36 protein-coding genes are annotated in these 50,338 nt (G+C 45.6%); 24 read left to right on the forward strand and 12 right to left on the reverse strand.

Annotation, left to right across the window (positions count from 1 at the left end):
* Nucleotides 1–94: 94 nt before the first annotated feature.
* Nucleotides 95–436 carry an iron-sulfur cluster insertion protein ErpA gene (gene erpA / locus AB4507_RS09070; RefSeq protein ID WP_004734539.1) on the reverse strand — a complete coding sequence of 114 codons (342 nt, stop codon included), beginning with the start codon at nt 434–436 and terminating at the stop codon, nt 95–97.
* 296 nt (nt 437–732) lie between these two features.
* Between erpA and hemL the strand changes: the two genes are divergently transcribed.
* Nucleotides 733–2,028 (forward strand): glutamate-1-semialdehyde 2,1-aminomutase, encoded by a 1,296-nt coding sequence (hemL, locus tag AB4507_RS09075; RefSeq protein ID WP_010436060.1) that lies wholly within the window; start codon nt 733–735, stop codon nt 2,026–2,028.
* Nucleotides 2,029–2,169: 141 nt separating this feature from the next.
* Here hemL and AB4507_RS09080 read toward each other — a convergent pair whose 3' ends face one another.
* The gene (locus tag AB4507_RS09080; RefSeq protein ID WP_004734537.1) at nt 2,170–2,295 is read right to left on the reverse strand and encodes a hypothetical protein; all 126 of its coding nucleotides are present in this window, start codon (nt 2,293–2,295) and stop codon (nt 2,170–2,172) included.
* 76 nt (nt 2,296–2,371) lie between these two features.
* Here AB4507_RS09080 and AB4507_RS09085 point away from each other — a divergent pair, with 76 nt between their 5' ends.
* The 13 genes from AB4507_RS09085 (at nt 2,372) to AB4507_RS09145 (ending at nt 23,533) form a co-directional block, all read left to right on the forward strand.
* Nucleotides 2,372–3,457 carry an AI-2E family transporter gene (locus tag AB4507_RS09085; protein ID WP_017059406.1) on the forward strand — a complete coding sequence of 362 codons (1,086 nt, stop codon included), beginning with the start codon at nt 2,372–2,374 and terminating at the stop codon, nt 3,455–3,457.
* A gap of 110 nt (nt 3,458–3,567) precedes the next feature.
* Nucleotides 3,568–4,590 carry a 16S rRNA (guanine(1207)-N(2))-methyltransferase RsmC gene (gene rsmC, locus AB4507_RS09090; RefSeq protein WP_372157539.1) on the forward strand — a complete coding sequence of 341 codons (1,023 nt, stop codon included), beginning with the start codon at nt 3,568–3,570 and terminating at the stop codon, nt 4,588–4,590.
* A gap of 216 nt (nt 4,591–4,806) precedes the next feature.
* The gene (locus AB4507_RS09095; protein ID WP_136977818.1) at nt 4,807–8,196 is read left to right on the forward strand and encodes a response regulator; all 3,390 of its coding nucleotides are present in this window, start codon (nt 4,807–4,809) and stop codon (nt 8,194–8,196) included.
* A 700-nt stretch (nt 8,197–8,896) separates the two neighbouring features.
* Entirely contained in the window at nt 8,897–10,579 is a 1,683-nt protein-coding gene (locus tag AB4507_RS09100) for an ABC transporter substrate-binding protein (protein WP_017056650.1), read from the forward strand.
* Between the two features lie 169 nt (nt 10,580–10,748).
* The gene (locus tag AB4507_RS09105) at nt 10,749–11,735 is read left to right on the forward strand and encodes an ABC transporter permease (RefSeq protein WP_017059409.1); all 987 of its coding nucleotides are present in this window, start codon (nt 10,749–10,751) and stop codon (nt 11,733–11,735) included.
* 2 nt (nt 11,736–11,737) lie between these two features.
* Nucleotides 11,738–12,763: an ABC transporter permease gene (locus AB4507_RS09110; RefSeq protein ID WP_017056648.1), complete on the forward strand. Its 1,026-nt coding sequence runs from the start codon at nt 11,738–11,740 to the stop codon at nt 12,761–12,763.
* A gap of 2 nt (nt 12,764–12,765) precedes the next feature.
* Nucleotides 12,766–13,749, forward strand: coding sequence for an ABC transporter ATP-binding protein (locus tag AB4507_RS09115; protein ID WP_017063265.1), 984 nt, complete (start codon nt 12,766–12,768; stop codon nt 13,747–13,749).
* Nucleotides 13,750–13,836: 87 nt separating this feature from the next.
* Nucleotides 13,837–14,832: an ABC transporter ATP-binding protein gene (locus tag AB4507_RS09120; RefSeq protein ID WP_017059411.1), complete on the forward strand. Its 996-nt coding sequence runs from the start codon at nt 13,837–13,839 to the stop codon at nt 14,830–14,832.
* A gap of 98 nt (nt 14,833–14,930) precedes the next feature.
* Nucleotides 14,931–16,652 carry a glycoside hydrolase family 9 protein gene (locus AB4507_RS09125; protein ID WP_017063263.1) on the forward strand — a complete coding sequence of 574 codons (1,722 nt, stop codon included), beginning with the start codon at nt 14,931–14,933 and terminating at the stop codon, nt 16,650–16,652.
* Between the two features lie 2 nt (nt 16,653–16,654).
* On the forward strand, nt 16,655–17,539 hold the full coding sequence (locus AB4507_RS09130) for a BadF/BadG/BcrA/BcrD ATPase family protein (protein ID WP_372182566.1): 885 nt from the start codon (nt 16,655–16,657) through the stop codon (nt 17,537–17,539).
* A 12-nt stretch (nt 17,540–17,551) separates the two neighbouring features.
* The gene (locus tag AB4507_RS09135; RefSeq protein ID WP_372182568.1) at nt 17,552–19,513 is read left to right on the forward strand and encodes a beta-N-acetylhexosaminidase; all 1,962 of its coding nucleotides are present in this window, start codon (nt 17,552–17,554) and stop codon (nt 19,511–19,513) included.
* A gap of 127 nt (nt 19,514–19,640) precedes the next feature.
* Complete coding sequence (locus tag AB4507_RS09140; protein WP_017066806.1) at nt 19,641–22,046, forward strand: GH36-type glycosyl hydrolase domain-containing protein; 2,406 nt, start codon at nt 19,641–19,643, stop codon at nt 22,044–22,046.
* 74 nt (nt 22,047–22,120) lie between these two features.
* Nucleotides 22,121–23,533 carry a phosphoglucomutase/phosphomannomutase family protein gene (locus AB4507_RS09145; RefSeq protein ID WP_371724358.1) on the forward strand — a complete coding sequence of 471 codons (1,413 nt, stop codon included), beginning with the start codon at nt 22,121–22,123 and terminating at the stop codon, nt 23,531–23,533.
* Nucleotides 23,534–23,683: 150 nt separating this feature from the next.
* Here AB4507_RS09145 and AB4507_RS09150 read toward each other — a convergent pair whose 3' ends face one another.
* The 6 genes from AB4507_RS09150 to AB4507_RS09175 form a co-directional block, all read right to left on the reverse strand.
* Nucleotides 23,684–24,712 carry an ABC transporter ATP-binding protein gene (locus AB4507_RS09150; protein ID WP_065584918.1) on the reverse strand — a complete coding sequence of 343 codons (1,029 nt, stop codon included), beginning with the start codon at nt 24,710–24,712 and terminating at the stop codon, nt 23,684–23,686.
* Entirely contained in the window at nt 24,712–26,337 is a 1,626-nt protein-coding gene (locus AB4507_RS09155) for an iron ABC transporter permease (protein ID WP_017059418.1), read from the reverse strand. The genes AB4507_RS09150 and AB4507_RS09155 overlap by 1 nt, the downstream gene beginning before the upstream one ends.
* A gap of 244 nt (nt 26,338–26,581) precedes the next feature.
* Complete coding sequence (locus AB4507_RS09160; protein WP_017059419.1) at nt 26,582–27,595, reverse strand: Fe(3+) ABC transporter substrate-binding protein; 1,014 nt, start codon at nt 27,593–27,595, stop codon at nt 26,582–26,584.
* A 295-nt stretch (nt 27,596–27,890) separates the two neighbouring features.
* On the reverse strand, nt 27,891–29,120 hold the full coding sequence (locus tag AB4507_RS09165; protein ID WP_017059420.1) for an ammonium transporter: 1,230 nt from the start codon (nt 29,118–29,120) through the stop codon (nt 27,891–27,893).
* Nucleotides 29,121–29,147: 27 nt separating this feature from the next.
* A complete protein-coding gene (glnK, locus tag AB4507_RS09170; protein WP_004738200.1) occupies nt 29,148–29,486 on the reverse strand; it encodes a P-II family nitrogen regulator in 339 nt (112 codons plus the stop codon).
* 238 nt (nt 29,487–29,724) lie between these two features.
* The gene (locus AB4507_RS09175; protein ID WP_019824378.1) at nt 29,725–30,093 is read right to left on the reverse strand and encodes a YacL family protein; all 369 of its coding nucleotides are present in this window, start codon (nt 30,091–30,093) and stop codon (nt 29,725–29,727) included.
* Between the two features lie 131 nt (nt 30,094–30,224).
* Between AB4507_RS09175 and AB4507_RS09180 the strand changes: the two genes are divergently transcribed.
* The 3 genes from AB4507_RS09180 to AB4507_RS09190 all read left to right on the forward strand — a co-directional run bounded on the left by AB4507_RS09180 (nt 30,225) and on the right by AB4507_RS09190 (nt 33,922).
* Entirely contained in the window at nt 30,225–31,379 is a 1,155-nt protein-coding gene (locus AB4507_RS09180) for a sugar diacid recognition domain-containing protein (protein ID WP_372182569.1), read from the forward strand.
* Between the two features lie 127 nt (nt 31,380–31,506).
* The gene (locus AB4507_RS09185) at nt 31,507–32,772 is read left to right on the forward strand and encodes a GntP family permease (RefSeq protein ID WP_017059423.1); all 1,266 of its coding nucleotides are present in this window, start codon (nt 31,507–31,509) and stop codon (nt 32,770–32,772) included.
* 16 nt (nt 32,773–32,788) lie between these two features.
* Nucleotides 32,789–33,922 (forward strand): glycerate kinase, encoded by a 1,134-nt coding sequence (locus AB4507_RS09190; protein WP_017059424.1) that lies wholly within the window; start codon nt 32,789–32,791, stop codon nt 33,920–33,922.
* Between the two features lie 78 nt (nt 33,923–34,000).
* Here the strand turns inward: AB4507_RS09190 and acnB are convergent, their stop codons facing one another.
* The 4 genes from acnB to hrpB form a co-directional block, all read right to left on the reverse strand.
* Nucleotides 34,001–36,589 carry a bifunctional aconitate hydratase 2/2-methylisocitrate dehydratase gene (acnB, locus tag AB4507_RS09195; protein ID WP_017072021.1) on the reverse strand — a complete coding sequence of 863 codons (2,589 nt, stop codon included), beginning with the start codon at nt 36,587–36,589 and terminating at the stop codon, nt 34,001–34,003.
* A 272-nt stretch (nt 36,590–36,861) separates the two neighbouring features.
* The gene (locus AB4507_RS09200; protein ID WP_372158435.1) at nt 36,862–39,195 is read right to left on the reverse strand and encodes a patatin-like phospholipase family protein; all 2,334 of its coding nucleotides are present in this window, start codon (nt 39,193–39,195) and stop codon (nt 36,862–36,864) included.
* 38 nt (nt 39,196–39,233) lie between these two features.
* Nucleotides 39,234–41,633, reverse strand: coding sequence for a penicillin-binding protein 1B (gene mrcB, locus AB4507_RS09205; protein WP_017063253.1), 2,400 nt, complete (start codon nt 41,631–41,633; stop codon nt 39,234–39,236).
* On the reverse strand, nt 41,630–44,128 hold the full coding sequence (gene hrpB, locus AB4507_RS09210) for an ATP-dependent helicase HrpB (RefSeq protein ID WP_171732439.1): 2,499 nt from the start codon (nt 44,126–44,128) through the stop codon (nt 41,630–41,632). The genes mrcB and hrpB overlap by 4 nt, the downstream gene beginning before the upstream one ends.
* Before the next feature lie 34 nt (nt 44,129–44,162).
* On the opposite strand from hrpB, the gene sfsA reads away from it, so the two are divergent.
* The 7 genes from sfsA to panC all read left to right on the forward strand — a co-directional run bounded on the left by sfsA (nt 44,163) and on the right by panC (nt 50,301).
* Complete coding sequence (gene sfsA / locus AB4507_RS09215; RefSeq protein WP_102394608.1) at nt 44,163–44,888, forward strand: DNA/RNA nuclease SfsA; 726 nt, start codon at nt 44,163–44,165, stop codon at nt 44,886–44,888.
* Between the two features lie 135 nt (nt 44,889–45,023).
* Complete coding sequence (gene dksA, locus AB4507_RS09220) at nt 45,024–45,470, forward strand: RNA polymerase-binding protein DksA (protein WP_004738189.1); 447 nt, start codon at nt 45,024–45,026, stop codon at nt 45,468–45,470.
* Nucleotides 45,471–45,688: 218 nt separating this feature from the next.
* Nucleotides 45,689–46,564, forward strand: a complete 876-nt coding sequence (gene gluQRS, locus AB4507_RS09225) for a tRNA glutamyl-Q(34) synthetase GluQRS (RefSeq protein WP_102394609.1) — start codon at nt 45,689–45,691, stop codon at nt 46,562–46,564.
* A 183-nt stretch (nt 46,565–46,747) separates the two neighbouring features.
* The gene (gene pcnB, locus AB4507_RS09230) at nt 46,748–48,103 is read left to right on the forward strand and encodes a polynucleotide adenylyltransferase PcnB (protein ID WP_019819797.1); all 1,356 of its coding nucleotides are present in this window, start codon (nt 46,748–46,750) and stop codon (nt 48,101–48,103) included.
* A complete protein-coding gene (gene folK, locus AB4507_RS09235) occupies nt 48,100–48,585 on the forward strand; it encodes a 2-amino-4-hydroxy-6-hydroxymethyldihydropteridine diphosphokinase (RefSeq protein WP_004735459.1) in 486 nt (161 codons plus the stop codon). Before pcnB ends, folK begins: the two co-directional genes overlap by 4 nt.
* A 22-nt stretch (nt 48,586–48,607) precedes the next feature.
* Nucleotides 48,608–49,402 (forward strand): 3-methyl-2-oxobutanoate hydroxymethyltransferase, encoded by a 795-nt coding sequence (gene panB / locus AB4507_RS09240; RefSeq protein WP_017059433.1) that lies wholly within the window; start codon nt 48,608–48,610, stop codon nt 49,400–49,402.
* An 8-nt stretch (nt 49,403–49,410) separates the two neighbouring features.
* Entirely contained in the window at nt 49,411–50,301 is an 891-nt protein-coding gene (gene panC, locus AB4507_RS09245) for a pantoate--beta-alanine ligase (RefSeq protein ID WP_017059434.1), read from the forward strand.
* Nucleotides 50,302–50,338: the final 37 nt, after the last annotated feature.

Below are 50,338 nucleotides of genomic sequence, written 5' to 3' on the forward strand. Positions count from 1 at the left end.
GCCATGCTCGGCGCACAAACAAAAACGCCGAACATAAGTTCGGCGTTTACAACCTTCTGGTGTGGCTTTCAGCTAATGCAGCTTTGAGCTCATGCTATACGCTAAATGATGCACCACAACCACATGTTGTTGTCGCGTTCGGGTTGTTCACAAAGAAACGAGCGCCTTCTAGGCCTTCTGTGTAATCAACCATGCCGCCCATTAAGTACTGTAGGCTCATTGGGTCAACAACCAGCGTTACACCGCTGTTTACAATCGTAGTGTCGCCATCATTTACTTTTTCATCAAATGTGAAGCCGTATTGGAAACCGCTACAACCACCACCTGTAATGTATACACGCAGTTTTAGTTCTGGGTTTTCTTCTTCAGCAATTAGCGTTTGTACGCGGGTAGCTGCTGCATCAGAAAAAGACAATGGGATATTTACTTCGCTCACGACAACCTCTCTTACCTGTGTCAAAAACAACATGATACAAATCTAATTCGAGACCATAGTTGTTGAGTATTTTCTTATATTCCGGTGATTATCTAATACCTGACTGAAACGTTCAAGTATTCACCACAGGATCGGTCCTTTTACTGCTGTAAACTCACCAATATCTAACAATTAAAACGTGTAACCACACAAAACAACCAGATTCGGGTGATTATCTGGGCGAAAGCATTCCTAGTTGGATTAGGGATAGGTACAATGCGTGCCAATTGGTCCGACAGTCAAAAGAGGATATATCAATGACCAAATCAGCAGAGCTGTACGAAAAAGCACAGCAAACCATTCCTGGTGGCGTAAACTCTCCAGTTCGTGCATTCAATGGCGTAGGTGGTTCTCCAATCTTCGTTGAACGCGCTGATGGCCCACTTATTTTTGATGCTGATGGTAAAGCGTATATCGATTACGTTGGCTCTTGGGGTCCAATGATCCTTGGTCACAACCACGCGGTTATTCGTGACGCAGTTATTGCAGCAGCTCAACGCGGCCTTAGCTTCGGTGCTCCAACCGAAACTGAAATCAAAATGGCTGAACTGGTATCTGAGATGGTTCCATCAATGGAACAGCTACGTATGGTGAGCTCAGGTACAGAAGCAACAATGAGCGCGATTCGTCTAGCTCGTGGCTTCACTGGTCGTGACAAAATTCTTAAGTTTGAAGGCTGCTACCACGGCCACGCAGACAGCCTACTTGTAAAAGCTGGTTCTGGCGCACTGACTTTAGGTCAACCAAGCTCTCCAGGCGTACCGGCTGATTTTGCGAAACTAACGCTAACAGCAACCTTCAACAATCTAGATTCAGTACGTGAAATCTTCGCAGCAAACAAAGGCGAGATCGCTTGTATCATCGTTGAGCCAGTAGCGGGTAACATGAACTGTATCCCTCCTGTAGAAGGCTTCCACGAAGGTCTACGTGAAATCTGTGATCAAGAAGGTGCATTGCTAATCTTTGATGAAGTAATGACAGGTTTCCGCGTTGCTGAAGGTTGTGCTCAGGCTTACTACAACATCAAGCCAGACCTAACGTGTCTTGGTAAAGTGATTGGCGGCGGCATGCCTGTCGGTGCTTTCGGTGGTCGTAAAGACGTGATGCAATACATCGCACCAACTGGCCCTGTTTACCAAGCGGGTACGCTTTCAGGTAACCCTGTTGCAATGGCTGCTGGCTACGCATGTTTGAACCTTCTACGAGAAGAAGGCAACGAAAAGCGTCTAGCTTCAAAAACTAAGCAGTTGGCAAAAGGCTTCAAGCAACTTGCTGACAAGCACGGCATCCCGATGCTAGTTCATCAAGTTGGCGGTATGTTTGGTTTCTTCTTCACAGATCAAGAAACTGTGACGTGCTACGAAGATGTAACTAAGTGTGATGTAGAACGCTTCAAGCGCTTCTTCCACCTAATGTTAGATCACGGTGTTTACCTTGCACCTTCAGCATTCGAAGCAAGCTTTACTTCTCTTGCTCATGGTTCAAAAGAACTTGATGCAACACTAGAAGCTGCCGACCGCTCTCTTGCGATCATTGCTGCTGAAAGCAAATAATCGAAAGCACTTTATAAGTCGCTAACCGATTGAATTTAGGGCTGCATTAAATGCAGCCCTTTTTATATATCGCGCTCACCAGCCAAAAAATATGACAGCTTATTTAGCCGTCGACTAAGGCTAAAGCTGAACCAAAAGCGATTAACGTTCCCAGAAAAGAAAAACCAACAACATCAAGGTACCAAGGAACATTCTGAACCAAGGGATCTCTTTTTTTGTTTGCTGTTCTTCGTCTTGGCATTTCTTATCTTTATTACAGCATCCCATTATCAAAACTCCTCATTGCTAACTCTCTGTTTTGCAGCCATTATAAACTCAGAACGCAAATATAGAGACCATTACCGTGTCAGAAAAACTCAAAATCAATTCCAGCCACTGGGTGATCATCATTGCCCTACTCGCGGCGGCTTATGCTTGTTACTTGCTTATCGAGCCATACGTTAACTCTATCGTGATGGCCTTTATCATTTCACTATTGATGTTCCCAATCCATGAGTGGCTTGAAAAAAAGCTCCCGAATAAAGAAAACATCGTCTCTCTGCTGTCTTGTATCATACTGACCTTCATTATTGTTATCCCTTTATTGGCAGTATTCGCAGCAATTGTTCAGCAAGGTTCTCTGTTCTCTCAGAACACCTACCAATGGGTAACACACGGCGGCATTCAGACTCTGTTTGCTCATCCGTTAGTGGTCAAAGCGCTGTCATTTGTGAATAACTACCTGCCTTTCGACAATATTGAGCCCCAAGCCATCGCACAAAAAGTCGGTGAGTTTGCGACAAGCTTTGGTTCTAAGCTAGTTGGTATCAGTGCCAAAATCTTAGGTGACGCGACCAATTTCTTGATGGATTTCTTCTTGATGCTGTTCGTTTTGTTCTTCTTATTAAGAGATCACGACAAAATCATCAGTGTGGTTCGTCATATTCTGCCGCTGTCTCGTAGCCAAGAAGACAAACTTCTAACAGAGATAGAACAAGTATCTAAATCAGCAGTAATGGGCTCATTCTTAACCGCAATCGCGCAAGGTTTTGCCGGCGGTTTAGGTATGTGGATTGCCGGTTTCCCAGGTCTATTCTGGGGTACTATGATGGGTTTTGCCTCTTTCATCCCAGTTGTGGGTACCGCATTAATCTGGATTCCAGCAGCAACCTACTTGTTCCTAACTGGTGATACCACGTGGGCGATTTTCCTAACGGTTTACTGTGTAGCGATTGTTGGTTCAATTGATAACCTTCTGCGTCCGCTGCTAATGCAAGGCAGTGCAGGCATGAATACCCTGATGATCTTCTTCTCACTATTGGGTGGTATTCAACTGTTTGGCCTAATTGGTCTTATCTACGGACCATTGATTTTTGCGATTACCATTGTCCTATTCAACATCTACGATGAAGAGTTTAAGGACTTTTTAAACCAGCAAGACAAGAGTTAACGAACTTGACGTCAACTTGATTGGCGAACCCGTATTAAACACTTCAAGCTTTGGGCGGATTATGCGAAAATCCGCCCTCATTTTTTGCTAACGATTCAACAGAGTGTCCTATGTCAGCTTATATTGCACCAAGCCAGATTGCTCAACGCCAACTCGCCTACTTTGAAGGCAAACATGTTTTAGTTGCCGGTGAGGCAGAAGACTTGTTCCCTGTTGAGTTAGCGAAGCATTGTGAATCTGTCTCTGTGTTTACTTCTAATTACAGCTACTACCGTCAATTAGAAGGCTACAACACCATCCAACGTTTTTATGGTGCGGAGTTTACCGAAGAGACCAAAGCCGACTTAGTGATGTTGTACTGGCCAAAAGCCAAAGCGGAAGCGGAATTTTTGTTGGCGATGCTATTTGCCAAGCTAGGCAAAGATACCGAGATCGTCGTGGTTGGTGAAAACCGTTCAGGCGTGAAAAGCATCGAGAAGATGTTTGCTCCTTACGGCAAAGTTGTTAAATACGATTCAGCGCGTCGTTGCTCTTTCTACTGGGGTCAATGCTTCGAGCAACCACAAGCGTTCAACCTGCAAGACTGGTTTAAGACCTACACGGTTAACATTGGTGAGCAATCACTTACGGTAAAAAGCCTTCCTGGCGTCTTCAGTCACGGTCAATTCGATGTCGGTAGCCAACTTCTGTTGGATACTCTGCCAAAACTAAAAGGCAAGGTACTGGATTTTGGCTGTGGTGCAGGCGTATTGGGCGCGGTGATGGCATCTCGTAACCCAGATATCGAGCTAGAAATGTGTGACATCAGTGCATTTGCCGTGGCATCAAGCCAAGCAACGCTAGAAGCGAATGGTTTAACGGGTAAAGTATTCGCTTCAGATGTCTATTCTGATACCGCACAAGACTACCAGTTCATCATCAGTAACCCACCATTCCATTCAGGTTTAGACACTAGTTACAGCGCGACTGAGACCTTGCTTGCTCAGGCTCCTAAGCATTTGAAGCGTTCTGGTGAGATGATTATTGTTGCGAATAGTTTCTTAAAATACATTCCAATTATTGAACAAGCGTTTGGAAAATGCGCGACTCTAAATAAGACCACTAAATTCGCGATCTATCACGCAAACAAATAACCTATCTAGCACAGCGCAGGGTCATTATCTGCGCTGTCTGTTCATATTTTTGTCAAAACTCAATAAAAATGAGCTTTTGCACACGCTTTAAATACCACTTACTTGTCAAAGTAAAAAAACTCGTTAATTTCGTTAAATTGGAACCCGTTAATTCTATTCTCTGTACTTGTTTTCGCCCCTTTTAGCAGTACATCAAAGGAAAGTAGTACCCAATTTATGTTTAGATTCTATCGTAAGCAGAAGTTTAAGCGCCTTCAAAATACCCTAATGCTGGCATTTCTTGTCCTCAGTATTACCCCTGTGACACTTATCGCGATATTTTTCCTCCAATCGCACAGTCAGGATCTCCAGGAACAAAGCACCTCACACCTTGTTTCGGTTCGTGATACTAAGCAGCAGCAAATTGTCGATTACCTACAAGCTCAAGAATCCCAAGTGATGGGCTTTGTTCGCTCAGAATTGGCCAATGCCAGTGGCGGGCGATTTTATGGTTTGATCAATGCATTTCAACGATTGGGGTTAGATATTGACGAGGCACGCAGTAATGCACAGCAGCGCTATATTCAAGGCTCTGGCGATCAAATCAAAACGTCGATCCTCCCTGAGTCCAGCAGCTTTATTGGCAGCGAGCGTTATCGCCTGCTCCACAAGCGCTACCATAATGCTTACCTAGAACTGCTTAAACGCTCTGATTTTGACGATATTCTCTTAGTTGATATCAACGGTAACGTCGCTTATTCCGTCTTTAAAAATGACGATTACGGCACCAATCTGCTGACAGGAAAATACAAGGACTCCAACCTAGGTATTACCTTTCAACGACTAGCCAAAGACGTAACCGACCGACGCAAATCTAACGAAGATTACACGCCGGTTATCGTTTCTGACTTTAAAGACGAGAATGGCAAACAGACCGCATGGCTAGGCGCACCTATCGTTCAACAAGGCTACCTACACAGTTACGCGATGTTTAGGCTACCAATCAACGGCATTACTAAGTTAATTGCGGATCTCAACAAGAGTTCGAATATTCAAACGCTGCTTGTAGGTGATGATCACCTGCCGCGTAGCCTTGCTCATTCACAAGAATCTATCAACTTGAGCCTAGATGTTGTCGATAAAGCATTGGCTGGCGAAACAGCGGTTGGCACCTTCGACAACACCCTAGATCAAGCGATCATCGCGGCATATACGCCAATTGAGCTGAAATACGCAACATGGGCTCTTGTCGTAGAGCTGCCAGAGAAAGAGGCGTTTGCCCGTATTCATCAGTTAGAAAAGATCTTCGTGATCGTGATGCTAACGGCGATCATTCTGGTAGTCGTTGCATCGCACTATCTGTCTAACTTCATCACATCCCCACTGCTTAAACTGACGTGGGCTGCCGAAAAAGTATCGGCGGGTGATCTCGATGAAACCATGATCAATACCGAGCGCAAAGATGAGATAGGCCGACTCGCGGTGAGCTTCGAAAGAATGCAGCGCTCTATTCGTGAAAAAATGCAGCTCATCAAAAGCCAAAACGATGAGCTTGAGGACAACCTTAAGACCATTCAAAAGCAAAACGAAGAGTTACAACTGGCAAATAAACTCAAAGATGAGTTCTTAGCGACTACTTCACATGAATTGAGAACACCACTGCATGGCATGGTGGGTATCGCTGAAGCGTTGATATCTGGAGCTAACGGCCCTATTCCTGCTAATCAGAAATATCAGTTGGATATCATCATCAATAGCGGTCAGAGATTGGCGACCTTGGTTGATGATCTGCTTGATTATCACAAGATGCGCTATGGCAGCTTAGATATTAAGAAATCAGCCGTTGATTTGTCGGCAGCCACCAGCTTGGTCCTAGAGTTGTCTCATCACCTATTGGGCAATAAGCCAATCCGTATTATTAACCAAGTCCCAAGTGATTTAGGTCTGGTTTCATCGGATCCTCAACGACTTGAGCAAGTGATGTATAACTTGGTCGGCAATGCCATCAAGTACACCTCAGAAGGTAAAATTGTTATCTCTGCCAGCGTTATCGATGACAACATTCGTGTGCAAGTTGTCGATACTGGCCAAGGTATACCGGCCGAGTACCTTGAGCACATCTTTGAGCCATTGATTCAAGCAGGCCAAGATGCGAGTAACTACCGCCAAGGTGCAGGGCTTGGATTATCGATCAGTCGTCAGTTGATCGAGCTAATGGGCGGTTCACTGTACGTTAGTAGCCAACCAATGCTCGGCACTACGTTTAGCTTTACCCTGCCCCTAGCTACTCAAGATGAGTTAGACAGTTACAACGAATCAGGTCACTACTCGCACTTCCAAGCGCCTGATTTAATTGATAACAGCCAACAAGAAAATAGTGTTATCAGTGAAAACCCAGATGGCCCGTTATTGGTTATCGCCGATGATGAGCCGGTTAACCTGCGAGTATTAGACAGCTTCTTGAAGTTAGAAGGTTATCGAGTACGTACTGCATGTGATGGCCCTGAAACCATTGAACTGATTGAGAAAGAGAAGCCAGAGCTGCTTCTACTCGACATCATGATGCCAGGAATGAGCGGCTATCAGGTTTGTGAAGCACTGCGTAAGCAATACGATCATGCTCAGTTGCCAATCATCATGCTAACGGCACTCAACCAAGCAGAAGACCGTGTTCGAGGTTTCGAAGCTGGCGCCAATGACTACTTGTCTAAACCGTTCAACAAACAAGAACTAGCGGCTCGAATTACAGCACATCTATCAGCAAGCAAAGCTGAACAGAGACGCCTTGAAAACGACCAACTGCAACTCGAGCTCAAACATAGAGCGATGGTTGAGGCTAACTTGTTAGAAACTCAAGGCCGCTTATTAGAGCAACTAGAATCGGCACCTGAAGCCATCATCTGTATTCGTGACGACCAACGTATTCGCTTTGCTAACGAAGCTGCGGCGAAGCTATTCAGACGCGGACAAGAACAACTTAAACGCTCAATGGTCGACGAGATCATTGCGCCTAAATACCTTAAGGTAGAACAAGCCCACTACTGCGGTGATATTGATATCTATATAGACGATACACGTCAGCGCATACCAAGTGACATCCTTAAGCTGCCTGAAGGCTCAGGGCTCGACACCATGTATATCTTCAATGTAGGTGGTGGTGTTAACTCAAACCGAATCAATAACCTTGAAACGGCGGTTGAAGCTCTCTCTAGTTATGCCTTTGAAGGCGACAAAGATAAGTTGCAACAGTTGAAGGAGCTTGGCGGAGAATTTACTCGTCTTGCTGACAAGGCAACCGGTGAAGGTAAAAACAAGCAAGAGTTAATGCGCGAGGTACTGGTCGATGCGATGACTAATGCCATCATCTACTGGGAATCGGTGACGGGTGAAACCAAGTTCGCTTTCGCCGAGAAGAGTGGCTTGTGGCGCGTCTACTTAGACCGCAGTACGCTGCAAACTCGAACGCTAGACAAATACCTACGCGTAGAAACCCTACCGAAAACCCCTCGCTGGCGAACGGTACTGAGCTCAATCGAATTCATACTGGAACACTGTAAAGAACAGACGCCAGAAAGAACCCATATTGAGATGCTAAGAGATAAACTTCAGAAACTACTGACCAGTTAATCCCTGAACCAACATCACGATACTTTGAATAATGGAGCCCACCTAGCGTGGGCTTTTTTGTACGCCTAATAATCACAAAAAGTAGAATCCCATCGCTTGCAACGCACTTTTTTTACGCCCTTAAACAAGGAGGGATTCACGCCAATTACGTACAGTGTGAGCTCGTAACCGTCAGTACTTTTCGTTCTATTCTCAATCATATCTGACTCTTTGTTGCAGTTTGAGAAGCGAGTCACAACAGAACGGCAGATTTAATTTTCTAGGGAAATTTAACGTAAAACTGGCAAGTGACCGAGATCTACAATTATACCAACGTAGGGTAAGGCATTATAATAAAAAGCCTTTCAAGTTAGTGGCCACTTACAACCTGCAAGAACCTCAAAACCAAATGCGAGTCACATCACTTTAACAATTGCGTACGAAAAACCACCAAAGCAACCTATTTTGACGTTAATGACGTGGGGTTGTGTGTTTTTAACGTTTTTGACGGGAAACGAGTTTGATTAATTCATCGATAAGGTGTTTTCTTACTCCTGCCAAAGGCCTACAGGCCACTCTTACCACTTCTCAGAATCAACGATGAATCTGGAGCAACGAAGAAGAGGTAGGCCTTTAACCAGAGTGTGTATCTACTAAACAATTTAGCGACAGATAACATTCAATCCATTAGTGAAATGAAAGCAAATAGTAAGGAACAGCTATGCTTGCCAATATAAAAAAAACAGCAATAGCAACAGCAATTATTGCAACTGCTACAACAGGTTTTGCATCAGTAGCAACCGCTGCAGAACGCAGTGAACTGACCGTTCACCCGAAAGAGTACACTACATTCGTACGTAACTTTAACCCGTACCTTGGTGCTACTAACCTACATACTACAACTGACTTCATGTATGAGCCGCTAGTAGTATTTAACGAAATGCACGGTAACACTCCAGTGTTCCGTCTAGCTGAAAACTTCAAGATGTCAGATGATCTGATGAGCGTTGTTTTCGACATTCGTAAGGGTGTTAAATGGTCAGACGGAGAAACTTTCTCTGCTGATGATGTTGTTTTTTCTTTCAACCTTGTAAAAGAGAAGCCAGAGCTTGACCAATCTGGTATCAACTCTTGGGTAACTTCTGTAGAAAAACTGAACGACAACCAAGTTAAGTTCACACTAACAGAAGCAAACTCAAACGTACCTTACGAGATTGCTAAAGTACCTGTAGTACCTAAGCACATCTGGAAAGACGTTAAAGATCCATCAACGTTTACCAATGAGAACCCGGTAGGTTCTGGTCCATTTACAGAAATCGATACGTTTACAGCGCAGCTATACATCCAGTGTGCAAACCCGAACTACTGGGATGCAGACAACCTAGATGTTGACTGTCTACGTGTTCCACAAATTGCGAACAACGACCAATTCCTAGGTAAAGTTGTAAACAGTGAAATGGACTGGACGTCTTCTTTCGTTCCAGATATCGATCGTACATACGCAGCAGCTAGCCCTAAACACCACTACTGGTACCCGCCAGCAGGTACACAGGCATTCATCGTTAACTTCAAGCACCCTGATGCTGCGAAGCATGAAGCATTGAGCAACGTTGACTTCCGTCGTGCTTTCTCTATGGCTCTTGACCGTCAAACTATCATCGACATCGCATTCTACGGTGGCGGTACTGTAAACGATTTCGCATCGGGTCTTGGCTACGCGTTTGAAGCTTGGTCTGATGAAAAAACTCATGACAAGTACAAAGGCTTCAACACTTACAACGCTGAAGGCGCGAAGAAGCTTCTTGCTGACGCTGGCTTCAAAGATGTAAACAAAGATGGTTTTGTTGACACTCCATCAGGCAAGTCTTTCGAACTAATGATTCAATCGCCAAACGGCTGGACTGACTTCAACAACACAGTTCAACTAGCGGTAGAACAGCTAAACGAAATCGGTATTAAAGCGAAAGCTCGTACACCTGACTTCTCTGTTTACAACCAAGCAATGCTTGAAGGTACATACGACGTAGCATACACAAACTACTTCCACGGTGCGGATCCATACACGTACTGGAACAGTGCTTACAACTCATCACTACAATCTGGTGATGGTATGCCTCGTTTCGCAATGCACTTCTACAAAAACGACAAGCTAGATGGTCTTCTAAACAGCTTCTACAAAACAGCTGATAAGAACGAGCAGCTAGACATTGCACACGGTATCCAGCAAATCATCGCTGCAGACCAAGTGACAATCCCTGTGATGTCTGGTGCTTACATGTACCAATACAACACAACTCGCTTCACTGGTTGGTGGAACGAAGAAAATCCAAAAGGCCGTCCAAACATTTGGGCTGGTATTCCAGAGCGTCTACTTCATGTACTGGACCTAAAACCAGTTAAATAAGTAATCGTTCAATCCTTGCGGCGTAACCTCTTACGCCGCTTATAAAAATCCCCACACTCTCAATTGAAAGTATGGCGCTAGTCGTCAGGGGATTTTTCGTTCCAAATTTCGCTAGGAGCGACCTGAATCCAGAAACAGGGAAACAATCTGGGTGAGTAAGGTGTGAGTTATGGGTTATTTTTTAAGACGTTTGTCATTTTATTTTGTCGCGCTATTAGTTGCTGCGACGTTAAACTTTATTATTCCAAGAGCAATGCCTGGTGACCCAGTTACCATGATGTTTGCGAACGCTTCTGTACAAGTTACTCCAGAGCGTATTGCTGCAATGAAAGAACTATTAGGCTTCGTTGATGGTGGCTACTTAGTTCAATACGTGGCGTACATGAAGAACATTCTTAGCTGGGAACTTGGTACATCAATTCAATTCTACCCACTTTCTGTAAACACACTGTTGGGTGGAGCATTCGGTTGGTCGCTTTTCTTAGCCGGCACCGCAGTTATTCTTTCTTTCTCGATTGGTTCAATCCTAGGTATTTTCGCAGCGTGGAAACGCGGCAGTAAGTACGATGCCTTCGTAACGCCAGGGATGCTGATTCTACAAGCCGTTCCTCAAGTTGTTATCGCGATGATTGCACTATTTACCTTTGCAATTGGCTTGAAGTGGTTCCCAACAGGGTATGCCTACACCGCTGGTACTATACCTGATTGGACAAGCTGGGCATTCATTAAAGATGTCGCTTACCACGCCTTCTTACCACTGTTCTGTGCTTCTGTTGTTCAAATTGGTGGCTTCCTAGTAAACATGCGTAACAACATGATCAACCTATTAGCCGAAGACTACATCACCATGGCGAAAGGCAAAGGCCTGAGCGAAAACCGAGTGGTATTCAACTACGCAGCTCGTAACGCGATGCTACCTAGTGTGACAGCCCTGTCAATGTCGCTAGGTATGGCAATCGGCGGTCAGTTAATTATCGAAATCATCTTTAACTACCCAGGTCTTGGCAGCGTACTTTTCAACGCAATTAACGCTCGTGACTACCAAGTACTGCAAGGTCAGCTGCTTATCATGACGCTATTCATGCTGTTCTTTAACCTAGTTGCAGACATGCTTTACGTTGTTCTTGACCCTCGTCTTCGTAAGGGTGGTAAATAATCATGAAAGACTTTTTAAAACTCATTTGGCGTAACCCGATGGCCCTAACAGGCGTCATCATCCTAAGTATTTTTATTCTTGGCGCGATTGCAGCTCCATTAATCACCAAACATGTACCAGACAAGCGTACAGGTAACCCACACGAATATCCTGGTTTCGTGGTGAAGTCTGCACAAACTAACCCTGATGGCTGGGTTGCTCAAAATCTAGCAGACGACCGTCGTACATTGATCATGTCTAAAAAGGCAGACCACGTACTAGGTACAACTCGTATGGGTCGTGACGTTTGGTCTCAAGTGGTATACGGCGCACGCGTATCTCTTGCTGTAGGTTTTGGTGCGGGTCTAACCGTATGTTTACTCGCAACTGTTATTGGTGTTTCTGCAGGTTACTTCGGTGGCCGTGTCGATGACGTTCTAACAGCCGCAATGAACATCATGCTGGTAATCCCTCAATACCCATTACTGTTCGTAGTAGCAGCCTTTATCGGTGAGGCAGGGCCACTCACCATAACCTTGGTTATCGGCTTTATGTCTTGGGCTTGGGGTGCCCGTGTTGTTCGCTCCCAAACCTTAGCACTGCGTGAAAAAGAGTTTGTAAAAGCCGCTGAAGTTTTGGGTGAATCTTCATTCCGCATCATCTTCGTAGAGATTCTGCCAAACCTTATCTCTATCGTTGGCGCAAGCTTCATCGGTTCGGTGATGTACGCAATCATGATGGAAGCAACCATCTCGTTCCTAGGTCTTGGTGACCCGAACACAATCAGCTGGGGCATCATGCTTTACAACGTTCAAACCTCTTCATCAATGCTGATTGGCGCTTGGTGGGAACTGCTGGCTCCTTGTATCGCACTGACACTACTTGTAACTGGCCTTGCTCTACTTAACTTCGCGGTCGATGAAATTGCTAACCCGCAACTGCGTTCTCACAAAGGCATGAAGCGTTGGAAGAAACTAGCAGCTCAAGACAAAGAAGAACGTGAACCAGAACTACCACCACAAAATGCACTTTGGAGCGGAGATAAATAATCATGTCTGAACCACTAATTTCTATCCGCAACTTATGCGTGGATTACATCACAGAGTCTGGCGATGTTCGTGCGTGTAACAACGTAAGTTTCGACATCGCTCCAGGTGAAGTCTTCGGCCTAGCTGGTGAATCTGGCTGTGGTAAATCAACGGTCGCTTTCTCTCTTATGCGTCTTCATAAGCCGCCCGCTTACATCAGTGGTGGTGAGGTTATCTTCAACGGTGAGAACATCCTTGAATACAGTGATGACCGTATGCAGTCGTTCCGTTGGAGCGAGATGTCGATGGTATTTCAGAGCGCGATGAACGCACTCAACCCAGTACTACCGATGGAAGAGCAGTTCTGTGACGTAATCATGCGTCACACCAACATGACTCGTGAGCAAGCTAAACAACGTGCTGAAGGTCTACTTGAAATCGTAGATATTCACCCGAGCCGATTGAGTGATTACCCTCACCAATTCTCTGGCGGCATGCGTCAGCGCTTAGTTATCGCTATCGCGTTAGCACTGAATCCAAAGCTGATCATTATGGATGAGCCGACAACCGCACTTGATGTGGTTGTGCAACGCGAAATCCTACAAAAGATCTATGCACTGAAAGAAGAGTTTGGCTTCTCGATTCTGTTCATCACCCATGACTTGTCATTGATGGTCGAGTTCTCTGACCGCATCGGCATCATGTACTCAGGTGAGCTAATCGAAGTAGCTAACTCTCAAGATATTCTAGAAAACCCTTACCACCCTTACACCAAAGGGTTGGGAAGTTCTTTCCCTCCACTGACAGGGCCAAAGACAAAGTTAGCAGGTATTCCGGGTAACCCTCTGAACCTGTTAGAGATCCCTGAAGGGTGTCGTTTCCAAGCTCGTTGTGACCGTGTACATGAAAAGTGTACCAAGGTGCCAACCAAGCTGCGTTCTATCGACCCGGGACATTTGTCTAACTGCCACCTGTACGGTGACCCAATAGTACAAAGGAAGCTATAGCTTGCACGCTGACTCAGCGTGAATAACGAACAAGGCGGCTCGACCGCCTAAAAACAAGCAAAGCGAATAAGGATTCTGGAGACAATTATGAGCAAAGATTTCGGTCAATTATTGGTAGAAGGCAAGAATGTCGTAAAAGACTTCCCAATAAGCAGTACCACCATTCAAACCCCAATGATGCGTGCGATTAACGACGTGTCATTCAAGATGTACAAAAGCCGTGGCCTAGCAGTGGTTGGTGAGTCTGGTTCAGGCAAATCAACAACCGCAAAAATGATCGCAAAAATGTACGCACCTTCAGGCGGCACGATCGAATACAAAGGTCGTGATATCCAAGAGATCTCAAGCAGAAAAGATCTTATGCACTACCGTGAAGGCGTGCAGATGGTATGGCAAGACCCGTTTGGTTCATTGAACCCAACGCACAATATCTTCCACCACATTGCTCGACCACTGTTGATCCACAAGAAAGTATCTCCGGGCAACAAGAAAGAGCTAGAAGAACGCGTTTACGATCTTTTAGAGCAAGTAGGTCTCATTCCGCCAAAAGAGACGGCGAAGAAATACCCTCACCAACTGTCTGGTGGTCAGCGTCAACGTGTCAACCTAGCCCGCAACATCGCGGTAGGTGCCGAAGTTGTACTAGCCGATGAGCCAACTTCAATGCTTGATGTATCGATTCGTGCCGGTGTTTTGAACCTAATGGAAGAGATGAAGTTCGAGAAGCAAATGTCTCTGCTTTACATCACTCACGATATCGCAACCGCTCGTTACATCGCTGAAGACCTTTCGGTGATGTACGTGGGACACATGGTGGAATGGGGCGATACCGATGACGTGATTGCTAACCCTCAGCACCCATACACCCAATTGCTTGTTTCGGCCGTTCCAGATCCTAAGAAGTCGATCCACGAGCAACTTGCAGGCAACAAAGGTGAGATTCCTCTGTGGACACCAGTATCAGCAGGCTGCCCATTTGCAGGCCGATGTACTCACGCAATGGATAAGTGCAAAGAGCAGCTACCAGGGGTTACGCAACTCGCTGATAACCACTTTGTGCGCTGTTACCTACACGAAAGCTAAGCAATAAAACCCAAGTTAGGGTCTTCGGACCCTAACTATTTATATCCAAAACATTCAAGTACCTAGCCAATAGAAACTAGGACTGTCGGAGAATATTGATGCTGTTATTGACCAACCATATTGGCTATGAGTCCACAGGCCCGAAGCAAGCTATCCTACAAACTAAGAAAGCTCGCCTATCAAGCACTACGGCTCTACTCGTCTGTGCTGACAACCATATGACTGTCGGAAATTTTGATGTGGTTAAACAAGGCCGCGTAGCAAATTGGCATCAAGGGCAATTCTTCACTATTGATTTCAGTTCAGTCACTGAATCTGGTCGCTACTACCTACGTTTTGACAACCTGCGTTCAGAAGTATTTGAGATTGGTAGCAACCTATTAATGAACCACACGTTTTCTGATGTGCTTCATTACTTTAAGTCACAACGCTGTGGCGGGATTTTCGACAAAAAAGATCGACAAGCACAAATTCTAGGTACCGACCGATACGTCGATGTCCACGGTGGATGGTATGACGCATCAGGTGATGTCAGTAAGTATTTTAGCCACCTGTCTTATGGTAACTACCTAAACCCACAACAAATTCCGATGGTCGTTTGGAACATGCTAAAAAGCGTACGCTTGACTGGCCATAACCCAGACTTCCCGAAATTCTCCATGACTCGTCTAACGGAAGAGGCTCTGTTCGGTGCCGACTTCTTAGTGCGTATGCAAGACGCTGACGGATACTTCTATATGACGGTATTCGACAAATGGAGCAAAGATATCAACCAACGCGATATCTGCGCTTATGCGACTCAAGAAGGTCATAAATCAACGGACTTACAAGCGGGCTACCGACAAGGTGCAGGTGTTGCTATCGCAGCATTAGCCGCAGCTTCTGAGCTTGAAATCTCTGGCAGCTACTCGAGCCACACATACCTTGAAATGGCGGTTAAGGGTTACTGGCATCTAAAAGAGTACAACCTCCAGTATCTAAACGATGGTGAAGAGAACATCATCGATGAGTATTGCGCCCTACTCGCAGCCAATGAGCTGTATCGCGTAACACAAGACCAGCAATACCTATCAGAAGCAAGAACTTGGGCGACTCGTTTAATCTCTCGTCAGCAATCCGATGATTCATTTGAGCACTTCTGGTCGGCAAACTCTGATGGCTCTCGTCCATACTTTCACGCAGCTGAAGCCGGTCTTCCTGTGATTGCACTATGTGAATACATCGACAACGAAACCGATGCTGAATTAAAAGAACAGGCGCGCACAGTTGTTGAACAAGCTTGTCAGTTCGAAATCAACATCACCGACAAAGTCACCAACCCATTTGGCTATCCAAGACAATACGTTAAATCTGTCGATGGTGATAAACGTGATGCCTTCTTCGTCGCTCAACAGAACGAAACCGGTTACTGGTGGCAAGGCGAGAACGCACGCCTTGGCTCACTCGCAACCATGGCTTACCTAGTTCAACCGCACATTAAAGATAGCGAACTTCAAGAGCGCTTAATCCAGCTTTCACAAAATAGCCTTGATTGGATCTTGGGCCTCAACCCATACCACATGTGCATGCTCGATGGTCATGGCCATAACAACCCAGACTACCTACCTCAGCTTGGGTTCTTCAATGCGAAAGGCGGTATCTGTAATGGCATCACAGCTGGTTTTGAAGATGAACAAGACATTGCGTTCAATCCACCAGCACAAAAAGATGACATGCTTCAAAACTGGCGCTGGGGTGAGCAATGGATCCCTCATGGTGCGTGGTTCTTATTAGCAACCGCTGCACAGTTCAACTTCTTAGCTCAGCGTAAGGAGCAATAATAATGACTCTTTACTACGTCGGTATTGATGGTGGTGGTACTTCTTGTCGTGCTCGTATTCGTGACGCTCAAGGCAAACTGATTGGTGAAGCGAAAAGTGGCAGTGGCAACATCCTTTTGGGTGTTGATGTTGCGATGAGCTCAATTATTGATGCCATCACAAAAGCGGCACAACAAGGGCAACTCAACTCAGACCATTTTTCAAATATGCATGTTGGCCTAGCGCTGGCTGGCGCTGAGCAAAAATCAGCATGGTTCGACTTCATGGCTCAACCACACCCTTTCGCAAGCATGACACTAAATACCGACGCTTATGGCGCTTGCATTGGTGCTCACAATGGCCAAGACGGCGCAATCATGATCGGTGGTACGGGTTCTTGCGGTATCTTCCTAAAAGACGGTGAGCAATATGTGGTTGGCGGTCGTGAATTTCCGATTTCAGATCAAGGCGGCGGCGCAGTCATGGGCTTACGTTTGATTCAACAAGTCTTGCTTGCAGAAGACGGTATTCGCAACAAAACCCCGCTGACTCTACATGTGATGAATCACTTTAATAATGATGTGGATGCCATTGTCGAATGGTCAAAAGGTGCTATTCCAAAGGATTACGGTCAATTCTCACCAGTTATTTTTCAACTCGCTAACGAAGGTGACGAACTGGCTATCGATATGCTCAAGCAAACCGCGGCTGATATCGAAATGTTTGTCTTAGCACTGCATCGAAAAGGCGCTGACAAGGTGTGCTTAATGGGAAGTATCGCTGAGCGTATTCTCAACTGGCTATCACCACCAATACAACAATGGATCGTTAAACCTCAATTCGACGCTATTGAAGGCGCATTGATGTTTGCCGGAAAACCACAACACAACTTGTATCAACAGGCTTAGCAGGGAAGTTATATGAATTATCGCATCGACTTAGCTGTTCTTTCTGAACAAAAAAATAACTGCCGATTTGGCCTTACGGTACATAACTTAAGTGACCTCGACGTAAAAGGTTGGTCTCTGCACTTTGCATTTGATCGTTTCATCCTTCCAGAGAGTTTATCGCAAGGAGAGCTGACTCAAGTTGGCAGCTTTTGCTCATTCACACCAAGTTCGTCAGTGTTAAAGGCCAACAACCATTACTACCTTGAATTCAGTATTCAAAGCGCACCATTCCGCTTCTATTCTGATGGCCTTAACGATGCCTTTATCCAGTCACATAATGATGGAGAAACATCGGTACTGCCTGTCGCGATATCACCCATAGTACTGGCTTCGCCATACCGTGAACGCAATCAAATACCTGAAGTTAACGCTGCTGAGATTGCATTGATTCCTCAGCCTAATCAGATCGAATTTCAGCAAGGTAGTTTCGCGCTAAGTAACTTCGCGCTAAATAACGACTGCAGAATTGAGGTTCAATCTCATCTTGCTGATAAGGCAGTCTCTTGGTTCCAGCAAGAGTTGCTCTCGACCTTTGAGCTGTCTCTTTCGACCGCGCTTTCAGCTGAACTTTCAAAAGACGAAAGCGGCAACATTCTATTTCGCAGCAACCCGACGTTAGATGAAGCCGAATACAAACTGACCATCACTGCACAACAGATTATTGCTGAATCAGGCAGCCAGTCGGGCTTTACACACGCTGTGGCAAGCTTGATTCAACTAGTTCAACAACTGGACGCAGAGAACTTCTCTCTACCATGTTGCAAGATAGCCGACCAACCGCGCTTTAAGTACCGCGGCATGATGTTGGACTGCGCTCGTCACTTCCACTCAGTAGAGCAAGTGAAGCGTTTAATCAATCAACTGGCGCACTACAAGTTCAACGTATTTCATTGGCACCTAACTGACGATGAAGGTTGGAGAATTGAGATAAAGAGCCTGCCACAGCTAACAGAAATTGGCGCTTGGCGTGGCCCTGATCATGCACTAGAGCCGCAATATACCCACATTGCGGACAACTATGGCGGCTTCTACACACAACGACAGATTCGCGAAGTCATTGAATACGCAGAGCAACGCAGCATCACGGTGATCCCAGAGATCGATATTCCGGGACACTGCCGTGCCGCAATCAAATCACTGCCTGACATGCTGGTAGAGCAAGCGGATACCACTCAATACAAGAGCATTCAGCACTACAACGACAATGTACTAAACCCAGGTTTGCCCGGTACTTACCAATTTCTAGATGCAGTTATTGAAGAAGTCGCAGAGCTATTCCCGAGCGAATTGATTCACATGGGTGCAGACGAAGTGCCACCCGGTGTGTGGACCAACAGCCCTGCTGCTCAAGCATTGATGAAAGAACACCAGTACCAAGACAGCAAAGACCTACAAGGCCACCTATTCCGCTATGCCGAAAACAAGCTTAAGCAACTCGGCAAACGCATGGTCGGCTGGGAAGAAGCACAGCACGGCGACAAAGTGAGTAAAGAGACCATCATCTACTCATGGCTCAGTGAAGAAGCGGCTGTCAATTGCGCTCGCCAAGGCTTTGATGTGGTGTTGCAACCTGCACAGTTTACCTATCTCGACATGACCCAAGATTATGCACCGGAAGAACCGGGCGTAGATTGGGCTGCCGTTATCCCATTAGAACAAGCTTATACCTACGAAGCACTTGCTGAGGTATCCGACACCGACCCAATTCGTAAGCGGATCCGCGGAATTCAGTGTGCTCTATGGTGTGAGATCGTCACCAACCAAAAGCGTATGGATTACATGGTATTCCCAAGAATTAGCGCTTTAGCTGAAGGATGTTGGACACATAAAAACAACCGAAACTGGCTAGATTACCTATCTCGCCTAAAGGGGCATCTGCCATTACTCGACAAACTCAATGTTGATTATCGCAACCCTTGGAAAGCTCAATAAAACAAACCAAAGCGACACTCATATCGAGTGGTTGCTGACTCAAATTAAGGTGCTCAGTTAGATACGACTCAGCATCACTATTTAAAAATTAGCTGCATAGATGCAGTTTGTTAAAAAGGAAATGACAATGAAATACGGCTATTTCGATAACGACAATCGCGAATACGTCATCACTCGCCCTGATGTACCAGCACCTTGGACAAACTACCTAGGTACTGAAAAGTTTTGTACCGTGATTTCGCACAATGCGGGCGGTTACTCGTTCTACAATTCTCCGGAATACAACCGTGTTACTAAGTTCCGTCCAAACGGCACCTTTGACCGTCCTGGACACTATGTGTACCTGCGTGATGATGAGACAGGTGATTACTGGTCTATCTCTTGGCAACCAGTGGCAAAGAGCCTAGATGAAGCGAACTACGAAGTTCGTCACGGCCTGTCATACTCAAAATTCAAATGTGAATACAGCGGCATTACCGCAACCAAGACGCTATTCGTACCTAAGGGTGAAGATGCAGAAGTTTGGGACGTTGTATTAAAGAACAACACTGACAAGCCACGTACTATCAGCACTTTCTCGTTTGTTGAGTTCTCTTTCAGCCATATTCAATCAGACAATCAAAACCATCAGATGTCTTTGTACTCTGCGGGCACGTCTTACCAAGAAGGTGTTCTGGAATACGACCTGTACTACAACACTAACGACTTTGAAGGCTTCTACTACCTAGCTTCAACTTTCTCACCAGACAGCTACGATGGCCAACGTGACAACTTCCTTGGTATGTACCGTGATGAAGCAAATCCAATTGCGGTTGAAAACGGTAAGTGTTCTAACAGCGCTCAAACTTGTTACAACCATTGTGGTTCTCTGCACAAGCAATTTACGATTCAACCCGGTGAAGAAGTTCGCTTTGCGTATGTACTCGGTATCGGTAAAGGCAACGGTGAACGCCTACGTGAGAAGTACCAAGACACAGCAAACGTAGACGCCGCTTTCCAAGGCATCAAAGATCACTGGGACGAGCGTTGCAACAAATTCCAAGTTAAGTCGCCAAACGAAGGCTTAGACACAATGATCAACACGTGGACGCTATACCAAGCGGAAACCTGTGTGGTTTGGTCACGCTTTGCATCATTCATCGAAGTTGGCGGTCGTACTGGTCTTGGTTACCGTGATACGGCTCAAGATGCTATTTCAGTACCCCATGCCAACCCACAAATGACCAAGAAACGTATTATCGACCTGCTTCGCGGCCAAGTGAAAGCGGGCTACGGTCTACACTTGTTCGATCCTGACTGGTTCGATCCAGAGAAAGCCGACGTTGAGCCATCAAAATCACCAACAGTTGTTCCAACACCGTCAGATGACGACAAGATCCACGGCATTGAAGACACATGTTCTGATGACCACCTATGGATCGTTCCGACCATTATCAAATACGTAATGGAAACCGGTGAGCACGACTTCTTCGATGAAGTGATTCCATACGCAGACGGTGGCGAGGCGACAGTTTATGAACACATGAAAGCGGCACTGAACTTCTCTGCTGAATACGTGGGTCAAACGGGTATCTGTAAAGGTCTTCGAGCTGACTGGAATGACTGTTTGAACCTAGGTGGTGGTGAATCTTCAATGGTTTCATTCCTACACTTCTGGGCGCTACAAGAATTCCTAGATCTTGCTAAGTTCCGTAATAACGATGCTGATGTTGCGAAATACACTGAAATGGCAGCTAACGTTCGCGAAGCGTGTGAAACGCACCTTTGGGATGACGAAGGCGGCTGGTACATCCGTGGTCTAACTAAAAATGGCGACAAGATCGGTACCGCTCAACAAGCTGAAGGTCGTGTACACCTTGAGTCAAACACGCTAGCCGTTCTATCTGGTGCTGTATCTCAAGAACGCGGTGAGAAAGCGATGGACGCTGTTGATGAGAACCTTTTCTCAGAATACGGCCTACACCTAAACTCTCCTTCATTTGCAACACCAAACGATGATATCGGTTTCGTAACTCGCGTTTACCAAGGCGTAAAAGAGAACGGCGCAATCTTCTCTCACCCTAACCCATGGGCCTGGGTAGCAGAAGCGAAACTAGGCCGTGGTGACCGTGCGATGAAATTCTATGACGCACTGAACCCATACAACCAAAACGACATGATTGAAACGCGTTACGCAGAACCATACTCGTACGTGCAGTTCATCATGGGTAAAGATCACCAAGACCACGGCCGTGCAAACCACCCTTGGTTAACCGGTACCTCTGGTTGGGCTTACTTCGCGGTAACCAACTTCATTCTTGGTGTTCGTACAGGCTTTGAAGGCTTAACGGTTGATCCTTGTATCCCGACTGATTGGCCAGAATTCGAGGTTACTCGTCAATGGCGTGGCGCAACTTACAACATCACAGTGCAAAACCCGAATGCAGTAAGCAAAGGCGTTGCCTCTATCACTATCAATGGTGAATCAGTTGAAGGCGCTATCCCAGTACAAGCAGAAGGCAGCGTGAACGATGTTGTCGTTGTTCTAGGCTAGTCACGCAATTTAACGAACAGCTCTTGTCTCAAGTCTTTACAGGCTTGAGACAATGAGACTAAAAGGATTTTCTAATGATTAAATTTGGTACAGGTGGCTGGCGCGCTTTCATTGGTGAGGAGTTCACTAGAGAAAACGTCCGTTTGGTAGCGCAAGCACTCGCTAACATCATCAACAACGAAGATGCAGCCAAGAATGGGTTTGTGATCGGCTATGACCGTCGTTTCCTTTCCGATAAAGCCGCATGTTGGTTTGCTGAAGTATTGGCAGCCAACAACATCAAAGTAAGCTTCATCGATAAGTTTGTTCCAACTCCTATCGTGATGTTCCAAGCAAAAGAGATGGGATGCACCTACTCGGCGTGTATTACCGCCTCTCACAACCCAGCCGATTACAATGGCATCAAGGTATTCATTGAAGGTGGCCGTGATGCTGATGAGATCATCACAGAGAAGATCGAACAGCAAATCGCAACACTGACCAACGAAGATATTATTCGTGTCGATTTCGAGCAAGCGTTGAATGACAAAGAGATCGAAATCATCAACCCGATGAACGCCTTTGTTGATTCCATCATTAATGCCATCGATATTGAATCGATTAAGAAAGCGAATCTACGCGTGCTGATCGACCCAATGTTTGGTGTGGCGAAAAACGCTCTGCAAACGGTTCTTATCAACGGTCGTTGTGATGTCGACGTAATCAACGATGGTAAAAACCCAGACTTCGGTGGCCTAATGCCTTCTCCTAGCGCAGCAACGCTCTATCGCTTGAAGCACTTAGTTGCAGCAGAAGGCTATGACATTGGTATTGGTACTGATGGCGATGCCGACCGTTTGGGAATCATCGATGAGAAAGGTCACTTCATTCATCCTAACGAAGTACTACTCCTACTTTACTACTACTTGCTGGAATACAAAGGTTGGAAGGGCTCTGTCGTTCGTAACATCGCAACCACACATCTACTGGATAAAGTCGCGGCGGATCATGGTGAGAAGAGCTTTGAGGTTCCTGTAGGCTTTAAGCACATCAGCTCACAAATGGAGGCCGATGACTCTCTGATTGGCGGCGAAAGTTCGGGGGGTTTAACCATTCGTGGTCATATCAAAGGTAAGGATGGCGTATTTGCTTCAAGCTTACTGGTTGAGATGATCAGTGTGACAGGCAAGAAGCTGTCTGAATTACTTGATGAGATTTACTCTAAATATGGCTATGCCTACACCGCAGAAGGCGATTGTAAGTTTAAACCTTCAGAGAAAGAAGCGCTTTACACTAAGATCTACGTCGAGAAGCAACTGCCTGAATTTGAATACGAAATTGAAAAAGTAAGCTATGAAGATGGTGCCAAGGTGTACTTCAAGAATGGCGGCTGGGTGATTGCTCGCTTCTCAGGAACAGAGCCGTTACTACGAATCTTCGCAGAAATGGAAGATAAAGACACTGCAGAACGTGTTCTTCAAAAAGTGAAAGACTTCCTCTCTCTATAGGCTTATAGAGTGCAGCAGTTTTGTATGGGACTTAACAAATCACTGCCTTGTTAAAGCCTATAAGTGAAGAACTCTTGCCCAGTACTTTGATTAAAGTGCTGGGCTTTTTTATCGCGATTCTTGTAACGATTAGTATCGCGTTATATCTCTTTAAAAAGCCAATACGCCTTTGGTATCGACTTTTACGTTGACCGGCATACCCACTTCAAGTGCTTCTGACGAGGTTGCTAATAACTTCTGACCATGCGCTTCGATTACATAACGACAGTGATCACCCATAAATTGCTGTTCTAGCACCGAAATAGCACTATCTTGCTCGTAACTTGCTTGGATATGCTGGGGCCTTAGCAGAAGCTCACATGTATTGCCGAACTCAATCTCCGTTTGCGGTTTGGCTTCAACCATACCCAAACTGGTTTCAAATTCATGCTCCGAAATACGCTGTGCATTGAGGTAGCTACCGCCACCCAAAAAGTCTGCAACAAACTTACTTGAAGGATGGAAATACAACTCAGATGCCGAACCATACTGCTCAATCACACCATGGTTCATTACTGCCATTTTATCTGCAAATGCGAACGCTTCTTCACGGCTGTGAGTTACGAAGATAGCTGTAACACCCTGCTTCTTAAAAATCTTGCGAATCTGAGAAATCAGCTCATGACGAACCTGAGTATCGATGTTTGAGAATGGTTCATCTAACAGTAGCAAGTCTGGCTTGTACGCCAAAGAACGAGCAATAGCGACACGCTGCTGTTGACCACCTGAAAGTTGATGTGGGTAGCGGTCACCGAACTCACCTAAGTGAACCAGCTCCAGCATCTCTTGAACTTTGTCTTTCTTTTGCTGCTCAGAAAGGTCTTTCAAGCCAAAGCCGACATTCTGGTTTACCGTCAGATGCGGAAACAGGGCGTAATCTTGGAAAATCATACCAATGTTACGCTGCTCTGGTGGCAACCAATTCTCGCCATCATCAATGGTTTGACAGTTCAAACTCATCACACCGCTACTTAATGGAAGTAAGCCTGCAATCGCCTTCAGTAAGGTCGTTTTACCGCAGCCACTCGCACCAAGAAGACAAACAATTTCACCATGCTCAACTTCTAACGAGAGCGCTTCCAAAATGGTTTGCGACTCATACTTACAAGTCAGATCTTTAATTGATAATGCACAACTCATTAGTTTTTCTGCTCCAAGGAACGGTTTACGATGATCAGAGGAATTAAACCCACCAACACCAATAATACAGCAGGCATCGCCGCCAATTCTAGGTGCTCATCTGAGGCATAGTTATAAACATAAGTCGCCAATGTCTCGAAGTTGAAAGGACGCAGCAGCAAGGCCGCATTCAACTCTTTCATTGATTCGATAAACACCAATAAGCCAGCGATCAATGCGCCACGTTTAATCAAAGGTAAATGAACACGGCGTAACATCTGATTGGTATTGCAACCCATGGTTTTTGAGGCCATATCCAATGAAGGGGATACTTTACTCAAGCTGCTTTCAATACTGCCAATTGCCACTGCAGAGAAACGTACGACCATGGCAAAAATTAGCGCGAACATGGAGCCAGAGAAGATCAAACCAGGTCGCCCCCACTCCATCACTTTCGCAATGTCATTGACCAAGTGATCCATGAACAAAACAGGTACCATCACCCCAATCGCTAACACGGTGCCTGGAACGGCATAGCCCATCGAAGCGAGACGCATATAAGCCTGATTTTTCTTACTCGGACTAACGCGTTGATTAAAGTTAACAATCATCGCGATAATCACGCCAATAATCGCAGCAGCTACCGAAACGTAAAGGCTGTTGATGGCATATTCTCTGAATTCAGGGGTCCAGCTTTGAGCAAAATATTTGTAGGCGTAAATAATGAGCTGGCCAAGAGGGAATAAGAACGCAACGCAAACTAATCCCCAGCACCAGAATAGTGCCAGCCATTTTTTCCAACCAGAAAGGTCGTAACGAAAATCTTCGCGGCTGCTGAACTGATTCTGGAATAGCTTCTGCTTACGGCGACTGTATCGCTCTGAGCTCAACAGTAGGATCACGATAACCAGCATGATTGCCGATATTTTCGCAGCTGCCGTTAAGCTTGAGTAGCCTAGCCAAGTATCATAAACCGCAGTCGTTAAAGTATTTACCGCAAAGTAACTCACGGTACCAAAGTCACCGATGGTCTCCATAGCAACAAGCGATAAACCGACCGCCATTGATGGACGAACAAGTGGTAAGGAGATACGACGGAAGCTTTCCCAAGGCGAGCATTTTAGCAAACGAGCAGATTGTAATAAGGAGACGTTTTGCTCCATAAATGCCGCGCGGCACAGCAAATAAACATAAGGATAGAGAACGAGAGACAGAACAATAATAGCGCCGGATAAGGTTCTAATATCTGGGAACCAATACTCACCGGGTCCCCACCCAGTAAGATCTCGCAGTAGAACCTGAACAGGGCCGGCAAAGTCGAACCAATCGGTAAAGATATAGCCAACAATATAGCCTGGCATTGCTAATGGCAGGACGAGTGCCCACTGCAAAACACGCTCTCCCGGAACACGGCACATTGCCATAACCCAAGCCGACGGAATACCAAAAACTAAAGACAGGAACATGGTTCCTATGACTAAAACCACCGTATTGTAGGCATAGGTAGGCATCACTGTGGACATCAGATGAGAAAATAGCTCATCTGTTTCTCCAACAGCCGTCGTAAAAATCGCTAAGATCGGTAAAACCAGTAATACAGCAATAATGCCGCTACTGGTGTTCCATAAATAATTCTTTTCTTTCATCGCCTAACTACAACGAGGCTTAATGAAACACAAATGCATTTGCAAATACATCTCATATCCTTTTAATGGTGGGGTTATTTATACCCATATACTCTAATGACTTCAAGGTGAGATGCTAATAACTCAAGGGATCAACGGGGTGCTTTGTATCAAAAAGTGATTTTCCAATAACAAACAACCCCAAGTAGCCAAAATGGCGACTTGAGGTTGTCATTTTACTTAGGCCGAAGCCTACCGTAATAAATTATAGATCGAACTTAACTTCGTCTAATAGCTTGATTGCAGCCGCGTGGTGGTTTGCAATTTCGTCTAGAGAAATAGTATCCGCTTTGAACTCGCCCCATGAAGCAACAAGCTCAGAAGGTTTAACGTCTGCTTTCACTGGGTATTCGTAGTTCACTTCTGCGTACATGCTTTGTGCTGTGTCACCAGATAGGAATTCCATCAGCTTAACGGCATTCTCTTCATTTGGAGAGTATTTAGCCATTGCCATACCAGAGATGTTTACGTGAGTACCTGTAGTCTCTTGGTTAGGGAAGTTAATGTAAACAGAGTCAGCCCAAGCTTTTTGCTCTTTATCATTAACCATCTTACCTAGGTAGTAGCTGTTACCAAGAGCAACATCACATAGACCTTCTTTAATCGCTTTAACTTGCGCGCGGTCGTTACCTTGAGGCTTACGTGCTAGGTTTGCTTTTACGCCTTCTAGCCATTCTTTCGTTTCAGCTTCACCTTTGTGAGCAATCATCGAAGATACTAGAGAAACATTGTATGGGTGCTTACCACTACGAGTACAGATTTTGCCTTTAAATTCAGGCTTAGTTAGATCTTCGTAAGTGAACTCTTCACCTAGACGACCAACACGGTCACGTGAAGAATAAACGCTACGTGTACGAGTTGTTAGAGCGAACCACTCGTTATCTGTATCTTGGTATTGAGCTGGGATGTTCTTTTCAAGTACATCGCTCTCTACAGATTGAACTAGACCTTGTTTAGTTAATTCAGATAGACGGCTGATATCTACAGTTAAGACAACGTCAGCTGGGCTGTATTCACCCTCTTGAGCTAACTTCTCTGCTAAACCTTTTTTAGCAAACTTAACGTTTACTTTAATACCAGTCTCTTTTGTGAACTCTTTGAACATTGGCTCAACAAGGAAAGGTTGACGGTAAGAGTATACGTTTACTTCTTCCGCAGCCATTGCTGTCGGGGCAATTACACCACACGCTAGAGCTGAAAGTGTTAGCAGTTTCTTCATTGTAAAATCCTTTATATCGAAATGATAATGTCTATCAGTTGCGTTATTATATTCATCATTAACATAATTACAATGACGACCAACAAAAAATCCGTCTACTCAGACCATTCAAACTCTCACTTTTGTAACAAACCATTTCAACTTTGTGTCTTGTCGTTCCCCTTAAACAATGAGCCTAACTTCAACGTTCGTGTTTATATATTGTGCAACCGTAAATACAACAAAGCCCCGCAACAAGAGTTGCGGGGCTTTCTTTGTCCAACCTAACCCATTCAGATTAGGCGACGACTGTTGATTATTTTACTGATACAAACTCAGGGTAAGCGCCGACACCACAATCGTGCATGTCCATACCTTCAAGTTCTTCATCTTCCGTTACTCGGATACCGATTGTTGCTTTAAGCACCGCCCATACTGCTAGGCTAGCACCGAATACCCATGCAAAGATGACTGCTGCACCCATTAGCTGAGCACCAAACGTTGCATCAGCGTTGCTTAGTGGCACAGCCATTAGACCGAAGAAACCACATACACCGTGTACAGAGATAGCACCTACTGGATCATCAATCTTAGCTTTGTCTAGTGCGATGATGCTGAATACAACCAATGCACCAGATACCGAACCAATCGCTACAGCAAATAGAGGTGATGGTGATAGAGGGTCTGCAGTGATTGCTACTAGGCCAGCTAACGCGCCGTTAAGAATCATTGTTAGGTCTGCTTTACCCCAAGTTGTTTTACATACTAGTAGTGCTGCAATTGCGCCTGCTGCTGCTGCTGCGTTGGTGTTAAGGAAGATTTGACCTACTGCTGTTGCGTTCTCAAAATCCGAAACCATCAGTTGAGAACCGCCGTTGAAACCGAACCAACCGAACCAAAGGATAAATGTACCTAGCGTTGCAAGTGGCATGTTTGAACCAGGAATCGGGTAGATTTCACCGTTCTTACCGTATTTACCTTTACGAGCACCGAGTAGTAGAACACCAGCTAACGCTGCTGCTGCACCAGCCATGTGTACGATACCTGAACCTGCGAAGTCACTGAAACCCGCTTCTGATAGGAAACCACCGCCCCAAGTCCAATAACCTTCAACAGGGTAAATGAACGCTGTTAGTACTACAGAGAAGATTAGGAATGACCAAAGCTTCATACGCTCAGCAACCGCACCAGATACTACAGACATTGCTGTTGCAACGAATACTACCTGGAAGAAGAAGTCTGATTCTAGAGAGTGATCTGCGCCTTCACCTTGTGTACCAATTAGAGTACCAAATGATGGCAACCAACCGCCTTCACCGTTGTCGACATACATGATGTTGTAACCAACCACTAAGAAAGCTGTACAAGCAATTGCGTACAAACAGATGTTCTTAGTTAAAATTTCTGTGGTGTTCTTTGAACGAACTAGGCCAGCTTCTAACATCGCGAAGCCTGCTGCCATCCACATTACCAACGCACCTGAAATGAGGAAGAAAAAAGTGTCTAGTGCGTAACGCAGTTCCGTTACTGTTGTTGTAAGTTCCATATTAAAGTCTCCAGTCCTTGTAATTCTTTAAAGTGCTTCAGCATCCATTTCACCAGTACGAATTCGTACGGCTTGGCTTAGGTCATACACAAAAATTTTGCCGTCGCCGATTTTTCCGGTGTGTGCCGCTTGGCTAATCGCTTCAACAACTCGGTCAACATTCTCAGCTTGGGTAGCAATCTCTAGCTTCACCTTTGGTAGGAAATCCACTTGGTACTCTGCACCACGATACAATTCAGTGTGTCCCTTCTGACGACCAAAGCCTTTCACTTCAGAAACAGTCATACCTTCAATACCCACATCAGAGAGCGCTTCGCGTACATCGTCTAATTTGAATGGCTTAACAATGGCATTTATTAATTTCATATTCGTTCCTTAAATTCTTACTTAATCCGTTAATTCTCTTATTACAATCCAAGTAGCGTGCCAAAAAGTTAAGTGCTTGATTTTAAATAAGATGAAGATAATAAGGTCGTAATAACGAAAAAGGCCGCACCAACATGGTGCAGCCTTTTCACTATCTTAATGCGCGATGCTCTTATTGCTCCAGTTTTGGGCAACGGAGCCTTCAAAGCTCTGAATGACTAACAAATAGGTCTTAGGACTAGTAACCTAAAAAATCCATCCAGCGTTCGATGAGCAGTTCGAAATCGTCGATTCCACAGCTTGCTTGGCTTTCACAGTTATAGAAGTCGAACTCACTGCCCTCTTCCATCTCTTGCTCATGCGCTAACACGTTTTCTTGAATCGTTACTTCGTCTTCATTAATCGCAAGGCTAATCTCTTTGCCAAGCAACGTCACTTCATTGCTCAAGTCCTGTCGAGATTGCTCAATCAACGCCATCACATGATCTAATTTTTGCTTATCTTTACCGATCTCTTCTTGAAGCCAACGGCCAACAATCTCATGGCCCATGCTGCATTTCACATAGTATTCACCCATTAGAGTGTTTCTAGTAAATTCAAACTCCATAACTCAACCTATACTGCATTAATACTCAAGCGATACTATTTCTGAGTATACCATTGTCTTGTCAGAAACGAGCGTATTGACGAATTTATCGTTACGATCCAACCTACACAGTCAATGAAGAGGAGGGCTCTATGCAGTTGAACGAAATGATTGCCAAACAAATTGTCGAACGAACCATGAAGATCATCCCACACTCGATTAATGTGATGGATAATAAAGGTCGCATTATTGGATCCAGTGATCCTACTCGCTTATACCAAAAACATGAAGGAGCGGTACTTGCCATCACCGAATCACGAGTCGTTAATATTGACGAAGCCACTGCCGAACACCTAAAAGGGGTTAAGCCTGGAGTTAATTTACCGATTCTATTTCAGGATAATGTCATTGGGGCGATTGGGGTTTCTGGGACACTGCAGCAAGTTCATCATTTTGGTGAGCTGGTGAAGATGACCGCTGAGCTTATTGTTGAACAAGCTGTACTTATGTCTCAAGTAGAATGGAATAAGAGGCATCGTGAAGAATTGGTATTGCAATTAATCCGAGGTAGCACGCTTAATGACATGCAACTGCAATCCATCGCACAGCGTCTGGATCTCGACCTTGCACAACCGCGGATTGCCGCCATCGTCAAGGTGTTACCGATAGGAGACACTGCGCCTTCATTGGAAAACTTACAGCAATTAGTACATTTACTTGAATATCCCGAGCGCGATAATTTAGTCGGTATCTTGTCTGTTTCACAAAACGAAGTGGTGGTACTCAAGCCTATAACCCTGATAGGGAACAGCTGGTCCAAGGATGCAGAAGCCAAGCGCGTGAAATTGCTACTCAAAAGAATAAAGAAAGAAGCTAAGTTTCAAATCAAGATTGCGCTTGGGGATTACTTTACCGGACTTTCTGGTTTAGCACGCTCATATGATACCGCTGAGCTCACTATCCGCAGTGTCGGTAACCGCCCCGGAGACATGTTTTTCTATCAAGACTATCGACTGCCGGCCATTATGAGTAGCCTGTTACAAGATCCATGGATTCGTGAGCAACTGGAGCAGTCTTACCTACATCTTCAACAACAGGACAGTAAAGGGATACTGATCAAAACTTTGAAGACATATTTAAAACAGAACTGTGATTCAGCTCTCACCTGTAACGAACTACATATCCATCGCAATACGCTACGCTATCGAACAGACAAGATAAACCAAATAACATCATTAAATATCAACAATATAGACGATCTATTTCAACTCTACATTGCAATAAATCTATTCCACTGGTCGAGCTAAAAAATGTGCAGCTGCACAATTTAAAAGGACCAATTTGAGCACTTATTTGTAGAGAATGACAAAGACTTACCAACCCTATATCTTTATATTTGCCGAAAATGACACATCGTTATCTGGGAAATAGAACATGATTGAAGTTTCAACTCTTGGCGCACTTTCAGCATTGATTGTTGCTATCGCGCTCATTCTTAAAAAAGTGCCACCCACCTACGGCATGATCATCGGTGCTTTGGTTGGCGGCGTGGTTGGCGGCGTTTCTCTCACCGAAACCGTTGAGTTAATGATAGGTGGTGCCCAAGGGATCGTCACTTCAGTGATGCGAATTCTCGCCGCTGGTGTGTTGGCCGGCGTACTAATTGAATCAGGGGCGGCTACCTCGATTGCAGAATCCATCATCAAAAAAGTAGGCGAAACTCGCGCCTTACTTGCTCTTGCCATTGCGACCATGATTTTAACCGCTGTTGGCGTTTTCGTTGATGTGGCCGTTATCACGGTTTCTCCTATTGCACTGGCTATTGCTCGCCGCGCAGACCTTTCTAAAACCGCGATCCTTTTGGCGATGGTGGGCGGCGGTAAAGCAGGTAATGTCATGTCGCCTAACCCAAATGCCATTGCGGCGGCTGATGCGTTCAATGTTCCGTTAACCTCTGTGATGGCTGCAGGCGTGATTCCGGGTCTATTTGGGCTGCTTTTCGCCTACTTCTTGGCAAAGCGCCTCGTCAATAAAGGTTCAAAAGTAGCGGAAAGTGAAGTGGTCAAAGCGGATCAAAGTTCACTGCCAAGCTTTTCTTCTTCAATCGTTGCACCGTTAGTGGCTATTGCCCTACTCGCGCTGCGACCACTCGCTGATATCAATGTTGATCCTCTAATTGCATTACCCTTGGGTGGATTGCTGGGTGCACTGGCTATGGGTCGCTTCAAACAAGCCAATAGCTTTGCGGTTTCAGGCTTGTCACGTATGGCACCGGTTGCTGTAATGCTACTGGGCACAGGAACCATTGCAGGCATCATTGCTAACTCAGGACTAAAAGCTGATCTGATTGAAGTGCTGACGATGTCTGGGCTGCCTTCTTACTTACTTGCTCCGTTTTCTGGCGCACTGATGGCACTATCAACCGCATCGACAACTGCCGGAACAGTAGTGGCATCGAATGTATTTGCCAGCACCATTCTTGAGCTAGGTGTTCCAGCTCTCGCAGGCGCAGCAATGATCCACTCTGGTGCGACAGTACTTGACCATATGCCACATGGTAGCTTCTTCCATGCCACGGGTGGTGCGGTACATATGAGTATTCATGAACGTCTAAAACTCATCCCTTATGAGTCAGCGGTCGGTCTTGTTATCGCCTTCGTCTCAGTAATGATCTTCGGTGTATTTGGTCTGTTTGTTTAAGTTTAAAGGTATCAAAATGAAAATTGTAATTGCTCCTGACTCATATAAAGAAAGCCTATCAGCAATGGGCGTTGCTCAAGCGATTGAAGATGGCTTTAAACAGCTAATACCAAACGCCGAATACGTAAAATTACCAATGGCTGATGGTGGTGAAGGCACAGTACAATCTCTGGTGGATGCGACCAATGGCTCTATCATCCAACATCCAGTGATTGGTCCATTAGGTGAAATTGTCGAAGGCTTCTACGGTATGTTCGGTGACGGTAAAACTGCCATTATTGAAATGGCGGCCGCTTCCGGCCTAGATTTAGTCTCTCCAGAACAACGTAATCCACTAAAAACCACTACCTATGGTACGGGTGAGTTGATCAAAGCCGTATTAGATAAAGGTGTTGAGCATATTATTATTGGCATTGGTGGTAGTGCGACCAATGATGGTGGCTTAGGAATGGCTCAAGCGCTAGGCATTCGTATGCTAGATGCAGAGGGTCACGAGCTGGTGTTTGGTGGTGGTGAACTGTCAAAACTGACAACCATTGATCTCACCAACCTCGACCCACGCCTACAAAACGTACGCTTAGAGGTCGCTTGTGATGTCGATAATCCATTATGCGGACCAAAAGGGGCATCACAAGTATTCGGTCCGCAAAAAGGCGCAACACCAGAAATGGTTGAGCTGTTAGATGCTAACCTTGCTCATTATGCCAGTATCATGAAAAACCAGTTAGGCGTCGATGTCATTGATCTCCCTGGTGCTGGCGCGGCAGGCGGTCTAGGCGCGGCACTTGTTGGCCTGTTAAATGCGGAGCTTCGCCCTGGTATTAACATCGTAATGGACGCCGTCAATTTAGATGAAATAGTCTCAGATGCTGATCTTGTGATTACAGGAGAGGGGCGCATTGATAGCCAAACCATTCATGGCAAAACACCGATTGGTGTCGCTCGCACAGCCAAAAAACATAAACTGCCTGTCATCGGTATTGCCGGCTGTCTAGCCAGTGATTGTGGTGTGGTTCATGAGCATGGTATCGACGCGGTATTTGCGGTAGTGAACCGTTCAGTAGACTTGCCGACAGCTTTGGCTGAAGCGGCTGAAAATATTGAACTTACTGCTCGCAATGTTGCAGCAATGTATACGATTAAGCACTAATCGAGCTCTCTGTATGCTAAAAGCAATTAAGGCCGCTATTCACAGCGGCCTTAATTATATTTACAACAAAATCAGACGTTACGCAGGCTCTTGGAAGATAACCGTGTCTGCTTTTTCCGTGTACTGACCCATTTTATGGAAGTTCAGGTAACGGTATGTATCAGCAGCGGTTGCATTAATCTTCTCAGCGTACTCTAAGTACTCTTCTTTCGTTGGGATGCGACCTAGAATCGCGCCAACAGCAGAAAGCTCAGCAGAAGCCAGATAAACGTTCGCGCCATTACCTAAGCGGTTCGGGAAATTACGCGTTGACGTCGACATAACCGTCGAAGCATCAGCAACACGAGCTTGGTTACCCATACATAGTGAACAGCCAGGAGTTTCGATACGTACCCCAGCACGACCGAAGATGCCGTAGTAGCCTTCTTCTGTCAGTTGGTCTTTATCCATCTTCGTTGGCGGAGCCACCCATAGGCGAGTATTTAGCGAGCCGTTAAACTCTTCTAGCATCTTACCTGCAGCACGGAAGTGACCGATGTTCGTCATACAAGAACCGATGAACACTTCTTGAATCTCAGTGCCTTGAACGTCAGATAGAAGACGAGCATCATCTGGATCGTTTGGTGCACATAGGATTGGTTGATCGATGTCAGCAAGATCAATCTCGATAACGTGCGCGTATTCCGCATCTGAATCAGCAGATAGCAACTCAGGGTTCTCTAGCCACTCTTCCATTGCTGTAATACGACGCTCAATCGTACGAACATCACCGTAACCTTCAGCGATCATCCACTTCAGCATCACGATGTTCGAGTTCAAGTACTCAGAGATAGACTCTTCAGAAAGCTTAACGGTACAACCTGCAGCAGAACGCTCAGCAGATGCATCAGAAAGCTCAAATGCTTGCTCAACAGATAAGTGCTCAACACCTTCAATTTCTAGTACACGACCAGAGAATTCGTTGATCTTACCGGCTTTCTCTACCGTTAGTAGGCCTTGCTTGATGCCGTAAAGAGGAATGGCATGTACTAGGTCACGTAGCGTGATACCCGGTTGCATTTCACCTTTAAAGCGAACCAAGATAGATTCAGGCATATCAAGAGGCATAACGCCTGTTGCTGCAGCAAATGCTACCAAGCCAGAACCCGCAGGGAATGAAATACCTAGAGGGAAACGAGTATGCGAGTCACCACCTGTACCTACAGTATCAGGAAGAAGCATACGGTTTAGCCATGAGTGGATAACGCCATCACCCGGACGAAGTGAAACACCCGCACGATTCATGATGAAATCAGGTAGCGTATGGTGAGTGTTTACATCGACTGGTTTAGGGTATGCCGATGTGTGACAGAAAGACTGCATTACAAGGTCTGCAGAGAAACCAAGACACGCCAGATCTTTAAGCTCATCACGAGTCATAGGACCGGTCGTATCTTGAGAACCGACTGTCGTCATTTTAGGTTCACAGTACTGACCAGCACGAACACCTTCAACGCCACATGCTTTACCAACCATCTTCTGAGCTAGCGTGTAGCCTTTATCAGATGCAGATGGATCGATTGGTTTAGCAAACAGATCCGTTTCAGCTAGACCTAGAGCGTCACGAGCACGACCCGTTAGACCACGACCGATGATCAGTGGAATACGGCCACCAGCACGCACTTCATCAAGAAGTACTTTGCTTAGCTCAAAGTTTGAGATCACAGAACCGTTCTTGTGAACAACACCTTCGTACGGGTAGATATCAATGATATCGCCCATGTTCATGTCTTGTACGTTCAGTTCAATGGGTAGTGCGCCTGAATCTTCCATTGTGTTGTAGAAGATTGGTGCAATTTTACCACCAAGACAAACACCGCCAGTACGCTTGTTTGGTACGAATGGGATATCTTCACCCATGAACCAAAGTACTGAGTTTGTTGCCGATTTACGTGAAGAACCTGTACCAACAACATCACCAACGTAAGCCAGTGGAATGCCATCTTTTTGCATTTCTTCAATTTGTTTGATTGGACCAACGCTACCCTGTTCATCAGGAGTAATGCCATCACGTTCCATCTTCAGCATCGCTTTCGCGTGTACTGGGATGTCAGGACGTGACCATGCATCAGGCGCTGGAGATAGGTCATCGGTGTTCGTTTCACCAGTGACTTTAAATACTTTTACTGTGATTTTTTCTGCTACTTTATCTTTCGCTGTAAACCATTCAGCATCAGCCCAAGATTGAAGTACTTGTTGTGCAGCAGCATTGCCAGCTTTCGCTTTCTCTTCTACGTCATAGAACGCATCGAACATCAGTAGAGTATGAGATAGCGCTTTAACAGCGATTGGAGCAAGCTCAGCATCGTCTAGTAGAGATACTAGAGATTCGATGTTGTAACCGCCTTGCATGGTACCAAGCAGTTCTGCAGCTTTTGCTTTGCTTACTAGTGGCGAAGCTACTTCACCTTTAGTGATAGCCGTAAGGAAGCCAGCTTTTACGTAAGCAGCTTCATCTACACCCGGTGGAATGCGATTTTCTAGTAGGTCAAGAATGATTTCTTCTTCACCTTGAGGTGGATTCTTCAGAAGTTCAACTAGGCCAGCTACCTGCTCAGCATCTAGTGGTTTTGGAACAACTCCTTCGGCAGCACGTTCTTCGACGTGTTTACGGTAGGCTTCAAGCACGACTTTTTTCCTCTCATTGCGGTTCACTTCTTTCCTTCATAATTGTTAGTAAAATAAAGAAGTGAACATCCTTGGAAACTTGGCTCTCCATTGCCATTTTTGTCATTCAATTTGTATTGATGAGCGGCGTCATAGAGGCCAAACTGTGGGCGGTAGAATAGCAAATTTAACGTTAAATTAAAATCTTATCATTTTGACCAACATAGCAAGTTAAGACGAAAGTCCCACTATTTTTGCCTAATTACGCACTTAAATGGCGACTCTGCGCATGATTATTTGTAGGACGTACCTACAATCAGATACACCGAATCGAAATTATCTTCGGTTCGGCCATAAGCTAAAATGATCGGCCCGATTGGAGAATCAACACCCGCGAAAACAGAACCCGCGGTGTACATTGGCGCTTCATCAATACTCAAATCATTGTTCGACCAAACACCACCATGCTCAATGGATGCGCCCACGTAGAATGGTGATTTAAAAAGGCCGAAGTCATTTTCAAACCACTTATAACGATAAATAAGGCTGGTGTAAGCCAAGTTCTGACCAATCATACTATTCCTTGGAATACCTGACAGGTTTAAGAAGCCACCAAGCTCTTTGGGATCAATAGGGAAAATCGAATTTTTGCTCTCTACAATACCGTAATCCAGCTTTGCGACTAAAGTATGCTTCTCAATACTCTTTGCTGCCATGAAATTGGCCGAAAACTCATAAACCGTATCACTCTCAGACGTTAAATCCGATTCACCAAGAGAGCTGTCATTATCAAAATCATCATGAGAAACGAGGTACTCTAAATCGACAAAGTAACCCTTGGTCGGTAAGCTGAAATTATCCAAAGTATCCAGTCGGTAACCCATGAAGCCACCAATACGCTTGTAGCCACCACTGCCCAATGAAGGTAACGAAGAAACCTCAACATCCCCATCTGTATAACGAACACCAAATGTCAGCTCCTGCCACAAGGTTGGTTGATAGCCTAATGCCAATTCACCGACATATTCACTATACGTCATAGGGAGATAATCTTTCGTTACGTCCAGTGTCGGTTCTTCAATATCATCAATATCTGCGGGTAGGTTTCTGTTCTCTTTGCTGTAAACAACCGATGCCGAAGTAAACAGCTTTTGACTCGAAAAGAATGGCGAGTAAAGTTCCGCTTCAATTCGCTTGTCCGTTCCCATCTCGATATTGGTTCTTAGCTCTGCACCATGCTTATTAATATCAGTAAAGTTGGCTGAGACACCGAGCGAGTATTGGCTTGTAGTAGAGAAATCATCTTCAAGAAAGAATCGAAAGTTGAGGTAGTTTGGCCCCCAAGATTTTTCGTTCACATCGACCAGCAGTTGCTCCTCGCCATCTACCGTGTCAAATTCATAAGTCACCAACTCGAATCTATCTAGCGCATAGAGGTCTTGTACTTTAGATTCAATTTCACTGGTCTTCAGAATCTCACCTGAATCAAGGTTTAAACGGTTTTCGATCAGCTTATCGGAATAGTGGGTATTGTTATTGATAACAACTCGGTCAACGACGGTCTTATCGCCGTGTTTTAGCTGTCTGCGCGCTTTTTGTTTGTCCTCGATATAATGCTGATAATCGGCATTTGAGAGCGATAGCTTAGAAAGTTCATCAGTATGCTGCTTAGCAGCTTCATAGCCCGCGAGGAAAGCCGATGGCATTTTATCAAATTCTGTCGTCTCCATTTCCCCAACATCTGGGCGCAGGAAGACATCATCGTCTGTTAAAGTTTCAGCTTGCTCTTGGGTGCTGCGTTGAACAAGATAATTAGAGAGTTGGTCAGCTGCGGCTAGAAAATTCGTGAAATCATCTTTGCCTTTGTAGTTGGTACTGATATCCACCGCAATGACAATGTCCGCGCCCATCGCTCTGGCTACGTCGACGGGCATGTTATTGGTGACACCACCATCAACCAGCATTCGACCATCTAAGGAATAAGGGGGAAGCGCGCCGGGTACTGACATACTCGCCATCATGGCATCAACAAGGTGGCCATGATCGATGACCACCTCTTCAAGTTCGATAATGTCAGTTGCGACTGAACGGTATGGGATAGCAAGATGGTCGAAAGAATCGAATGAGGATAGATTACCCGTGGTCTCACGCAGAATACGCAACATATTCTGGCCTTGCACCACCCCTTTCCTTGCTTTGATTTCGCCCCAACCTAAGCCGAGATCGGTGTTCAGTTGGTAGCGGTCTTCATATTCTTTGTCACGTACACGGCGATCACTACGGTTAACGCGATCACGATAACCGCGATTCCAATCAACCGTATAAATAAAGCTCTCGATCTCGTCTGCGCTCATCCCTGTCGCATAAAGACCACCAACGTATGAGCCCATACTGGTACCGGTAATGTAATCAACCGGGATTTGCATCTCTTCTAGAGCTTTAAGCACACCAATGTGAGCTGCACCTTTTGCCCCACCACCAGCAAGAACGACAGCAACGGTTGGCCTTTTATGAGCTTGTTCAGCCTGCTGAGATTGATCAATCTGTGTCGCGGTGGATGCAAACAGCTGAAAACTGATCACAGTACCGACAACACCTAAGCCACTCACTAACCAACGAGAAATCATTATTTTAACTGTCCTTGTCATTCTTTCTTGTTACGACTTTACCACTGAAAAAGCTTCTTTAGCCACTGTTTTGGTTGACTTTCACAGCCCTTTTTAATGTTTCCACCCTCATCCCAAAGTGGCAGTTTAACTGCACCGTCACAATCAAACTCTAAAGCCCCTTCAGAAGTTCGAGTAAAGTTAGCGGTGACAATTCCTGTCGGCCAAGGCAATAATAACTGCTCGGGTGTTCTCTGTTTCAGATAATCGGCATAAACACGTAACGCACCACTCGAACCAGTAAGTTTAGTCGGCTTATTATCATCACGCCCTAGCCAGATGGTCGTCACTTCACGGCCATCAACGCCCACGAACCAACTGTCTCGGCTGTCATTACTAGTGCCCGTTTTACCAGCTAACCCTGCCCATGCAAACTGACCTTGTAGGAAACGGCCTGTACCTTCCGATACACCACGCTTCATCGCATAGGTTGTTAACCAAGCGGCTTGCTGGTCGACGCTTTGTGATACGCGAGGAATCGACTGATACAAAACCTCACCATCGTTATCAACCACAGAGCGAAGTGCAGACAAAGGTGCAATACGCCCAGAATTAGTAATGGTTTGATACATCTGCGCGACTTGGAATGGAGTCAGTGAGAACGAACCCAAAAACATCGATGGTACTGGACGAATCTCATTTTTATCGACTCCCAGCTTTCCAATCGTATCCGAGACGCTATCAATGCCTAACTGCATGCCTAAACGAACGGTAGGTACGTTGTAAGACTTAGAAAGCGCCACATACAAAGGCACATCGCCACGGAACTTACGATCGAAGTTTCTTGGGCTCCATACACTGCCTTTACTGCCTTTCAAGCTCAATGGCGTGTCCTTCAATGTTGTCGCTAACGTGTACTTCTGGGGCTGCTCTAATGCGGTTAAGTAGATTGCTGGCTTAACCAAAGAACCAATAGGACGACTCGCGTTCAAGGCACGGTTAAAGCCATCGTAGCCAGTACGCTTACCACCGACCATAGCTCGGATTTCACCGGTATTTCTATCCACGGCAATAGCCGCAGCTTCCAGTTTGTTACCTGCGGTTTTCGATAAATCAGGCACCTTACGTGCAATCGACTTCTCTAACTTGTCTTGAGAGACCGGATCCAGAGAGGTAAAGACTCGAATCCCTTTTTTCGCCTCAAATCGATCGCCGACATACTTCTTAAGCTCAATATTTACTTGTTGGAAGTAAGCGGGCTGACGGCTAGCAATGCGCGGGTTGTCTTGAATATCCAAATCACGACTCGCCGCTTCTTCGTATTGTCGCGGAGTTAATATGTCTTGCTGCATCAATAAGCGAAGAACCAGATCTCGTCGAGTCTTGGCACGCTCAGGATAACGAACCGGATTGTAATACGACGGTCCTTTCACCATACCTACCAGCAGTGCTAGTTGATCGATGCGCAGCTCTTGAATTGGCTGACCGAAGTACAAGCGAGACGCTAAACCGAAGCCATGGATCGCTTGCCCACCATTTTGCCCAAGGTAAACCTCGTTTAAGTAAGCCTCTAGGATACGGTCTTTGCTGTAACGATGGTCTAAGATAAGTGCAATGTAGGCTTCACGAACCTTACGCCACAATGTACGTTCACTGGACAGGAACAGGTTTTTTGCCAACTGTTGTGTCAGCGTACTACCACCTTGTACCGTTCGCCCAGCTTTGACGTTAACGACCATTGCACGAGCGATGGCCAGTGGCGACACACCATCGTGTTGATAGAAGTTTCGGTCTTCGGTTGCCAGTAAGGCATCAACCATCACTTCTGGGAACTGATTGCGTTTTAAGAACAGGCGCTGCTCATCGTTACTTTTCTCAAGCATGCCAAGCATTTTCGGTTCAACACGCAGGTAGCCCATGTCGCCTTTCTTCTCCAGCGACTGAATGCGAGTTAATTCGTTACCATTGAAGTGCAGCATCACATGACGATCCGCTTCCGGTCCATCAACAAACTCGAACGGACGACGAATCATTTCAATCTTGGTCGAAGAAGAAGAGTATTCGCCTGGGTGACGAGGCGCGTTCACCTTACGGTAATTAAGTACATCGAGCTCATTCTTAACCTGAACCAAACTCACCGGAGTTCCCGGAGACAGGTCTAGCACTCGCGCATAAACCACGGTTGGCAAATCAAACAGCTGACCTTCAAAGCGCTGTTTGACCACAGAATCAAGATAAATACCGACGAACAACAGCAATGCCGCAAGCGCTAAGCCCGCTTTCCAAGAAATGCCCCATAGGATCTTCAACCAACCTCTTTTGCCAGATTTCTTAGCCTTAGGTTTGGTCTTTTTCGCAGCCGCTCTTGGTTTTCTTGGCTTGGCTTTGGTCGCTGGTGACTTCTTTGCTGGCGCTTTTTTAGGTGGTGCCTTTTTTGGCGTTAACATTTTGGTCATCATCGATTCAACTGTCGTTTAGTTTTAGTGGTTGCTACATGGTTAGCAGGGTCATCCGGCCAAGGATGTTTTGGGTAACGGCCCTTCATCTCTTTTTGTACTTCTTTGTACGCGCCAGCCCAAAAGCCAGCTAAATCTTGAGTAATTTGTAGTGGTCGCTGTGCTGGAGAAAGGAGCTCAAGCACTACTTTTTTACGCCCTTGCGCGATCAATGGCGAGTCTTGTTCGCCAAAGACTTCCTGCATTCGCACTGAGATCACTGGTTCAGATTGATATTGATAACGAATGGCCTTCTTGCTGCCTGTTGGCATCAGATAGTGCGTTGGCAACCATTGGTCGATTTCTTGATTCAAAGGCCAACCAAGATAAGCCGACAATGCTTGCTCAATCGAAACACTAGACAGTCCTTTTGCCGACTTAATGCCATTCAGATAGGGAGATAGCCACTCATCAAGGTGTTCAATCAAACTCGCATCGTCCATCGCTGGCCAATCATGCTCAGGCATCCAAAGCTCTGCACAGCGTACACGCTCAACCAACTGCTTAGCCGAAGCTGTCCAATTTAAGCGATCCAACCCACATCGAGCGACATAATTGAGCAGCGCTTGGCTCGCCTGATTCGCATCGGGATCAGGTAAAGCTTTGGTGCTGATAATCAACTTGCCCAGAGATACACGCTGCTCAGCAACTAAACGGCCACGTTTCTCATCCCAATCGGCGTAATCGGAACGCACAAACAGTTTTGGAAATTCAGCTTCTAACTGTGCGATATCAACCGCGGTGGCTAAGAAAATCTGACTGGCTCGCCCTGTGCTGCGCATCAAATCAATCACTACGATATAGTTATTGTTCGCCAGTGGATCATCATCACGAACCTCAGCACCGTGGCCATTCGCCAAAAGGAAAGCACTGCTGGTCGCGCTTCTCACTTGTGCAATCCGGTCTGGGAAGGCAAAACAAAGCACTAATGGTAGCAATGATTCGTCAGCTTGTGACAAATCTAAGTGATGATTGAGTTTGCTCGCGAGACTTTTCGCTCGCTGCATCACAACGCTATTTTTGGAATGTTTTCTTTGCTTAAGTCGATGCAAAGAGTGTTGAATATCCGTCACATTGCGCTCCGGCTCTTCCAGCAAAGCAGCAGCAACAATCGCGACATTCAACAGAGCAGGACTACCTTGCTGCGCTTTAACCAACATGCTGGCAATACGAGGCTCTAGACCTAAACGTTGGACCTGTTTTCCTAATGCCGTAAATTGACCATTATCGTCTAACAATTCAAGAGTCTGTAAGAGTTGCTTGGCTTGCCCGATAGAAGCTTTGGGTGGAACGTCTAACCATTGCAGTTCATCAGCACTCGCAGCGCCCCATTGCGTCAATTCAGACACCAGCGAAGACAAATCAGAATGAAGAATTTCAGGTTCTGGTATAGCTGGTTGCTGCATCAGCTGCGTTTCGCTGTACAAACGAACGCACAAGCCCTCTTCAATTCGTCCCGCACGACCTGCTCGTTGTTCAGCTGAAGATTGCGAGATTTTCACTTGCTCAAGCTTAGTAATACCGGTTTTCAGATCGAACTTCGCCACACGTTCAAGCCCAGAATCAACCACCAATCGAATACCTTCAATCGTCAAAGAAGTCTCAGCAATATTGGTCGCTAACACCACCTTTCGACGCCCTTTCTCTGATGGCGCGATCGCTTTCTGCTGTTGAGAAAAGCTGAGTTGCCCATACAGAGGACACACATCGATATCATTGGCGAATTGTTCTAGTTGAGATTCCACCTGCTTAATCGCAGAAACGCCCGGCAAAAAGGCCAGAAGTGAGCCTGACTCTTTCTCCATCAGAGAGCGAATCACGTTAGCCATTTTAGGGGCTAGATATTCATTTGCGTTAAGAGGCTGATAACGGAAATCGACCGGAAAGGTGCGACCTTGTGATTCAACGTATTTGGCATTCGGCAGCAAAGTTTGCAGAGCTTGTTGATCTAAAGTTGCCGACATCACTACCACTTTCAGATCGTCACGCAACGCCTCTTGGATCTCTAAGCTAAACGCCAATGCGGTATCGGCGTGAATACTGCGCTCGTGAAATTCATCAAAGATCACCATATCAACCCCAGTTAATTCAGGGTCGGTTTGGATCATTCTTGTCATGATCCCTTCAGTAACAATCTCTAAGCGAGTCGCACTGCTGCTTTTAGATTCACCACGAACTCTAAAGCCAATGCTCTCTCCCACCTTTTCTCCCAATTGGCTCGCTAAGTAAGTAGCAATATTCCTTGCAGCCAAACGCCTCGGTTCAAGCATGATGATTTTGCCTTGAACGGCGTTGGTCTTAACTAACTGTAAAGGGAAGAATGTTGACTTACCCGCACCGGGAGCGGCCTTTAGAATAAGTTGAGTGTGTGTTTCTACGCCAGCGAGCAGATCTGGCATCACAGCTTCTATGGGCAGTTGTGGCAATGGGAGAACCTTGTGGTGTAATGTTGGCAACATTGTACATAAAAACCTACCTGTCTAAATAAGTAATATGCACTTCAATCCGCCATTAGAGCCTGCGACTCTTATTAAACGCTATAAACGTTTCCTCACTGACATCCAACTTCCTGACGGTAGCGAGCGTACTATTCACTGCGCTAACACTGGAGCGATGACAGGATGTGCGACTCCTGGCAATACGGTGTGGTACTCAACCTCCGATAATGCAAAAAGAAAGTACCCAAACAGCTGGGAGATCTCAGAAACAGACAAAGGTCATCGTATTTGTGTAAATACTGCGCGGGCAAACCAGCTAGCAGTGGAAGCAATTGAAAATGGGACTATAGTTGAACTCTTAGGTTATAACGCGTTACGAACCGAAGTGAAATATGGCAGTGAGAATAGTCGCATTGATATTCTGCTTGAAGATAACGAAAAGCCGCCTTGCTATATCGAAGTGAAAAGCGTCACTTTGCTCGACGAGCTAGAAACGTCAACTAAAGGGCAAGGTTTTTTCCCTGATGCGGTCACAACCAGAGGCCAAAAACATCTGCGTGAACTCACAGAAATGGTCGAATCTGGAAATAGAGCCGTACTTTTATTCACTGTTTTACATTCAGGTATTGAAAAAGTGTCTGCGGCACACCATATAGACGCCAAATATTCGTTATTACTAAAACAAGCACAAGACGCTGGAGTTCAAGTGCTTTGCTATAAAGCAGAGCTCAGCAGTACTCAAATACAACTAAAACAAGCTGTTGAATTTATCAATAGCTAGGCAAAGATGCTGAACTAATCACATTGATTGCAAGTTTGAATAAGAGTATTTGCCACCATTCGTTCTTTCTGCTATAGATACCCGCCTTAAAATTAGCTGCTTTGCAGTTGACTAGGTGTAAATAGGAGATGCTGTATGCCAGAATCTAAGAAAAAAGCGCTAGGCATCCTAGCCATCGCAGGTGTTGAACCGTACCAAGAGAAGCCAGGTGAAGAGTACATGTCACCTGAGCAAACGGAACATTTTACAAAAATTTTAGCAGCTTGGCGCAACCAGCTCAGGGAAGAAGTTGATCGTACTGTGCACCACATGCAGGACGAAGCAGCGAATTTCCCAGACCCAGTTGACCGTGCTTCTCAAGAAGAAGAATTCAGCCTAGAGTTACGTAACCGTGACCGTGAGCGTCGTCTTATCAAAAAAATTGAGAAGACATTAGACAAGATCGAAGAAGACGATTTCGGCTTCTGTGATTCTTGCGGTATCGAGATTGGCATTCGTCGCCTTGAAGCTCGTCCAACTGCTGATCTTTGTATTGACTGTAAAACACTTGCAGAGATCAAAGAAAAACAGATGCAAGGTTAATTCTTGCAGATGTAAAGAAAGGGAGCCTTGGCTCCCTTTTTTGTTTGTTATCCAAGCGAAGTATTTCACACGCTTGATAGTAAATAGCAGCTTTAAGCCTTAGTTCTATACATCAAACCTTGTTCTATAGATTGAAGCTTAGTTCTAGGCATTAAAGCTCTTGTCAAACGTCTTAAGAATCGGTTACTGCGGTACCATCCAGATTAGGTTGTTCACACATGAATTATATCGGGCGCTTTGCACCATCACCGTCAGGTCCTCTTCATTTTGGCTCACTTGTTGCTGCTCTTGGTAGTTACTTCCAAGCAAAATCTAACCAAGGAAAATGGTTGGTTCGTATGGAAGACTTAGATCCACCAAGAGAAATGGCCGGCGCTGCAGACCTGATTCTTAAGACGCTTGAGGCTTACCATCTATTTTGGGATGGTGAAGTCGTTTATCAAAGCCAGCGTCATGGCTTGTATCAAGCTCAAATCGATCAATGGGTCGCTGACAATCAAGCCTACTACTGCCAATGTACTCGTAAGCAGATAAAGGCTTTAGGTGGCTTTTACAATGGTCACTGTCGAGATGCAGGCTTAATCGATTCAGGTGAGCAAGCGGTGCGCTTGCGCATGGATTTTCCTGTAGAGTCCTTTGATGATGTGCGCCACGGCACGATTCAAATCCCTAAAGCATTAGCTGAAGAAGATTTTATTATTAAACGCAGAGATGGATTGTTTGCCTATAACTTGGCTGTGGTACTTGATGACATCGAACAAGGAGTAACGGAAGTCGTAAGAGGCGCAGACCTGATAGAACCAACAGGTCGACAAATCAGTTTGTACAAGACGCTCAAGCAAAAAACAGTGAGCTACTTGCACTTACCATTGGCAACCGATGACTTGGGGAATAAACTGTCAAAACAGAACCATGCCACCGCAATCAATCTCGACAATCCAAAACCAACGTTACTCAACGCGATGCGATTCTTAGGTTTTGATATCCCGACAGCCCTTTGTGAGGCTTCAATGGATGAGATTTTATTGTGGGGCTGCCAGCAATGGAACGTCAGTCAGTTACCTGATAGTTTACAAAAAGAGCACTGTAATTAGCTCGAAACTCACGGCAAATAGCAAAAACGACACATAAAAATGCCATAACCAACCACTGTGGTTAAGCAGACGATGTTCTCAAATGGCTCGCGCTAAGCTATTATTAGCCGCAATTAAACTCTGCACTACCACTTTGGACTAAGAGAAAAACAAAGTTGGCGATACCTACTTTGTTCTAAACTAATGAATACAAACGACAATACCCCAAGCGAACAACGCGGATTCCACGAATTAGCTCTGAATATTTATACTCGTCAAGAGCACAATATTTCACGCAAGCAGATCAGCGACAACGCACTAAAAGTGCTATATCGCCTGAATGGTGCGGGTTTTGACGCATTTCTAGTCGGTGGTGGTGTACGCGATATCTTATTAGGCTCTCAGCCAAAAGATTTTGATATTGCGACCAACGCAACGCCAGAGCAAATCAAACACCTCTTCAGAAACTGTCGCCTTATCGGTCGCCGTTTCCGCTTGGCACATATCATGTTTGGTCGTGACATCATTGAAGTGGCAACTTTCCGTGGCCACCACCAAGAACCATCGAAAAACGTGTCTGCACAATCGAAAGAAGGCATGCTATTGCGCGATAACGTGTATGGCAGTGTTGATGAAGATGCAGAGCGTCGTGATTTCACAATCAATGCGATGTACTACAACATTGCAGACTACAGCATCCACGATTACGCGGGTGGTGTAGAAGATTTAGAAGATAAACTGATCCGCCTGATTGGCGATCCAGAAACGCGTTACCGTGAAGACCCAGTGCGCATGCTACGTGCAATGCGCTTCGCCGCTAAACTGGATTTCGATATTGAAGAAGACACAGCTGACCCGATTGAAGAGTTAGCGCACCTTCTAAGAGATATCCCGGCAGCGCGTCTTTACGAAGAGTCTCTGAAATTGCTGCAATCAGGTCACGGTTTAGAAACCTACCACCTAATGCGCGAGTACAACCTCTTTCAGCAGATGTTCCCAGCTGTAGCGGAATACTTCACAGAAGATTACGACTCTCACACAGAGCAGATGCTTGATTTGGTTCTCGATTCAACCGACCTTCGCATCGAAGACGGTAAGCGAGTAAACCCAGCATTCATGTTCGCAGCGATGCTTTGGTACCCAATGAACAAGCTGGCAGACAAACTTGTCGCTGAACAGGGTATGGCACACTACGATGCGATCATGGAAGCGAGTAACATCATTCTTGATCAGCAAGTAAAGTCTATTGCGATTCCTCGCCGTCACACCGCAACCATTCGCGAAGTTTGGCAACTACAACTTCGACTGCCTCGTCGCAACGGTAAACGCGCTGTTCGCCTAATGGAGCTCAACAAGTTCCGTGCAGGCTACGATTTCCTAGAAATGCGTGGTGAGATTGAGGGTGGCGAAACTAAAGATCTTGCGAAATGGTGGGAGCGTTATCAAACAGCCGGTCGCAACATGCGTCAAGCGATGGCTAACGACGTTGCAGCACCATCAAAGTCAGGCCATCGTCGCCGTAAGACTTACCGAAACAAAAAGAGTAAGCAATCAGAATGATAACGGCTTACATTGCGGTCGGCAGCAACCTTGCCGACCCAGTTAGCCAAGCAAATTTGGCTATCGAAACGCTAAAAAGCCTACCGCGATCAACGTTTATTGCGACCTCTCAGCTATATAGTAGCACTCCAATGGGGCCGCAAAATCAACCGGACTACATCAACGCGGTAGTCGCTATCCAAACCGAATTAACGCCAATTGAACTGCTTGATTGCACTCAAAAGATCGAGTTAGAGCAAGGGCGCGTCCGTAAAGACGAGCGTTGGGGGCCAAGAACCTTGGACCTCGACATTGTGTTATACGGCAATGAGGTGATCGATTCAGAGCGCTTAATCGTTCCTCATTATGGAATGAAAGAACGAGAGTTTGTACTCTACCCGCTTGCTGAAATCGCACCAAGTTTACAACTCCCTGATGGGACTGAGCTGACAGAACTACTGAAAATAGTAGATAAGAACGGGCTCAATGTTTGGCAACAATAGCCAAGCGCATTAAGGAAAACCAATGAAAAAAGTAACCATTAACGACCTGATCAAATGCAAACGTGAAGGCCGTAAATTCGCGACTTCGACAGCTTATGATGCGAGCTTTGCTCAATTATTCGAAAGCCAAGAAATGCCAGTTCTGCTTGTCGGTGATTCACTGGGTATGGTTTTACAAGGCCATAACGATACATTACCAGTAACTGTTGAAGACATTGCTTACCATACTCGCTCAGTGCGTGCTGGTAGCCCGAACTGTCTTCTTATGGCTGACATGCCTTTCATGAGCTACGCAACGCCAGAACAAGCTTGTGAGAGCGCAGCTACCTTGATGCGTGCTGGCGCGAACATGGTAAAAATCGAAGGCGGAAGCTGGTTGGTTGATACTGTGAAAATGCTAACAGAACGCGCAGTACCAGTATGTGCGCACTTAGGCTTAACGCCTCAATCTGTGAACATCTTTGGTGGTTACAAGATTCAAGGTCGTGACGACGAGCAAGCCGACAAAATGGTTGCTGACGCGTTAGCACTGCAAAACGCAGGCGCTCAAATCGTTCTACTTGAATGTGTGCCAGCTTCATTGGCAAAACGAATTACAGAAGCTTGTGACGTACCGGTTATCGGTATCGGCGCAGGTAATGTTACCGATGGTCAGATCTTGGTTATGCATGACATGTTCGGTATTTCTGCGAACTACATGCCGAAGTTCTCTAAGAACTTCCTAGCAGAAACAGGTGATATGCGTAAGGCAGTAGCTCTATACAAAGAAGAAGTAGAGAGCGCGCGCTTCCCTGATGAAGCTCATACAATCGCTTAGGAGTAAGTATGCAAACTTTTGCTGAAATAGCAGCTCTTCGTGAGCAGATTAAACAGTTTAAGCGTGATGGACGTACGGTTGCTTTTGTACCGACAATGGGAAACCTGCATGAAGGCCACCTGACTCTGGTAAAGAAAGCTCGTGAACTGGCCGACATCGTTGTGGTAAGCATCTTTGTAAACCCAATGCAGTTTGACCGTGCAGACGACCTAAACAACTACCCTCGAACGTTAGAAGCAGATTTAAGCAAACTAACAGGTGAAGGTGTTGAGCTAGTATTTACACCAACGCCAGAGGTGATGTACCCAGATGGATTAGACAAGCAGACGTTTGTTGAGGTCCCTGGCATATCTCACATGCTTGAAGGTGCCTCTCGTCCAGGTCACTTCCGTGGTGTATCAACCATTGTCACTAAACTGTTTAATATCGTTCAGCCAGACTTTGCATGCTTCGGCGAGAAAGACTTTCAGCAACTTGCTGTTATTCGCCAGATGACCACTGATTTAGCATTAGACATTGAAGTTGTCGGCGTTGCGACCGTTCGTGAAATGGATGGTTTGGCAATGAGCTCTCGCAATAGCAACCTAACGATTGACGAGCGCCAACGAGCGCCCGTTTTAGCGCGTACTATGCGCTGGATCAGCAGCGCTATTCGTGGTGGTCGCGATGATTACGCATCAGTGATTGAAGATGCTACTGACCAGCTACGCGCTGCAGATCTTCAACCTGACGAAATCTTCATTTGTGATGCTAAAACTCTGCAAGCGATCACTTCAGAATCAACTCAAGCAGTGATTCTAATGTCGGCTTTCCTAGGTAAGACGCGTCTTATCGATAACCAAGTTCTCGATTTGGTAACGGAAACCAAAGAAGAAGTGAAAGAAGAAACGACTGAATAGTCGGCTTCTGCTCTTAACGCAAATCGAGTAGGAGGAG

The sequence above is a fragment of the Vibrio sp. 10N.222.54.A3 genome (genome assembly GCF_041474095.1).
Lineage (GTDB): Bacteria > Pseudomonadota > Gammaproteobacteria > Enterobacterales > Vibrionaceae > Vibrio > Vibrio crassostreae_C.

Coding starts and splice junctions, on each gene's coding strand:
- hemL (WP_010436060.1), top strand. CDS start 733: ATGACCAAATCAGCAGAGCTGTACGAAAAAGCACAGCAAACCATTCCT.
- AB4507_RS09080 (WP_004734537.1), bottom strand. CDS start 2,295: ATGGGATGCTGTAATAAAGATAAGAAATGCCAAGACGAAGAACAGCAA.
- rsmC (WP_372157539.1), top strand. CDS start 3,568: ATGTCAGCTTATATTGCACCAAGCCAGATTGCTCAACGCCAACTCGCC.
- AB4507_RS09095 (WP_136977818.1), top strand. CDS start 4,807: ATGTTTAGATTCTATCGTAAGCAGAAGTTTAAGCGCCTTCAAAATACC.
- AB4507_RS09100 (WP_017056650.1), top strand. CDS start 8,897: ATGCTTGCCAATATAAAAAAAACAGCAATAGCAACAGCAATTATTGCA.
- AB4507_RS09105 (WP_017059409.1), top strand. CDS start 10,749: ATGGGTTATTTTTTAAGACGTTTGTCATTTTATTTTGTCGCGCTATTA.
- AB4507_RS09110 (WP_017056648.1), top strand. CDS start 11,738: ATGAAAGACTTTTTAAAACTCATTTGGCGTAACCCGATGGCCCTAACA.
- AB4507_RS09115 (WP_017063265.1), top strand. CDS start 12,766: ATGTCTGAACCACTAATTTCTATCCGCAACTTATGCGTGGATTACATC.
- AB4507_RS09120 (WP_017059411.1), top strand. CDS start 13,837: ATGAGCAAAGATTTCGGTCAATTATTGGTAGAAGGCAAGAATGTCGTA.
- AB4507_RS09125 (WP_017063263.1), top strand. CDS start 14,931: ATGCTGTTATTGACCAACCATATTGGCTATGAGTCCACAGGCCCGAAG.
- AB4507_RS09130 (WP_372182566.1), top strand. CDS start 16,655: ATGACTCTTTACTACGTCGGTATTGATGGTGGTGGTACTTCTTGTCGT.
- AB4507_RS09135 (WP_372182568.1), top strand. CDS start 17,552: ATGAATTATCGCATCGACTTAGCTGTTCTTTCTGAACAAAAAAATAAC.
- AB4507_RS09140 (WP_017066806.1), top strand. CDS start 19,641: ATGAAATACGGCTATTTCGATAACGACAATCGCGAATACGTCATCACT.
- AB4507_RS09145 (WP_371724358.1), top strand. CDS start 22,121: ATGATTAAATTTGGTACAGGTGGCTGGCGCGCTTTCATTGGTGAGGAG.
- AB4507_RS09150 (WP_065584918.1), bottom strand. CDS start 24,712: ATGAGTTGTGCATTATCAATTAAAGATCTGACTTGTAAGTATGAGTCG.
- AB4507_RS09155 (WP_017059418.1), bottom strand. CDS start 26,337: ATGAAAGAAAAGAATTATTTATGGAACACCAGTAGCGGCATTATTGCT.
- AB4507_RS09160 (WP_017059419.1), bottom strand. CDS start 27,595: ATGAAGAAACTGCTAACACTTTCAGCTCTAGCGTGTGGTGTAATTGCC.
- AB4507_RS09165 (WP_017059420.1), bottom strand. CDS start 29,120: ATGGAACTTACAACAACAGTAACGGAACTGCGTTACGCACTAGACACT.
- glnK (WP_004738200.1), bottom strand. CDS start 29,486: ATGAAATTAATAAATGCCATTGTTAAGCCATTCAAATTAGACGATGTA.
- AB4507_RS09175 (WP_019824378.1), bottom strand. CDS start 30,093: ATGGAGTTTGAATTTACTAGAAACACTCTAATGGGTGAATACTATGTG.
- AB4507_RS09180 (WP_372182569.1), top strand. CDS start 30,225: ATGCAGTTGAACGAAATGATTGCCAAACAAATTGTCGAACGAACCATG.
- AB4507_RS09185 (WP_017059423.1), top strand. CDS start 31,507: ATGATTGAAGTTTCAACTCTTGGCGCACTTTCAGCATTGATTGTTGCT.
- AB4507_RS09190 (WP_017059424.1), top strand. CDS start 32,789: ATGAAAATTGTAATTGCTCCTGACTCATATAAAGAAAGCCTATCAGCA.
- AB4507_RS09200 (WP_372158435.1), bottom strand. CDS start 39,195: ATGATTTCTCGTTGGTTAGTGAGTGGCTTAGGTGTTGTCGGTACTGTG.
- mrcB (WP_017063253.1), bottom strand. CDS start 41,633: ATGATGACCAAAATGTTAACGCCAAAAAAGGCACCACCTAAAAAAGCG.
- hrpB (WP_171732439.1), bottom strand. CDS start 44,128: ATGTTGCCAACATTACACCACAAGGTTCTCCCATTGCCACAACTGCCC.
- sfsA (WP_102394608.1), top strand. CDS start 44,163: ATGCACTTCAATCCGCCATTAGAGCCTGCGACTCTTATTAAACGCTAT.
- dksA (WP_004738189.1), top strand. CDS start 45,024: ATGCCAGAATCTAAGAAAAAAGCGCTAGGCATCCTAGCCATCGCAGGT.
- gluQRS (WP_102394609.1), top strand. CDS start 45,689: ATGAATTATATCGGGCGCTTTGCACCATCACCGTCAGGTCCTCTTCAT.
- pcnB (WP_019819797.1), top strand. CDS start 46,748: ATGAATACAAACGACAATACCCCAAGCGAACAACGCGGATTCCACGAA.
- folK (WP_004735459.1), top strand. CDS start 48,100: ATGATAACGGCTTACATTGCGGTCGGCAGCAACCTTGCCGACCCAGTT.
- panB (WP_017059433.1), top strand. CDS start 48,608: ATGAAAAAAGTAACCATTAACGACCTGATCAAATGCAAACGTGAAGGC.
- panC (WP_017059434.1), top strand. CDS start 49,411: ATGCAAACTTTTGCTGAAATAGCAGCTCTTCGTGAGCAGATTAAACAG.